General features: G+C 54.8%; 54 protein-coding genes, 3 tRNA genes and 1 pseudogene. 34 read left to right on the top strand and 24 right to left on the bottom strand.

What is annotated here, in order from left to right:
- Window positions 1-52 precede the first annotated feature (52 nt).
- The 7 genes from QZN75_RS02130 to QZN75_RS02100 all read left to right on the top strand — a co-directional run bounded on the left by QZN75_RS02130 (window position 53) and on the right by QZN75_RS02100 (window position 7,087).
- The gene (locus tag QZN75_RS02130; protein ID WP_292424133.1) at window positions 53-703 is read left to right on the top strand and encodes a flavodoxin family protein; all 651 of its coding nucleotides are present in this window, start codon (window positions 53-55) and stop codon (window positions 701-703) included.
- A 419-nt stretch (window positions 704-1,122) separates the two neighbouring features.
- Entirely contained in the window at window positions 1,123-3,324 is a 2,202-nt protein-coding gene (gene katG, locus QZN75_RS02125) for a catalase/peroxidase HPI (protein WP_292424130.1), read from the top strand.
- 60 nt (window positions 3,325-3,384) lie between these two features.
- Window positions 3,385-4,458 carry a radical SAM/SPASM domain-containing protein gene (locus tag QZN75_RS02120; RefSeq protein WP_292424127.1) on the top strand — a complete coding sequence of 358 codons (1,074 nt, stop codon included), beginning with the start codon at window positions 3,385-3,387 and terminating at the stop codon, window positions 4,456-4,458.
- Window positions 4,455-4,952, top strand: coding sequence for an Lrp/AsnC family transcriptional regulator (locus tag QZN75_RS02115; protein ID WP_292424124.1), 498 nt, complete (start codon window positions 4,455-4,457; stop codon window positions 4,950-4,952). Before QZN75_RS02120 ends, QZN75_RS02115 begins: the two co-directional genes overlap by 4 nt.
- A complete protein-coding gene (ahbB, locus tag QZN75_RS02110) occupies window positions 4,952-5,437 on the top strand; it encodes a siroheme decarboxylase subunit beta (RefSeq protein ID WP_292424122.1) in 486 nt (161 codons plus the stop codon). Before QZN75_RS02115 ends, ahbB begins: the two co-directional genes overlap by 1 nt.
- Entirely contained in the window at window positions 5,434-6,624 is a 1,191-nt protein-coding gene (locus QZN75_RS02105) for a radical SAM/SPASM domain-containing protein (RefSeq protein WP_292424120.1), read from the top strand. Before ahbB ends, QZN75_RS02105 begins: the two co-directional genes overlap by 4 nt.
- Window positions 6,625-6,709: 85 nt before the next feature.
- Complete coding sequence (locus QZN75_RS02100; RefSeq protein WP_292424118.1) at window positions 6,710-7,087, top strand: hypothetical protein; 378 nt, start codon at window positions 6,710-6,712, stop codon at window positions 7,085-7,087.
- Window positions 7,088-7,147: 60 nt separating this feature from the next.
- Here the strand turns inward: QZN75_RS02100 and QZN75_RS02095 are convergent, their stop codons facing one another.
- Together QZN75_RS02095 and QZN75_RS02090 are read right to left on the bottom strand one after the other, a co-directional pair.
- Entirely contained in the window at window positions 7,148-7,699 is a 552-nt protein-coding gene (locus tag QZN75_RS02095; protein WP_292424116.1) for an NADPH-dependent FMN reductase, read from the bottom strand.
- A 321-nt stretch (window positions 7,700-8,020) separates the two neighbouring features.
- Entirely contained in the window at window positions 8,021-8,632 is a 612-nt protein-coding gene (locus tag QZN75_RS02090) for a PEGA domain-containing protein (RefSeq protein WP_292424115.1), read from the bottom strand.
- A 102-nt stretch (window positions 8,633-8,734) separates the two neighbouring features.
- Between QZN75_RS02090 and QZN75_RS02085 the strand changes: the two genes are divergently transcribed.
- Window positions 8,735-9,043: a hypothetical protein gene (locus QZN75_RS02085; protein ID WP_292424113.1), complete on the top strand. Its 309-nt coding sequence runs from the start codon at window positions 8,735-8,737 to the stop codon at window positions 9,041-9,043.
- A gap of 207 nt (window positions 9,044-9,250) precedes the next feature.
- Here the strand turns inward: QZN75_RS02085 and QZN75_RS02080 are convergent, their stop codons facing one another.
- The 5 genes from QZN75_RS02080 to QZN75_RS02060 form a co-directional block, all read right to left on the bottom strand.
- Window positions 9,251-9,868 (bottom strand): isochorismatase family protein, encoded by a 618-nt coding sequence (locus tag QZN75_RS02080; protein WP_292424112.1) that lies wholly within the window; start codon window positions 9,866-9,868, stop codon window positions 9,251-9,253.
- Window positions 9,869-9,985: 117 nt separating this feature from the next.
- Window positions 9,986-10,378 carry a Rieske 2Fe-2S domain-containing protein gene (locus tag QZN75_RS02075; protein ID WP_292424111.1) on the bottom strand — a complete coding sequence of 131 codons (393 nt, stop codon included), beginning with the start codon at window positions 10,376-10,378 and terminating at the stop codon, window positions 9,986-9,988.
- Between the two features lie 32 nt (window positions 10,379-10,410).
- Window positions 10,411-11,112 carry a CDGSH iron-sulfur domain-containing protein gene (locus QZN75_RS02070; RefSeq protein ID WP_292424109.1) on the bottom strand — a complete coding sequence of 234 codons (702 nt, stop codon included), beginning with the start codon at window positions 11,110-11,112 and terminating at the stop codon, window positions 10,411-10,413.
- A gap of 72 nt (window positions 11,113-11,184) precedes the next feature.
- Window positions 11,185-11,625: an ester cyclase gene (locus QZN75_RS02065; protein ID WP_292424106.1), complete on the bottom strand. Its 441-nt coding sequence runs from the start codon at window positions 11,623-11,625 to the stop codon at window positions 11,185-11,187.
- 232 nt (window positions 11,626-11,857) lie between these two features.
- Window positions 11,858-12,355 carry a multiprotein bridging factor aMBF1 gene (locus tag QZN75_RS02060; RefSeq protein ID WP_366652787.1) on the bottom strand — a complete coding sequence of 166 codons (498 nt, stop codon included), beginning with the start codon at window positions 12,353-12,355 and terminating at the stop codon, window positions 11,858-11,860.
- A gap of 201 nt (window positions 12,356-12,556) precedes the next feature.
- On the opposite strand from QZN75_RS02060, the gene QZN75_RS02055 reads away from it, so the two are divergent.
- Window positions 12,557-13,732, top strand: a complete 1,176-nt coding sequence (locus QZN75_RS02055) for a proteasome-activating nucleotidase (protein WP_292424141.1) — start codon at window positions 12,557-12,559, stop codon at window positions 13,730-13,732.
- A 221-nt stretch (window positions 13,733-13,953) separates the two neighbouring features.
- Complete coding sequence (locus tag QZN75_RS02050) at window positions 13,954-14,637, top strand: peptidylprolyl isomerase (protein WP_292424101.1); 684 nt, start codon at window positions 13,954-13,956, stop codon at window positions 14,635-14,637.
- Window positions 14,638-14,763: 126 nt separating this feature from the next.
- Here the strand turns inward: QZN75_RS02050 and QZN75_RS02045 are convergent, their stop codons facing one another.
- Both QZN75_RS02045 and QZN75_RS02040 read right to left on the bottom strand, forming a co-directional pair.
- Window positions 14,764-15,273: a DUF5804 family protein gene (locus QZN75_RS02045; protein WP_292424096.1), complete on the bottom strand. Its 510-nt coding sequence runs from the start codon at window positions 15,271-15,273 to the stop codon at window positions 14,764-14,766.
- Window positions 15,274-15,311: 38 nt separating this feature from the next.
- Window positions 15,312-16,487, bottom strand: coding sequence for a proteasome-activating nucleotidase (locus QZN75_RS02040; protein WP_394339485.1), 1,176 nt, complete (start codon window positions 16,485-16,487; stop codon window positions 15,312-15,314).
- A 35-nt stretch (window positions 16,488-16,522) separates the two neighbouring features.
- Between QZN75_RS02040 and QZN75_RS02035 the strand changes: the two genes are divergently transcribed.
- The 4 genes from QZN75_RS02035 to QZN75_RS02020 all read left to right on the top strand — a co-directional run bounded on the left by QZN75_RS02035 (window position 16,523) and on the right by QZN75_RS02020 (window position 19,477).
- Window positions 16,523-16,930, top strand: coding sequence for a DUF126 domain-containing protein (locus QZN75_RS02035; protein ID WP_292424137.1), 408 nt, complete (start codon window positions 16,523-16,525; stop codon window positions 16,928-16,930).
- 262 nt (window positions 16,931-17,192) lie between these two features.
- Window positions 17,193-17,666, top strand: a complete 474-nt coding sequence (locus tag QZN75_RS02030; protein ID WP_292424091.1) for a hypothetical protein — start codon at window positions 17,193-17,195, stop codon at window positions 17,664-17,666.
- A 53-nt stretch (window positions 17,667-17,719) separates the two neighbouring features.
- Window positions 17,720-18,829 carry a TIGR04013 family B12-binding domain/radical SAM domain-containing protein gene (locus QZN75_RS02025; RefSeq protein ID WP_292424088.1) on the top strand — a complete coding sequence of 370 codons (1,110 nt, stop codon included), beginning with the start codon at window positions 17,720-17,722 and terminating at the stop codon, window positions 18,827-18,829.
- Between the two features lie 6 nt (window positions 18,830-18,835).
- Complete coding sequence (locus QZN75_RS02020) at window positions 18,836-19,477, top strand: metallophosphoesterase (protein WP_292424087.1); 642 nt, start codon at window positions 18,836-18,838, stop codon at window positions 19,475-19,477.
- Here QZN75_RS02020 and cyaB read toward each other — a convergent pair.
- Window positions 19,467-19,994, bottom strand: coding sequence for a class IV adenylate cyclase (gene cyaB / locus QZN75_RS02015; RefSeq protein ID WP_292424086.1), 528 nt, complete (start codon window positions 19,992-19,994; stop codon window positions 19,467-19,469). The two genes, QZN75_RS02020 and cyaB, sit on opposite strands and share 11 nt — an antisense overlap.
- Before the next feature lie 55 nt (window positions 19,995-20,049).
- Between cyaB and QZN75_RS02010 the strand changes: the two genes are divergently transcribed.
- Both QZN75_RS02010 and QZN75_RS02005 read left to right on the top strand, forming a co-directional pair.
- Window positions 20,050-20,727 carry a peptidylprolyl isomerase gene (locus QZN75_RS02010; protein WP_292424085.1) on the top strand — a complete coding sequence of 226 codons (678 nt, stop codon included), beginning with the start codon at window positions 20,050-20,052 and terminating at the stop codon, window positions 20,725-20,727.
- A gap of 151 nt (window positions 20,728-20,878) precedes the next feature.
- Complete coding sequence (locus QZN75_RS02005) at window positions 20,879-21,634, top strand: hypothetical protein (protein WP_292424083.1); 756 nt, start codon at window positions 20,879-20,881, stop codon at window positions 21,632-21,634.
- A gap of 244 nt (window positions 21,635-21,878) precedes the next feature.
- Here the strand turns inward: QZN75_RS02005 and QZN75_RS02000 are convergent, their stop codons facing one another.
- Together QZN75_RS02000 and rqcH are read right to left on the bottom strand one after the other, a co-directional pair.
- On the bottom strand, window positions 21,879-22,907 hold the full coding sequence (locus QZN75_RS02000) for an mRNA surveillance protein pelota (protein WP_292424082.1): 1,029 nt from the start codon (window positions 22,905-22,907) through the stop codon (window positions 21,879-21,881).
- A complete protein-coding gene (rqcH, locus tag QZN75_RS01995; RefSeq protein ID WP_292424080.1) occupies window positions 22,904-24,808 on the bottom strand; it encodes a ribosome rescue protein RqcH in 1,905 nt (634 codons plus the stop codon). The genes QZN75_RS02000 and rqcH overlap by 4 nt, the downstream gene beginning before the upstream one ends.
- A 61-nt stretch (window positions 24,809-24,869) precedes the next feature.
- Here rqcH and QZN75_RS01990 point away from each other — a divergent pair, with 61 nt between their 5' ends.
- Together QZN75_RS01990 and QZN75_RS01985 are read left to right on the top strand one after the other, a co-directional pair.
- Entirely contained in the window at window positions 24,870-25,472 is a 603-nt protein-coding gene (locus QZN75_RS01990) for a PKD domain-containing protein (protein WP_292424077.1), read from the top strand.
- Between the two features lie 21 nt (window positions 25,473-25,493).
- Window positions 25,494-27,266 carry a ribosome biogenesis/translation initiation ATPase RLI gene (locus QZN75_RS01985; protein WP_292424076.1) on the top strand — a complete coding sequence of 591 codons (1,773 nt, stop codon included), beginning with the start codon at window positions 25,494-25,496 and terminating at the stop codon, window positions 27,264-27,266.
- A gap of 53 nt (window positions 27,267-27,319) precedes the next feature.
- Here the strand turns inward: QZN75_RS01985 and QZN75_RS01980 are convergent, their stop codons facing one another.
- The 5 genes from QZN75_RS01980 to QZN75_RS01960 form a co-directional block, all read right to left on the bottom strand.
- Window positions 27,320-28,582 carry a hypothetical protein gene (locus tag QZN75_RS01980; protein ID WP_292424073.1) on the bottom strand — a complete coding sequence of 421 codons (1,263 nt, stop codon included), beginning with the start codon at window positions 28,580-28,582 and terminating at the stop codon, window positions 27,320-27,322.
- 1 nt (window position 28,583) lies between these two features.
- Window positions 28,584-30,221, bottom strand: a complete 1,638-nt coding sequence (gene flaJ / locus QZN75_RS01975; RefSeq protein WP_292424070.1) for an archaellar assembly protein FlaJ — start codon at window positions 30,219-30,221, stop codon at window positions 28,584-28,586.
- 1 nt (window position 30,222) lies between these two features.
- Entirely contained in the window at window positions 30,223-32,085 is a 1,863-nt protein-coding gene (locus QZN75_RS01970; RefSeq protein ID WP_292424068.1) for a type II/IV secretion system ATPase subunit, read from the bottom strand.
- Between the two features lies 1 nt (window position 32,086).
- Window positions 32,087-32,821, bottom strand: coding sequence for an ATPase domain-containing protein (locus tag QZN75_RS01965; protein ID WP_292424066.1), 735 nt, complete (start codon window positions 32,819-32,821; stop codon window positions 32,087-32,089).
- Between the two features lie 127 nt (window positions 32,822-32,948).
- Entirely contained in the window at window positions 32,949-33,827 is an 879-nt protein-coding gene (locus QZN75_RS01960) for a hypothetical protein (protein ID WP_292424064.1), read from the bottom strand.
- 256 nt (window positions 33,828-34,083) lie between these two features.
- Here QZN75_RS01960 and QZN75_RS01955 point away from each other — a divergent pair, with 256 nt between their 5' ends.
- On the top strand, window positions 34,084-34,950 hold the full coding sequence (locus QZN75_RS01955) for a hypothetical protein (RefSeq protein ID WP_292424061.1): 867 nt from the start codon (window positions 34,084-34,086) through the stop codon (window positions 34,948-34,950).
- Between the two features lie 191 nt (window positions 34,951-35,141).
- On the opposite strand, the gene QZN75_RS01950 is transcribed toward QZN75_RS01955, so the two are convergent.
- Entirely contained in the window at window positions 35,142-35,519 is a 378-nt protein-coding gene (locus QZN75_RS01950) for a translation initiation factor IF-5A (RefSeq protein WP_292424058.1), read from the bottom strand.
- Between the two features lie 106 nt (window positions 35,520-35,625).
- On the opposite strand from QZN75_RS01950, the gene QZN75_RS01945 reads away from it, so the two are divergent.
- The 12 genes from QZN75_RS01945 to QZN75_RS01890 all read left to right on the top strand — a co-directional run bounded on the left by QZN75_RS01945 (window position 35,626) and on the right by QZN75_RS01890 (window position 46,601).
- Entirely contained in the window at window positions 35,626-36,402 is a 777-nt protein-coding gene (locus QZN75_RS01945) for a bifunctional fructose-bisphosphatase/inositol-phosphate phosphatase (protein WP_292424055.1), read from the top strand.
- Window positions 36,403-36,408: 6 nt separating this feature from the next.
- Complete coding sequence (locus tag QZN75_RS01940) at window positions 36,409-37,221, top strand: NAD(+)/NADH kinase (RefSeq protein WP_292424054.1); 813 nt, start codon at window positions 36,409-36,411, stop codon at window positions 37,219-37,221.
- Window positions 37,222-37,311: 90 nt separating this feature from the next.
- Window positions 37,312-37,803, top strand: a complete 492-nt coding sequence (locus QZN75_RS01935; RefSeq protein ID WP_292424135.1) for an amino acid-binding protein — start codon at window positions 37,312-37,314, stop codon at window positions 37,801-37,803.
- A complete protein-coding gene (locus tag QZN75_RS01930; RefSeq protein WP_292424052.1) occupies window positions 37,800-38,786 on the top strand; it encodes a homoserine dehydrogenase in 987 nt (328 codons plus the stop codon). Before QZN75_RS01935 ends, QZN75_RS01930 begins: the two co-directional genes overlap by 4 nt.
- Entirely contained in the window at window positions 38,770-39,876 is a 1,107-nt protein-coding gene (locus tag QZN75_RS01925) for a helix-turn-helix domain-containing protein (RefSeq protein ID WP_292424050.1), read from the top strand. The genes QZN75_RS01930 and QZN75_RS01925 overlap by 17 nt, the downstream gene beginning before the upstream one ends.
- 262 nt (window positions 39,877-40,138) lie before the next feature.
- Complete coding sequence (locus QZN75_RS01920) at window positions 40,139-40,930, top strand: hypothetical protein (RefSeq protein WP_292424047.1); 792 nt, start codon at window positions 40,139-40,141, stop codon at window positions 40,928-40,930.
- A 137-nt stretch (window positions 40,931-41,067) separates the two neighbouring features.
- Window positions 41,068-41,139: transfer RNA gene (locus QZN75_RS01915), tRNA-Arg, on the top strand.
- Window positions 41,140-41,886: 747 nt separating this feature from the next.
- Complete coding sequence (locus tag QZN75_RS01910; protein WP_292424044.1) at window positions 41,887-43,125, top strand: aldo/keto reductase; 1,239 nt, start codon at window positions 41,887-41,889, stop codon at window positions 43,123-43,125.
- Entirely contained in the window at window positions 43,118-43,804 is a 687-nt protein-coding gene (locus QZN75_RS01905; protein ID WP_292424042.1) for an MBL fold metallo-hydrolase, read from the top strand. Before QZN75_RS01910 ends, QZN75_RS01905 begins: the two co-directional genes overlap by 8 nt.
- Entirely contained in the window at window positions 43,801-44,442 is a 642-nt protein-coding gene (locus QZN75_RS01900; RefSeq protein ID WP_292424039.1) for a TetR/AcrR family transcriptional regulator, read from the top strand. The genes QZN75_RS01905 and QZN75_RS01900 overlap by 4 nt, the downstream gene beginning before the upstream one ends.
- A gap of 31 nt (window positions 44,443-44,473) precedes the next feature.
- Entirely contained in the window at window positions 44,474-45,202 is a 729-nt protein-coding gene (locus QZN75_RS01895; protein ID WP_292424037.1) for an ABC transporter ATP-binding protein, read from the top strand.
- Window positions 45,195-46,601 carry a hypothetical protein gene (locus tag QZN75_RS01890; RefSeq protein WP_292424036.1) on the top strand — a complete coding sequence of 469 codons (1,407 nt, stop codon included), beginning with the start codon at window positions 45,195-45,197 and terminating at the stop codon, window positions 46,599-46,601. Before QZN75_RS01895 ends, QZN75_RS01890 begins: the two co-directional genes overlap by 8 nt.
- A gap of 322 nt (window positions 46,602-46,923) precedes the next feature.
- On the opposite strand, the gene QZN75_RS01885 is transcribed toward QZN75_RS01890, so the two are convergent.
- From QZN75_RS01885 to QZN75_RS01875, 3 genes are all read right to left on the bottom strand, one after another.
- Window positions 46,924-46,997, bottom strand: a tRNA-Thr gene (locus QZN75_RS01885).
- A 269-nt stretch (window positions 46,998-47,266) separates the two neighbouring features.
- Window positions 47,267-47,416, bottom strand: coding sequence for a hypothetical protein (locus tag QZN75_RS01880; RefSeq protein ID WP_292424035.1), 150 nt, complete (start codon window positions 47,414-47,416; stop codon window positions 47,267-47,269).
- A gap of 45 nt (window positions 47,417-47,461) precedes the next feature.
- Window positions 47,462-48,493, bottom strand: coding sequence for a mechanosensitive ion channel family protein (locus QZN75_RS01875; protein ID WP_292424032.1), 1,032 nt, complete (start codon window positions 48,491-48,493; stop codon window positions 47,462-47,464).
- A gap of 45 nt (window positions 48,494-48,538) precedes the next feature.
- On the opposite strand from QZN75_RS01875, the gene hypD reads away from it, so the two are divergent.
- Entirely contained in the window at window positions 48,539-49,567 is a 1,029-nt protein-coding gene (hypD, locus tag QZN75_RS01870) for a hydrogenase formation protein HypD (protein ID WP_292424030.1), read from the top strand.
- A gap of 60 nt (window positions 49,568-49,627) precedes the next feature.
- A tRNA-Arg gene (locus QZN75_RS01865) sits at window positions 49,628-49,699 on the top strand.
- A gap of 97 nt (window positions 49,700-49,796) precedes the next feature.
- On the opposite strand, the gene QZN75_RS01860 is transcribed toward QZN75_RS01865, so the two are convergent.
- From QZN75_RS01860 to QZN75_RS01850, 3 genes are read right to left on the bottom strand one after another with little or no spacing between them, the layout of a single operon-like run.
- Window positions 49,797-50,600, bottom strand: coding sequence for an energy-coupling factor transporter transmembrane protein EcfT (locus QZN75_RS01860; protein WP_292424028.1), 804 nt, complete (start codon window positions 50,598-50,600; stop codon window positions 49,797-49,799).
- On the bottom strand, window positions 50,600-52,036 hold the full coding sequence (locus QZN75_RS01855; protein ID WP_292424025.1) for an ABC transporter ATP-binding protein: 1,437 nt from the start codon (window positions 52,034-52,036) through the stop codon (window positions 50,600-50,602). Before QZN75_RS01855 ends, QZN75_RS01860 begins: the two co-directional genes overlap by 1 nt.
- Window positions 52,033-52,560 (bottom strand): tryptophan transporter, encoded by a 528-nt coding sequence (locus QZN75_RS01850; RefSeq protein ID WP_292424023.1) that lies wholly within the window; start codon window positions 52,558-52,560, stop codon window positions 52,033-52,035. Before QZN75_RS01850 ends, QZN75_RS01855 begins: the two co-directional genes overlap by 4 nt.
- A gap of 246 nt (window positions 52,561-52,806) precedes the next feature.
- Here QZN75_RS01850 and QZN75_RS01845 point away from each other — a divergent pair.
- A pseudogene (locus QZN75_RS01845) lies at window positions 52,807-53,070 on the top strand (NAD-dependent malic enzyme); the annotation flags it as partial.

Here is a 53,070-nt window from a genome sequence, read left to right as displayed (position 1 = left end):
AGAGGGGGTCACCCCCCACCCATTTTTATCCCAAAACCACTGACACACACATATGAAACTCATCGCGTTCAACGGGAGCCCGAGAAAAAAGTGGAACACCGCGACACTTCTTGAACATGCGCTCAAAGGCGCCAAAGGCAATGGGGCAAAGACCGAACTCATCCATCTCTACGACCTGGACTACAAGGGCTGCACCAGCTGCTTTGCCTGCAAGAGAATCGGGAGCAAGAGTTACGGGCACTGTGCCATGAAAGACGATCTTCGGCCGGTCTTAAAAAAAGTCGAGGCAGCGGATGCAATCCTCATCGGCTCGCCCATCTACTACGCGATCACAACCGGCGAGACCCGGTGCTTCCTCGAACGGCTGATGTACCCGTATTCGGTGTACGACAAAGAGCGGTCTACGCTCTTTAAAAAGAAGATCCGGACCGGGTTCATCTACACGGCCGGGGCAAATGAGGAGATGGTCCGTGAGATGGGCTTTGACCGGAATGCCCAACTGACCGAGATGGCGATGGCACGGATCTTCGGGTCGTGCGAGTCGATGTTTGTCACCGACACGCTCCAGTTCGATGATTACTCTAAATATGTCTCCACGCGCTTTGACCCGGAAGAGAAGAAAAAACACCGGGACGAGCAGTTCCCGAAGGACTGCAAAAAAGCGTACGCGCTCGGGATCCGGCTGGTTCGGAAAGGCGTGTGAGATTTTCCGGTAATTGATCCGCCGCTGGGGCTTCCTGACGGGTGCGGCGGAAGCCTCTACCACCTGATCAGACCTACCCCAATCCGGGCACGTATCCTCACCCGATTCCCCCGCATTTTTCCCCGGGACGCACTGATTCGGTCAAAATGGGCACTTATCCACAGTTCCGGGGGCATTTTCACACGGGATAGATAAGATACCTGACAGAACTCTTTTGGCGGCCGGTATCTTTGGGATCCGGGTAATCGGACGTGGATCCGGCTGAATGCGGGTATGGCCGTTTGCCAATAACCCGACGGGACATCCGGCCCTGCAACTGGCACAACACTAAAGTTGATATTTGTGCATTCCAATGTACCGGATACCAGAAAACCCGCCAGTTGGCGATATTCTTAGTACATACAGGAGGAGAAGACACTATGACTGATGACAACAAGAGCCCGACAATGGGCGAAGGAAACAGACAGGTGACCGGACATGGCCAGTCCAACCGGGACTGGTGGCCAAACCAGGTAAACCTCAGGGTTCTTTCTAGGCACTCTCCCCGGTCAAACCCGATGGGAGAAGAGTTCAACTATGCAGAGGAGTTCAAAAAGCTCGATCTCGCGGCCGTAAAGGCGGACCTGCGGGCGCTTATGACCGATTCGAAGGAATGGTGGCCGGCGGACTTTGGCCACTACGGCCCCCTCTTTATCCGCATGGCATGGCACAGTGCCGGCACGTACCGCACCCTTGACGGCCGCGGCGGCGCCGGTTCCGGCCAGCAGCGCTTCCCCCCGTTAAACAGCTGGCCCGACAATGTGAACCTCGACAAGGCGCGCCGGCTGCTCTGGCCGATAAAAAAGAAGTATGGCAGGAAGATTTCCTGGGCCGACCTCATGATCCTTGCCGGTAATGTCGCGCTTGAATCGATGGGCTTTAAGACATTCGGTTTTGCCGGCGGTCGTGTGGATGCCTGGGAGCCAGAAGAGGACGTGTACTGGGGTTCCGAGAACACGTGGCTGGGCGACAAACGCTATTCCGGTGACAGGAATCTTGAAAACCCGCTCGCTGCCGTGCAGATGGGGCTTATCTACGTCAACCCCGAGGGGCCCAATGGCAAGCCGGACCCGGTTGCGGCGGCAAAAGACATCCGCGAGACATTTGCCCGCATGGCCATGAATGACGAGGAGACCGTTGCGCTCATTGCCGGCGGCCATTCGTTTGGGAAGACGCACGGCGCAGGGCCGGCATCCCATGTGGGGCCCGAGCCCGAAGCCGCCCCTATCGAGCAGCAGGGCCTTGGCTGGAAGAGCAGCTTTGGCATAGGGAAAGGCGATGATACAATCTCAAGCGGCCTTGAGGTCACCTGGACTTCCACACCGGTAAAGTGGAGCAACAACTTCTTCCGGATCCTGTTCAGCTACGAATGGGAACTCACCAAAAGCCCGGCCGGTGCGTACCAGTGGAAGCCCAAGGGCGATGCAGGCGCCGGCACGATCCCGGATGCCCACGACACGAAAAAGCGCCGTGGGCCGACCATGCTCACCACTGACCTTTCCCTGCGGTTCGATCCTGTGTACGAAAAGATTTCGCGGCACTTCTATGAGCACCCGGACGAATTCCAGAATGCATTTGCCCGGGCATGGTTCAAGCTGACCCACAGGGACATGGGCCCGCGCACCCGTTACCTCGGCCCCGAGGTTCCAAAAGAAGAGCTCATCTGGCAGGACCCCATCCCGGCGGTCAGCCACAAACTGATCGGGGTAAAAGAGATCACTTCCCTCAGGAAGAAGATCCTCGCGTCAGGGCTCTCCATACCGGAACTGGTCTCAACCGCATGGGCGTCGGCCTCCACCTTCCGCGGCTCTGACAAACGCGGCGGTGCAAACGGCGCCCGCATCCGCCTTCGCCCCCAGAAGGACTGGGAGGTCAATGAGCCGGCCCGGCTTGCAAAAGTGCTCAAGGTTCTCGAAGGTATCAGAGATGAGTTTAACAAGACTGCTGCCGGCGGCAGGAAGGTCTCGCTTGCAGATCTCATCGTCCTTGCCGGGTGTGCGGGTGTCGAGCAGGCAGCAAAGGATGCCGATCACAAGGTGACGGTTCCCTTCACGCCGGGGCGCATGGACGCCTCACAGGAGCAGACCGATGTGAACTCCTTTGCCGTGCTCGAACCAAAGGCCGACGGCTTCCGCAACTACCAGAAGGCCCGTTATGCCGTATCGGCCGAGGAGCTGCTCGTGGACAAGGCGCAGCTGCTCACGCTCTCCGCACCGGAGATGACGGTACTTCTCGGGGGCCTGCGTGTCCTTGGTGCCAACTTCGGGCAGACAAAGCACGGGGTATTTACCAGCCGCCCCGGGGCGCTCACAAATGACTTCTTCACGAACCTCCTCGACATGGGCACGGAATGGAAGCCGGTCTCAAACGAGGCTGACGTGTTCGAGGGCAGCGACAGGAAGACGGGAAAGACAAAATGGACCGGCACGCGGGTCGATCTCATCTTTGGCTCAAACGCCCAGCTCCGGGCCCTCACCGAGGTGTACGCAAGCGCTGACGCAGAGGAAAAGTTTGTCTTGGACTTTGTGGCGGTATGGGCTAAAGTGATGAACCTTGACCGCTTCGATCTCGCTCGCCGGTAAGTGCACGCTAAAAAAAGGTAACAGGCAACGGGGGCAGGGTGTGGCAAAAGGGTTGAAGCAGTGAATACAACAAGAGAAGCACCGCGTATTATCTCGTGGAACCTCACGCTCATGTGTCCTCTCGCGTGTGCCCACTGTTACGTGGATGCTGGTACTGAGGAGGCCGCAGGAGTGCTCTCCACAGATGAGGCGCTCGCAGTCATCGACCGGATCCGGGCAACTGGGACACCGGTGGTCGTGCTATCGGGAGGTGAGCCCCTGATGCGTGATGATCTCTGCACGATTGCCCGGTACGGAACCGACAGGGGCCTGCGGATGGTGATGGGGACAAGCGGGTACTTCCTCGACCGTCCCATGGCAGCCCGGCTCAAAGAGGCAGGGATCCGGGCAGCGGCTATCAGCCTTGACTCAGCCAACCCGGCCGTGCATGACTTGTTTCGGGGCGTGAGCGGCGCATGGGAGCGGGCGGTTGCGGCAATCAAAAACTGCATGGAGGAAGGGATCGGCGTCCAGGTCAACATGACCGCGATGCGCCCATCGGCAGGAGAGATTGAATCCGTGGTGGCACTTGGGAAGAGTCTCGGCGTGCATGACTACCAGGTCTTTTTTCCCATCCCAACCGGGAGGGCCGAAGGGACCGGCCCGGAAAATCCCCGCGAGTACGAGGACGTGATCCGGCAGGTGCTCCTGAAGTACCACGAGAGCGATATAAACCTCCGCCCCACCTGCGCCCCGCAGTTCCGGAGGATAGCCGCAGATCTTGGGATAGAAAAACAAGGCTGGGGCCGGGGCTGCATTGCCGGGACAAGGTACTGCCGCATCTATGCAAACGGCGACGTGACCCCCTGCCCGTACCTGCCGGTCAGCGCAGGCAATGTCAGGGAAATTCCCTTTGACCGGATCTGGAACGAATCGTTGATCTTCAAGGCACTGCGCGACCCGGGCCGGCTCACCGGGAAATGCGGGCGGTGCGAGTACAAATCCATCTGCGGCGGGTGCCGGGCCCGGGCCTACCGGGGGGTGGAGGCATTCTCGTCCCGCTGGTGCGACGGCCTCGAAAAACCCACAACAATCGCGGGCGAGCTCTGCGCAGAAGACCCGTGGTGCCCGTACGAACCGGGAGGCAGCGCATGAACGACAACACCGCAACAGACACGCTCGATCTCCGGATCCTTGACGCTCTCCAGCAGGACATCCCCCTCGTGGCCCGGCCATGGGAAGCAATAGCCGCCCGCCTCGGAATCCCGGAACCGCTCCTGCTTGAACGGCTCAGGCACCTGTATGAGAAGAGTGTGATCCGCGGGATCTCACCCATTATCGAGTCCCGGGCGCTCGGTATTACCGCAGCAACGCTCGTTGCCCTCCCGGTCCCAGCGGAAAGGATCCGCGGGGTGGCGGACCTGATCAGCCGGTACCCGGAGGTATCGCATAATTTCCGGCGGGACCACCATTACTCGCTCTGGTTTACGCTCTCGGCAGAGAGCGAGGAAACCCTTGAAAAGATCCTTTCGGAGATCCTTGCTCGGACCGGTTTTTCCCGGGACGAATCCCTCGACCTGCCCACGGTAAAAAAGATCAAGATCGATGTTCGGTTCCCGCTCCTGCCGGGTACAAAGGAGACCCCATAATGGACCAGACTGACGTTAGGATCCTTGCCGCCCTTGAAGAGGGGCTCCCGCTTCTCCCCGAACCGTTTACGGAGATCGGGAAAAGTCTCGGCCTTACCGGTGACGAGGTGCTGGTGCGGGCACAAAAACTTCAGGAGGCCGGCGTGATCCGGCGGTTCCGTGCCCGGATCAACCAGCGGCAGGTGGGCATCTCCGCAAATGCCCTTGTGGCCTGGCGCTGCAACGGGAAGCCGGCCGAAAAGACCGGGGCTGTCCTTGCCTCGTTTACGTCTGTTACCCATTGCTACGAGCGCCGTCCCGTGCCAGGCCGGTGGGAGTATTCCCTCTATACTGTCCACCACGGGCGCTCCCGTGAAGCGGTTGGGGGGGAAGTCAATAAAATAGCAGAGGCGGCCGGCCTTTCGGACTATCTTGTCCTTTTCAGCACCGAGGAATTTAAAAGGGTCCCCCATGTCCGGATCAAAGAGAACGGGAGGGGATCATGAACCGTATCACCCAGTGCCTGCACGGGAAGGGAACCGTCAGCGCCGTGATGAAGCACCGGCACGGCGATATGCCGGCCCGGTACCTCGCGTTTTCCGGGATGAGAAGGCCGGTTGTCTTCTGGAACCTCACCGACCGCTGCAACCTTTCCTGCACCCACTGCTACAGCCGCTCGGCCCCGGACAGCCCGACACAAGGAGAACTTTCCACCACTGAAGCGCTCGCGTTTATCGACGCTCTTGCCGCAGCCGGCATCCCGCTTGTCATCTTCACCGGCGGGGAGCCGCTTGTCCGCCCCGATATCTGGCAGCTTGCGGACCACTGCCGGGAGGCGGGGATCAAGACCGCGCTCAGCACGAACGGTACGCTCATCACCGATGAGGTTGCAGGAAAGATCAAGGCCTGCGGGATCGAGTACGCAGGGATCTCGCTTGACGGGGCAACCGCACAAACCCATGACCGGTTCCGGAACACGACGGGAGCATTTGCCCGGGCAACTACCGCCTTTTCCCGGTGCAGAAAGGCCGGGGTCCGGTGCGGCGTGCGGGTAACGCTGACAAAAGAGAACCTGGAGGAACTCGGGTCACTTGTGCAGCTCTCCCGGGAACTCGGAGCGTCGCGGTTCTGCCTGTACTGGCTGGTGCCCTGCGGGCGGGGGAGCGATGCTTATTCCCGGCTCCAGCTGGGCGCCGGGGATGTTACGCAGGCCCTTTCGCTCCTGTACCGGGCTGCGCAGAAGATCCCGCCGGACCAAATGGAATTTTTAACCGTCGATGCACCGCAGGACTGCATCCACCTGATCCGCTCCATGGAGCGCGACCGCTCACCGGACCTTGCCGAGGCCCGGGAGCTCCTTTCTTCGTTTAACGGGGGGTGCAGCGCCGGCGACCGTGTGGCAAACGTGGATCCACGTGGGAACGTGTACCCCTGCCAGTTTGCCCGGGCGCCGGAGTTTCTCGTGGGAAACATCCGGGACCGGCCGTTCTCTCTTCTCTGGAACGATGCGGACAACCCGGTGCTCTCGCGGTTCCGTACCCGGCCTGCCACAGTTGGCGGGAAGTGCGGCTCCTGCACGTACCTTTCCCTCTGCGGTGGGGGGTGCCGGGTGCGGGCCTGGGCCACGAGCGGGGACGTCACTGCTGAGGACCCGTTCTGCTACGTGAACGGGCCTGAAGATAAAGAAAGCTGAACCCGGGAAGATGCCTTCCCACCGTGTGAAACCTTTTCTAGTATCATCGTGAAAACGTGATCAGCCAGATATACGGTGATTGATTATGACCGAAAAGAAAGGACACTACGAGAAGGGGCTCTGGGTGGACGAACCCGTTGCAGCCCCCGCAAAAGAAGAGATTTCAATCGATATCCGCCTTGCCGCCGCAACCAAATCGGTTCTCTCTGCGATGGACGATCTTGCAAAGGTCACCCACGATCTCGTGGCAACGGACGAGGGCAAGAAGCATATCGAGAAGACCGTGAAAGAGACGACGGTTCAGGTCCAGAAGTCCTTTGACGACATACTCGCCCGGGCGAAAGTCGAAGTGGAGAAAGCGAAGGCAGATATGGAAAAGGCAAAGGCCGACATGAGCAAGGCAAAACCTGAAGAAAAAAAGGCAAAAGCCGAAACGAACAATCCCGTCGGGCCAAAAAAGTAAGCGATATTTTAGGAGATTCCTGATATGGGATCTCAGTCTCTTTTTCCTGCAGCCGTTCCCTCACCCCACGTTCTTTTTTATCCATGCACCGTAGTGGTCCATCCAGTTCTGCAGGTGGGCCCTGCTCCCGGCCCCGATGTTTCCTGCGTCGTCAAACATGCCCTCCCTCATCTGGAGGTATGCCTCGGGCTGGCGGAGCACGGCGACATCCAGGTAGGAGAGAACGTTTCGTAAGTGCTGCTGGGCCATGGCCGTGCCAATGGCACCGGTGGAGACCCCGATGATCCCTGCCGATTTTCCCGCCCACACGCTCTGGCCGGTCGGGCGGGAGCCGTGGTCGAGGGCGTTCTTGAGTAAACCCGGGATCGAACGGTTGTATTCCGGGGATACGAACAGGAGGCCATTGGCTGCCCTGATCTCGTTTTTCATCCTTACGACCGCCGAAGCCGGGTGCTCATCATCGTCCTGGTTATACAGCGGCAGGTCGCCGATCTCCACACGGCGGAAGGAAAATTCCGGCGGCGCAAGCTTCACGATGGCATCGGCAAGTTTCCGATTGAGCGAATCCTTCCGGAGGCTTCCGACGATAACGGCAATCTGGTACTGGCTCATACATCTTACCTTCGGTGGGGTAAGGTATCTGTATTTCCCTGCCTCTTTAAACAGGCATCCGCCCATCCGGCATCGCTAGATTTTTGAGAGAAATTTCCCGTAGCGGTGCCCTCCCTCTTTTTTTTAAGAGGGGGTCACCCTCCCCCCATGTGCCGGTCCAGCAGAAGGTACCTCTCACCCGGAAAAAGAGCGGCCTGGCAGCTGAACATTCTCAAAAAAAGACCGGGTCGCGAGCTGAGGATTCCGGAAAATATCCGGACCGGGAACCGATGCCCTGCCTCAAGGTCGCATGGTCATTATGGCCCCGACACGCGAAACCCGTTACTCTTTCTTGGGAGGCGTGAGGTGGATAAAAAGCGAAACCCCTGATACGATCAGGACGGTAATAGAACCAATTATGGCAACGAGAACACTCGTGTTTCCGAGAAGGCCCGTATCCTGCGTGGGTTGGGGGGTGGCCGTGACAACAAGGGCGATCACCGGAATGGTCACGGTCGGTATCGGCATCGCAGACGTGACCTGATTCATGGGCTGGAGCGTGCCGTATCCCTCTGCCGTCTGTCCTGCCACGACATAGATCGAGCCCTCGTAATCATAGTACCCGCTCAACTCCAGCCGTAGAATATGGTTTCCCGCTGCCACTGCGTTTACGGTTTTTGGGGTTGTCCCGCTATAGAGGCCATCGATAAGGATACTGGCGCCGGTCGGGGAAGAGTACACATTCACGCTGCCGGTTGTTATGGTCTCCGTGGCGGATACGGTCGGTTGTATCGTAGTAACAACGGCTGTCGGTGATGTGGTAACGTGGGTCTGTGTAGTGGTAACGGTTGTCTGATATCTTGTGATATGGTCGGCACTGACCGGTAGTACAATGAGAAGTATTGCGAGGAATACTGCGATTGGTATAACAGATGATCCGCTTCCACGTGACATTGATAAAATCCTGACGGCTGGATTTACCGGTGATTTCTTGTAGACTTTACATTGTTGTTATGGGTGATAAAGCCGTTTTACTCCAAAGCACGTCCGGCAACATTGGTAAAGATCGCGGAAAAAGTACGGGCCCTCACGCACATGTGGGAAGACATCAAATTTCCCAAGTTCCGACATGCAGGAACCTTCATTATCTCCCATTCCGGATCGGATTATATGCACGATGTTGTCAGCAGCAGGAAGATGGAGAACGGGATTGTCGTTTTCTGGGAAGAGAAAGGCGAAAAGACATATGAATCGTTCAATTACTCCGAACTCATCGACATGAAGATCAATGCGCTCGACCTGCTCGAACGCCCGAAATCCTACAAAATCGATAAGGATGCGCATACGCTTGTCGTGAAGAAATAAAACCCTTTATAATTTTCCGGTTCCCGGGGAGCGGAGGTGGTCCTCGTAGATCAGCCTTAACGGGGAGTAGGGATCAACGGGAGACCTCGTATGACCATTAAAAAATGCCCGTCCACCTCTATACTCATGCGTTTGTGACAGAAAGTTTTTTTTACACACTCTCAAAGGTGCGATTCTACCCGCAACTGCCTGATCCGTAGCTCTGCTTTACGGCATCCCAAGCCCGATCTGTGCGCCGTATTTCGAGTACACTTCCTTTACGAGTTCCCCGGATTTCGGGTTGCCCCAGTCGTGCATCCATTCCGACACGAGCGACTCAACCGTGATGGGGATAACTCCAGCCTGGAGCATCCGTTTTATGCCGAACTTGTGGGCGGCAGTTGTCGAGTCTCCTCCAGCGTCCATCAGCCCGTACACCTCGTAACCGTCCCGGATCGCATGGAGTGCGGTGTAGGCAAAGCACATGCTCGTCCAGAGCCCCGAGACGACCACTTTTTTCCGGCCGGTCTTTTTGAATGCCGCATAGGTCGGCCCGTCTTCAAATGCATCGAAGCTTGGCGTCGCCCGGGCAAACACCTCCTGGCCGGGGAATATGCTCGCAATATCCGCTATAAACTCTCCGTTCCTCTGAGGGCCGATGGCCGAGAGCACGACCGGGACACCGAGGATCCGTGCCGCTTTTGCCGCACAGGTCACCGCTGTCCGGATAAGCGCTTTGTCCCCCGATGCGACACCGGCAAACATCGCGGGCTGGTAGTCCACGAGCACGAGTGCGCTGTTTTTGTCGGTGAGCAGTTCCAGTTTACCGTCTTTTATAATTGTCATTTCTCATTCCTCCATATTCCTGAATTATCCGGATGGTCCCGTTGCGTTTTTTGTGGATTCATCCCTCTCTCCTCGCGTCCCTGCCCGGTGCTGCAACAGTTCCCCCACGGTGATCCATTACACCTTTACATAAATGCGTTTTCCCCCGACCTTCACCGGGAACGACTGCAGGTCATGGATTCTGATCCCTTTCGCCAGCATCCCGATGGCTTTGTACTCTTCTTGTGTCTCCTTCGGGGCTTTGTCCAGATCCGGCAGAGAGTGCTCGACCATGCCGGTGATCATCTTTCCCGTCCGGACATCGAACGTTGCGTGGTGGAGTGGGCAGGTGATGATGTGGTCATAGAGCGTTCCTTTCGAAAGCGGGGCGTTCATGTGGCCGCACCGCTCGCTCACCGCGTAGATCTTACCGGCCACGTTAGCGAGAACGATCTCGATGCCCTCAGCCTCGACATGCCGGGTCTTCCCGGGCGGTATGTCGTCAACTCCTGCTACATCAACGAATTTCATAGTCTTACTAAACTCCTCCGGTCATTGCCGCATTAACGCTGTACATGGCTCCCGTCGCAGAACGGCTTGTTGCCCGACTTCCCGCACCGGCAGAGGGTGAGCCGGTTCCTGACCGTATACGGTTTGCCGTCAGCGGACACGACCGGTATTCCTCCGCGTACCCAGAGCGGCCCGTGCTCGCCTTTTGCGGGATACTCGATGATGACAATGGATTTCTCCAGTGCCGGTTCGATAGCTTTGCCGGTCTCCTGATCCTTGATGACGAGCCGGCCGGACGGGCAGTTGCAGGCCTCCTCTATTGCCGTGTCACGGGCTTCCGGGATATCCGACTGTTTTGTAAGGTTCCAGATCCCGCCGGCCCGCATGCAGAACCGGGCATGGACGCAGAGATTTTCGTAATCAAGCAGTTCCAGTTCCGGGCCCCGGATGATCCTTGGGTGCCGGAGGTATGGTTCGTTTCCGGCAGTCTCGGTACCGTTGAAAACAATCTTCGCATGCGTCCCGTCACAGAACGGCTTGTTCTGCGAGTGGCCGCACCGGCAGAGGGCATAGGTCTCCTGGACGGGAAACCCCTTTACTTTCCGCCAGGTCCGGCAGTAACCCTCGTCATCGTTGCAGATCTCCTCCTGTATGAGCGGGACACCCCCGGTCACAATATAGGGGCCGTTTTTAGTGACGGTGATCTTCATGGGATCGTTCTTTGGTTTCTGGGATTTTTGTGTTTGTTCTGTCATGGTCAGATAACGTCCTTGATTTACGGCATGAAACCAGCGTGAAACCGGTCCGCTCTTGAACTACCGTTGTTCTCACATCAGGCCAATCTGCTGCATCAGGGAGATCTTATCGTAGAAAAGTTTCTCCTCGACGATCTCCCCCTTCTTCCAGTGGGCGACGGTACAGAACTCGACGTTGAACTTCTTCCCATTGGGCGGGATGACTTTTCCGTCAGGAGTTGTCATCGGGCCCTTGAAAGTGCCGGTGAATTCGGCAACCGAACACGTATAGTCACCTTGGCCGAAGAAGATCTTGTACGGCCGGTTCCCGACCCTGTTGTCCGGGAATATCTTGAAGAAGGCAATCGCCTCTTCCCGGTGAGAATGGCGGCTGTGCGTTGGCTGCGGCTGCCCGGGCCAGAATACATCGACCTCTGCTGCATGGCGTTTATCAAACGTTACCCAGTCCTGTGCATTCCAGGCATCGTCCAGCGTCTGCATGAGACGCATGTTCTCTTCAACCGTTGACATCATAGGTTTCCTGGTATTTTGTTGATACCAAGGAAGGTGTATGTGGTAGAGAATATAAAAACAGTGTCTGGGGCGAAGATACCTTCGGGCCGTATTTCAGGAAATAAGTGGAAAAGCGGTTCCGGGGGAATGTGCGTCCACCGTTCAGAAGAGTGCCTGCCATCCGGGAAATATCCCCCACACTGCAGTGATAGTAGTGTCTCTTGAAAAAAAGGGTGCGGTAAAAAACCTGCCGTTATTTCTTTGCTTTGCGGATTACGGTCAGGTCTCCCAGCGTCTGGGTGATCTTGGCCTGAGTCTTCTTTTCCTCATCGCTTGTCAGGATGTCGACGAGCTTGATACCGAGCAGCTTTTCGAGCTTTTTCCTGACATCCTCTTCCGGAATCAGCTCTCCTTTTTCGATCTTTTTTATGAGCAGCTCCCGCTCCATCATCTGCAGGGCGAGGTCTTTCTGGGAGAGTCCCTTTTCCATGCGGGCGTTCCTGATCCGCTCCGCATAATCCTCTACGATATCGCCCTCCATATAATCGAACATATCCCGTTTCCGCTGTGCGGGAACCGTCATAGGCGGGGCCCGGGCCCCCTGAGCGGGCCGGGCAGCCGGCCGCTGCACGTCAGTACGCCGGGGCTGCTGCACCTCAGTGCCGAACTTCCCGCACCGGCTGCAGACCTGAAGCTCCGCACCCTCCACACGGATCAGCTTCGGGGTACCGCGAATCGTTTCTCCACACATTTCGCACTGCATAATCTCACAAACACTTTATATGCAGATTTCCCTATATACCTATTTGAGGAACGTATGGGCGATATTCTCCGCGATACAGCCGAACCGCAGAGCCCGGAAGAGTTATGCAGACTGTATCGCACGCTCAGTGAGCAGCTGCGTGACCAGCTCCAGCAGATTGAGAACGACAAGCACGAGATCGAGACCCAGATGCTCGATCGGGTGAGCAATCTCGAGTCACGCAATCTCGAACTCCGCGAGCAGCTCCGGCAGATCGAAGCGGATAAGCGTTATATCGAGACCCAGAAGATCCGGTACGAACGGGAGGTCAGGAAGCTCAAGAGCGAGAGTGAACAGCTCCGGAGTCCGCCGTTGATCATCGGGACCGTCGTTGACGTGATCGATTCATCCCGGGTCATTGTCAGGAGCAGCGCCGGGCCGAGGTTTCTGGTGAGAACTTCACCGAGTATTAATCCCGAGGACTTAAAGGCCGGGGCACGCTGCACGCTCAACCAGCAGTCGCTTGCGATTGTCGAACTGCTGCCAAGTTCTTTTGACGCCCAGGTTTATGGCATGGAACTCGTGGACTCACCCCAGGAGAGTTATTCAGACATCGGGGGCTTAAAAGAGCAGATAAACGAGATCCGCGAGGCCGTCGAACTCCCGCTCAAACGCCCGGAACTTTTCACCCGTATCGGGATCGAACCCCCCAAGGGTGTGCTGCTCCACGGGCCGCCCGGGACAGGCAAGACCCTGCTTGCAAAAGCGGTCGCCCACGAAACAAATGCCCATTTTATGCGGGTGGTCGGAAGCGAGCTTGTCCAGAAATATATCGGCGAGGGTGCACGCCTTGTCCGCGAGCTTTTTGACCTCGCAAAGAAGAAGTCGCCGACCATCATCTTTATCGATGAGATCGATGCGGTGGGCGCCTCACGGACCGAGGCAAATACCTCCGGCGATCGCGAGGTGCAGCGTACCCTCATGCAGCTCCTGGCCGGCATGGATGGCTTTGAGAACCGGGGCGATGTGAAGATCATCGGGGCTACAAACCGGATCGATATTCTTGATAAGGCGCTGCTCCGGCCCGGCAGGTTCGACCGGATCATCGAGATCCCGTTGCCGGATGAAGAGGGCCGGCTGTCCATCTTAAAGGTCCACACCCGGGCCCTCACGATGGACGAATCGGTAATTCTTTCAGAAATTGCGGGCTTGACCGACGGGAAGAACGGCGCCGATCTCCGGGCGATCTGCATGGAGGCCGGGATGTTTGCCATCAGGAACGAGAGATCCGCGATCACCCGCGAGGACTTTCTTGCTGCGATCGATAAAATCCGTCTCGATTTCAACCGTGGTGTTCCCGATGTGGAAGGCAGGATGTTTGCGTAAGATCCACATACAGTCCATGCGACCGGCGGGATCGTTACGATCAACGATAATATCCTCTGTATTTTTTTAACAATTTTTAGGCAGATCAGGTGCATGTTTTTTTAGACCGATATCGTTGGCGTGTTGTCTGTCAAAGTGGGATACACATCCCAGTGACCGCGAACTTTTTCCCATACAACGCGAAAATATACGGAATCAGGATGTAATCGAAGTGGAACATTATGAGTGATCCAAAGACACCAGAAGACTCTCCAAAAACCACGGAAGAAAACACCGGGTCTGTGGTGGAGAAAAAGGACACGCCGGAAAACACCCCGGGGGATGAGAAAGGAAAAACCTTAAAATTGAAGGATGCCATCCCAGATAACGGGAAGCGGGAGAAACAGCGGAACCTCCTAATCACCATCGGTGTGGCGGTTGTCATAATCGTTGCTGCGGCGTGTGCATTTGTCTATCTCACCGCGTCGGTTGCGACAAAAGGGGATACGGTATCTGTGTATTACACCGGGGCGTTTGATAACGGCACCGTGTTTGACTCAAACATGAACAGCACGCAGCCCATTACGTTTACCTTGGGTAATTCAAGTGTCATACCCGGTTTTGATGAAGCGGTGACCGGAATGTCGGTAAACCAGATAAAAACGGTGACTATCCCCTACACCAAGGCCTATGGTGCATATGACCCGGGACTCGTCCAGACTATCAATCGTACCGGCCCAATTGAAAACACCACCTTCGTTGTAGGACAGCTTTACACCGTCCACTACAAAACAGCAAATACCTATAGCACCATAAAAATCCTCAATGTCACGCCGAAGACCGTTACCTTTGACGCTAACAACCGCATGGCCGGTGAGAACCTTACATTCACGATAAAACTGGATAACCTCACCAAAAAGCAGTAACCGGTATCCCGGCATCACTTTTTTTAATTACGATTGTGTTTTCTTGTTCACACGAAAAAGGGACAGTAAACCTGTTCCGGATGTTTACTCAACTGGAATCTGTCGGGTAAATGCCTGAATCGTGGGTTATTGATCCCCATCGGTCCCGGCATCGGGTATCTCCCCCGCGTCCTCTAACGGAATCGGCTCCCCGATATCCTCTACCTCGTCTTCCGTGCACCAGACTTCGATTGTAGTGTCGGTGCCGGGGAGATCCTGTGAATAGTCCTGTGCGGTTGACCCCGGGGACATCACGATCCGGCGTGTTAGTCTTCCACGGGAAAAACCATAGAGCCGGCGGAACGCCCACGGTTTTTCGAGTATCGCCGTGCGCTCATAGTAGACATCCTGCGCGAGGGTCTGCGTGCAGAAGATCCCGTTTTCAACTTCAAAAAGGGTCTCTCTCACATAGCGCCGGATGTACCAGCGCAGTTCAGACACAAGCGAGAGGGCGCTTCCGAGCATGGCGACCGAAATATACACGCCGGAGGGGATCTTTTTCGGGTGGTAAAAACGGAGTGCGAGACGGCTGGTCTCGGATGCAAAAAGGGTGTGGTGGAGATCGATGCCTTCCCGCTGGATCAACAGAATATTCATCTGGGCGCTCCGGTATTCCTGCTGATCGCCCCCTTGGATCAGGTATACATCCGGGTATCGGTCATCATGTCGGTCTTGACCTTGCGCACGGCACTGATGAAATCCAGCATCTCTACAGATGGTGCGTCCCGGCGCACGGCCATCATCCCCGCCTCGCGGCAGATTGCCTGGAGTTCTGCCCCGGTAGTGGCTTCGGTCATGGTCGCGATAACATCGAGGCTCACATTAGCGAGATGCATTTTTTTGGTGTGAATCTTTAGGATCTCCAGCCTTGCTGCCTGATCGGGCAGCGGGATCTTGATCAACCGGTCGAACCGGCCGGGCCTCAGAAGAGCCGGGTCGAGCATGTCCACCCGGTTCGTCGCTGCCATGATCCGGATATCCCCCCGGTTGTCAAAGCCGTCCATCTCAGCGAGGAGCTGCATGAGCGTGCGCTGGACCTCGGCACTGCCGCTCGTCCCGTCGTTTGTCCTCATACTGCCGACCGCATCGATCTCGTCGATAAAGACGATCGCCGGCGCCCGTTCCCGGGCGAGTGTGAAGAGCTCCCGGACAAGCCCCGCCCCTTCGCCGATGAACTTGTGCACAAGCTCGCTGCCTGACATGCGGATAAAGGTAGCCTTGGCCTCGTGGGCGACCGCCTTTGCGATCAGGGTTTTTCCGGTACCGGGCGAGCCATAGAGAAGGATGCCCTTCGGAGGCTCGACGCCGATGCGCTTGAAGATCTCGGGTTTTGTGAGCGGGTACTCCACGGCTTCCCGCACTTCCTTGATCTCATCGGTGAGGCCACCGATCTGCGAATAGGAGATGTCGGGGGACTCCTCCAGTTCCATCACCCGGACACGGGAATCGTACACGTTTCCGATCACCTTGACGATCGAGAGCGCGTTATTGACGGCAACTTTCGTGCCGGGTTTTATCAGCGGACGGATCTCATCGGATGCATGGGTGAGGTACTCCTGGTTGTTTCCCTGCTGGCGGAGATAGATCTCGTTGTTCTCCAGAATATCTACAACAACTGCCACAAAGAGCGGCATGCGCTTGAGCTGGTTGTTCTCCCTTTTCAGCTGTGCATTTTCTTTCTGGAGATCTTCGGCTCTGACCTTCTGTTCAAGGAGCGCCGCCTCAAGTTCGTTAAGCTGGATCTGGTATTTGAGTTCGCTCTGACTCTGAGGTGCCGCGTTATCGACCGAGGTCTCTTCCATATTACTCATATATCTGCATCTTCAACCATTTATGTGGTGTGATTTTGATAATTACCGGTCGCAGCATTTCAAGGGGCAGAGGATCGGGCAGGCTGCTCGTGAGTCCTGCCCCGATATCGTTTCTTTCCGGGGTTGATCCCGAGACGGGGGTTATTGTGGAGAAGGGCCACCCGCTTGAGGGTACTTCGGTTGCCGGTACCGTGCTCGCGTTCCCGTACGGCAAGGGATCGACTGTCGGCTCGTACGTGCTGTATGCCCTCGCCCGGAACGGTCATGCTCCTGTGGCCATCGTGAATACCGAGGCGGAACCCATTATCGCAACCGGGGCGATTATCGGGAATATCCCGATGATCGACCGACCGGATATCCCGCTCAACCGGCTCAGGAACGGGACATGTGTTGCCGTGGACGGAGATCGCGGGATGATGAAGTACGAGGGAACTCTACAGTAAGGTGAGAAGAGCATTACCCGTTTCATGTACGATGAATGCCGCCACCCCCGAAGGGACGCCCCTTGTGGCGGATTGGCAGCTAAACAATATCAGAATCCTTCCCTGACCTGTCGTGACTCTCAAGAGACCATGAGGCGGGGATCCCTCACACATTTTTTACCGGTTTTTTTGGATTGAATGTGAATATCTGTGTTCATGCCCATCTCAACAGAGTGCCAGGAGATCGTAATGAACAAATAAAACAATCCCCTTATCATCTGATATGAAAGCCAGTGCGTTTATTGCGATTATTTTCCTCATCTGTGTTGCGGTTGCTCTTGCCGGCTGCACCAGTTCGCAGTCCACGGTTACCACGTCCGGAAGTACAGCAGGTTCATCCGGTACGCCCTCTTCTTCCAGCCTCACCACAAGTCCCACCGATGTGATGCCCGATAACATCGCGGTGACGGTCACGGTCGGGGAAAAAGATTACCTCGGCAAAATACCTGTGACATTTGAAGGGGGCCAGGGGCAGGTCAATGTCAAGAAGATCGATATCACCCTGACGCGGGCCGACGGATCGACCCAGACCGCAACGCTCGGCTCCAATAAAGGGGACATATTCAATCTTGACGGGACACGGGGCAGTGGATCCCTGACCGGTCAGGCCGACCGCGTGCAGGTTTCGGTTACGATGAACAACGGCCAGACCTACAAGATTGTCGATGTCCTCCGCGAGTACCGCACGCGGGGCTAAAAGCGAGTCTATCGTTCTCTATTTTTAGCAGTATGTAAAGGCGGATACAAGATATGCAGGTGAACTGGCGGGAGATCCCCGCGGCACGGAATTCCTTTGCCGTTCTTGGTGCCGCATGCGAAAAGACCGGCTGGCACCTGTACCCGGTCGCCCGGCCGGCACCGGATATTACATGCTACTCCCTCAATTCGATCAATGAACGTTTGTACCGCGATGAGATCGCGGATGCGGACTGCATAACTATCGTGGGAGGGCCGCATGCAACGGCCTGCTGGCCGGAGGTGGCTGTATATGCGGATTACGTTGTCGTGGGGGAGGGGGAATATACGCTTCCCCGGCTGCTTTCAGAGATCGAGGCCGGAAGGGACGGGCATATTCCCGGCGTTGTAACCCGTGACTGGTATGAGCCGGCAAAAAGCAGCGTCCGGCTCGATGCATATCCCGCGTTCTCTCTCGTAAAAGGGTACGTGGAGATCTCCCGTGGGTGCCCGTTTGCCTGCGGCTACTGCCAGACCCCGCAGATATTCGGGCACTGCATGCGGCACCGGTCGATCGACGAGATCGCCCGGTATGCAAACCGGTACGGGCAGGCTCGCTTTGTCACCCCAAATGCCTTTGCCTATGGCTCGGACGGGCTCCATCCCCGGTTCGACAAGATCGGACACCTCTTAAGAAAACTCGACCACGAGATCTTTTTTGGGACGTTCCCAAGCGAGGTCAGGCCGGAGTTTATCTGCGAAGAGTCGCTTGCCCTTATCACGGATTACTGCACCAACACAAAACTGCACTTTGGCGCCCAGTCAGGAAGCGATGCGATCCTCTCACGGTTGCACCGGGGGCACACGATCGCGGAGGCGATCCGGGCAGCGGAACTCTGTTTGGATACCGGGATCACCCCGATTGTTGATTTCATTGTCGGGTTCCCGTATGAAACTGATGAGGAACAGCGGGAGACCGTTGCCGCCATACAGGAGGTTGCCCGGATGGGAAAGATCCATGTCCACCGGTTTATCCCGCTTCCCGGTACGCCGCTTGCCGGAACCCGTGCGCGGTCGCTACTTTCGGAAACAGAAAAGGTCTGCGGCGATCTCGCTCTCGGAGGGAAACTGACCGGTTCGTGGAATGAGCCTGAGATAAGGTTTTTTAGACGCTATTTGAAATGATATACCATGAAAGATGTGCTTTTGATAGCAGATCTCCATGGTCAATTCGGTAAAATTGATTCATTTCTGGAATTGAATCCGGAAGCTGTATTTATTGCAGGCGATATTACCAATATGGGTCCTGTGGACATTGTTGACGACGTGCTATCACGTATCGATGTACCCTGTTTTGCGGTACCGGGCAACTGTGACCCAAAAGAGATCCTCGATACGCTCGAACACTCGGATGCAATCTGCCTTCACGGCGCCCAGATGAACCTGGGGAAAATGACGCTTGTGGGCGTCGGCGGTTCGAACCCAACGCCGTTCAACACGCCATTTGAGCTGACCGACAAGCAGATCGATGATCTGCTCAATGCTGCGACAGCAAAAATGGAAAAGACGGTTCACAACGTCCTCATCTCCCATGCACCGCCCTACGATACGCTCGACCTTATCAAGAGCGAGCACGTAGGCAGCCAGAGCATCCGCCGCCACATGAAGGACTTCGATCTTGTCTGCTGCGCCCATATCCACGAGCAGCGTGGCGTCAAGGATGTTGACGGCGTAAAAATTGTGAACCCCGGCCCCGCGATGGATGGCTACTGTGCCATGCTCCACTTCGGGAACGAGGCAAAAGACATCAAAGTTGAATTGCTCACCGTGTAGAAAGGAGCAGTTCGAGATAGGAGGCGAGGATCGGCTCGCCGGAAATTCCCATCTCTTTTGCAAACTTCTGGATTTGTCCGGTCGCATCTGCGCCGTTGGTTTCGGCCATGATCTCGATCTCGACAAAGGTCCCGAGACCGTCAACCTGATCCAGCGCAAACGAGGCATTGCCGAGCCGGTAGTTCTCCCGCCACTTGTTCACTTCAGCGGTTCTGGTAAACCCTAGTCTGTCGAGGATCTGTTCGAAAACTTCGCCGGATTCAACGGCCGTGTTGAGCTCTTCGCGTGCCTTGAGCCCGTACTCGCGGAGTTTCTTTCCCTTGTAGGTAACAAGTGCAGGACCATCCGTGTACCGTACCCTCAGGGCCTCGTCGGTAGAACCGAAGTCACGGTGCGGGGCGTTGTAGTAGATATCGTGTTCGTGCTGTTTTCCCTTGAACTCCGCGTGCCGGTCCTTAAGGTTCTGCCGTATGGGATCGAGGGAATCTACCCGTACTTTGAGTTCTATTTCGAGCATTGTCGTGCCACACTTTTATCTGTCCCTGTTGCGATTTAATATAGTCAGGTGATGTATGGCAATAAAAGAAGGAGATTTTGTTAAACTCAGTTATACCGGCAGCGCAAATGGCATGGTCTTTGATACCACCGATGAAGATGCGGCAAAGGCCGCGGATATCCACAGCACGACCGCCATCTACGGGTCGGTCACCATCTGTGTCGGCCAGAAGCATGTAATCATCGGCCTTGACGAGGAACTTGCCGGAAAGGATGTCGGCACCGAAGCCGATGTGACCGTCCTGCCGGAGAAGGCATTTGGCGAGCGCGACTTAAAAAAAGTCCAGTCATACCCCAAGAACAAGTTCAAGGACAAACCGACCCGCGGGATGCGGATTAACGTCGAGGAACATGGAGAAGGTGTGGTTGTTGATGTGATCGGCTCCAAGGTGATCGTCGATTTTAATGCACCGCTCGCCGGCCAGACGCTGACCTACCATTACAAGATCGAGGAGATTGTAACCGATCCGCTTGAACAGCTCAAGGGACTTATCCGGCTCTATGCCGGGAAGGATATGGAAGTTGCCCTTGATGACAGTAAGGCAACGGTCACCCTCCCGCCCGGAATCAACTATGACCGGCGCTGGCTCCTGTGGCGGGGAAGGATCATCCATGAAGGTTTCGAGCTCGTAAGCGGCATCTCCGAGATCACGCTTGTCGAGACCTACAAGAAACCGGAGAAGAAGGAAGCGTAATCCGACAAATCAGAAAAATTATCCTTTTTTTACATTTTTTAGGGAAGCCGGATCACCGGATCCTGTTGCTGTTAAGGATGAACCGGGCTGACCCGGATATTTATATCGCCGGTTAAACAATTTTTAATATCCTGCAGCATAACTGTAGTATATGAAAAATTCCGCCAGAATTTTCATTACCCTGAGTATTTTTCTTGTCCTGTGCGTGACTATTATGGGCTGTTCCAGCAGTTCAGGTTCGACTGCAACAACCACAGGTACGGTCACTACCGTGACAACGATTGCGCCGCTGTACACGGCCGGGGATATTGTATGGAGCTCATCCGCGAGCACTACCGTCGCCTGGCTGATTATTAGTTACGATCCTTCGACAGAATCGTACACCCGGGCATATATCCACAAAAACACTGACGGAACGTGGGGATACCGTACAGACTCGGCCACGGAATCGTCACCGCGCTCGACTATGGAAAAAGTGTACCCGGTAAAAGTCACTCATGTGACCGTTTCATCGATACCCACAGCGGCACCAACCCCGGTGCCAACCACGGTTGTTACCACGCAGACCACCATCACTGTCGCGACAACGACAACGACTGCCGCCTTCCCACCCATCTTCAAGGATATGAGCCCCGATTCAGCGTACAGTGGGGATACATTTACCACGATCATTACCGGGGCGGGTTTTGTCTCCACTCCAACTGTCAAGTTGACGCAAACAGGTTCGGCAAGTATTGTGGCAACATCAGTCACGTGGGACACGGCAACCCAGATCGAAGCCACATTTTCAATCCCCAACACGACATCGGCCGGGTTACCATGGACTATCGTAATCACGAACCCGAATAACCAGTCAGTAAGTTACGCAAATGAATTTACGGTACATGAAAAGACGACGGACAGCTGAATAACCACAGGAGAGCATGAACGATCAATATTCCCTTTGGGAAGAAGCAAAAGGTCATATTGCAATGGGATACTGATGGTACAGTATCTCCTGCATCCACCATCAGTTAAGGAAAAAGCTGCAGAACAGTATATTTAATTTTTTTAGGCAATTGCTCTTTGATTTATGCATACATCCATCCGGGGATCATTTTCGCACTCTATTTCGGCACGGGCAGATTGTGCGCTTCCATCTTCCGTGCACGTCATGAGGCTAGTTTATACCTGAGCAGCGCCGCGATGCCGCCGAGCGCATTTAGACGCTCCCCGGGTTCAAATTCCGTTGAGAGCACCACGATTGTGGCCTGCATCCGCTCGGCATTCTCGATTAAGGGAACTATCGTCCGGTCCCTGAGCAGGGTATCGGCAAGCAGTACTTCATCAACTGCGCCGTACTCGATCGCGATCTCTACCTCTTTTTTCCCATAGGCAACCGCCCCGTTCCGGGAGATACGGAGAAGGACCTCGTCCATCAGTTTTACCTCGCGCGAGAGCTGGATGTCGCCGATCAGTTTATCGAGTGTTCCCGCACCGATCACGTCCTGCACCGCGCCGCGCCCGATCCTACGGGTTTCCACTACAATCGCCCGTTCGGCAGGAGGGCTGTTTTTGTTCTTGGCGTATTTAACAAAATCATCCTTGATAAAACCGGGTCCCGCAATGATGAGCGGCCCGGATATCTCCGCGATGGTTTTGAGCACGGCGTCAAAAAAACCGGTCCGCGTATCAGTCTCCCCTCCCTTACCGCTTCCTGCCGTGATGGTGATAGCGCTCTCGGGGCCGTACTGCCGGAGCCGGAAGAGTTCAGCCTCTCCCTCCTCGATCGTCAAAATGTGGATTACGCCAAAGACCGAGGCTTTTACTGCCCGGGAAATCCGTTCGAAATCCATCGGCCGCCACTGGCGGATAACGGAAATCTCGTAGCCGGTCTCGACATTGATCGTGTGGTATGCACCGGTGTCAACGCCGTACTCGATGATCCCCGTGATCCGAAGACGTACCCCATGCTCGGAGAATTCCACTTTTTCCGCACGGACCCCCAGCCGGACCGGCCGTTTCTCGACTTTCTCCGGCCGGATCTTGTCGGTCGCGGATTCGACGCTCCGAAACGTCGTTGCAAATACCAGATCCCCGGGAGCTACCAGGTGCTGGAGGTGCCAGAGATCGTCAATACTCTCCGGGAGGAGTCGTATTTCGCCTGCATTATCCCTGAGTTCACAGTACTCCGCTTTCATGGCGTCCCCGAAATATCAGAACCACCGGGCGGAACAAAAGCCGCCACGGTTTCGGTGTTTAAGATTCCCTTGAGCAGTTTTTCCTCATCGGGGCTAATACTCTGCTTCAGGAGGCGCAACACCTTTTTTGCCACATCGTTCGGCTCGTACTGGCCGGGTTTTAACTCGGCGAATGCCTTTGTCCGCGACCGGATCACTGCTGGGGGGCCGCCGATCACGGCTGCCTGCGGTTCCAGCACAAGGCCGATACCCACCGCGAGAGATACGTTGCGGTAATAGGTGCGCTCACCCCGGACGATAAACGAGCCCCGGGTGATAAACTCACCGGCCTGCGGGGTCTTGCTGACCTGGTTTGGCTGTGCGCTGTACACATCGGCGGAAAAATGCCCGCTCCTCCATGCGCCGGAGTACGATGCGGCAAACTGTGCCACCTCATCCATCTTCTCCGTTTTGCCCTTTACGATCACGACACTTGCCCCGTGCACATCCGCATGCACGAAGAGATCGCCCCCGGTCATGTACTTTTTGACCAGTTCCTCGTTCTGCGATGCGTCCCGGCCGCCCAGGACGACAATACCGTCACTGGTTACAAACCACCGGAACCGGTGGTACCAGAGTTTTTTCATGGGTATAATATCATGCCGGATAATTTTTTTCTTCGGCTTGACGGTTTTCATTGCCGCAAGAGCGCCTTCTTTTTTCTTCCTGAATTTTTTTATGACATCGTAGTACCGGCCCGCATTCTGCTCGACACTGTCATGGACGAAGATCTTCATCTTCTTTCCAATATCGATCTCGACTGCCGCCTCATCAGGATAGAAAGCCACGATCCGTTTTGCGTCTGCCGTGGAAGTATCGCAGAGGTGGTGCTCGATCTCCTGCCACGAGAGGCGCTTGCTTGCGGCATCAAGCGAGGAAATGACCTGCGCAACGAACTGGTAGTTCTCGTAAATCGCGGCCACAATCTCCTGGGTCTTTTTGATCTTTTCGTCGAATTTTTTTATTGCTGTTTCCTGGTACTTATGAATCCGTTCCTCCTGTGAAAGTTTTGGTTTTGAAGCGACCCGGACTTTCTCGGCCTTTGTCATCGGGTAGAATGCTTCAAGCGCCTCGGAAAAACCGGCAAACTGGTTTTTGTCGTCCGGTATGCTTTCGGCTCCTGTGGCAAGTACGACCGGCTCGCAGCTTGTGGCAGAAACCACCGGTCGGCCAGTGTGCTGCACCAGATCGAAGAGTGCCCGGATTGCGGCATACACAGCCTTGGGATCGGCGTTTGAGGCAGGTGTGGATTTATCGATACCGGCAGTCCTGCATACGTACTCCGCGTACGTACCCCCGAGCATCCCGGCAATTGCAAGGGCACGCACGAGATCCCGGCCATCACCGGCTAGAGTGGCCGCAAGGTTTTCTAAAGAACCGGTCGGATCAGTGCCGCTCATCGTGTAGATGGCATCGGGTACGACGTCCCGGTCCTTGAACCGGTGGTGGCGGAGCGGTTTTATGATCCGGTAGGATTCGTCAGTGAGGATCACGTTTCCCTCATCGAAAAGTTCGATGATGAGCCGGTAGGTTAGAGGCCCTTTCCCGATATCGAAAATAAGTATCCGCTCTAACCCGTGCTGCCGGATCGCAAGTACCTTGCCACCGGAGAGATATTTACGCAGGAGCATGGCAAACTGCGGCGGGTTTTTGGGAGGGGCAGGAAAATTTTTCACCAGGTGCACCCGCCGGCCGGCCTCGATAAGTAGCTGGTACTTCGCATGGTTCTCGCCGTTTAAACGGATTCCGAGAGTGCGGGTTTCGAACTGGTAGATCTTGTCGATCCAGAGCGGCAGCCTGGCGCAGAGCTCATGTGTCACTGCCCTCACATCGATCCCGCTCATACCCTGTGCAGTCGCCATGGATTATACCAACTTACATATGGCTTGCGCACTAAAAAATAAGACTACTGGGTGGTGACGGATGACCGAAGACGTACATGTGGAAGAGCAGCCAGCCCTTTCCCGGAAACAGAAGACCAAACTGGAAAAGCAGGCTGAACACATCGAGAGGATCAAGCGGACGGTTACTGCCTGCTTGATGGGTATCTTTGTCGGGATCCTGTCGTATTACCTGCAGATTACGGTAAAAAGCGATATCGGGCTTCTTGCCTTCATGCTGATGCTTGCCGGGGTAGTTGTCCAGCGGCATATTTTCATACTCATGCATCAATCCTCGAAACTGGGTGCAAAGGACTGGTTCTACCAGGGTTTCATGACGTTTGCATTCTGGTTCATGACATGGACTATCCTGCTTTCAACCACGGTACCGGTCGCCGGTTTCTCCTCAAACGTTAGTTCCGGCACTACCCCGCTCACAGTTGCTTTCAGCGACACCAGCACAAACACCCCGACTTCGTGGAACTGGAGTTTTGGCGACGGCACGTTTTCAACGGTAAAGGACCCGGAAAAGACATACGCATCTGCGGGAAACTTCACGGTGAACCTCACGACCGCAAATGCCGAGGGAACCAATACGATAACGAAGAACGATTATATCACCGTCTTTTCGGCTATCCCGTTCTGATCCCATCTCTTTCTGATCGCCATGAGAATCGCCATTGTCCATAAGGATCGCTGCCACGCGAAGAAGTGCGGAACCGAGTGTATCCTCTACTGCCCCCGGGTACGGACCGGTGACGAGACCGTTGTCATTGGTGAGGATGGCAAGGCTGTCATATCAGAGGAACTCTGTGTCGGGTGCGGCATCTGTATCAAGAAATGCCCGTTCGACGCCATCGATATCGTAAGCCTGCCTGAAGAACTCGAGCACCCCACCCACCGGTACGGGAAGAACGGTTTTGCACTCTATGGGCTTCCCATCCCGGTACAGGGAAAAGTTACCGGTATCCTCGGCGCAAACGGTATCGGGAAAAGCACTGCGGTAAAGATCCTCTCCGGGCAACTCCGCCCGAATCTCGGGAATTTCGATAACGAAGTTGCGTGGGAAGAGATCCTGAAACGCTACGCCGGGACCGAGCTTTTCGACTACCTCCAGACCGTTTCAAAAAAGAGTAAGAAGATCGCAGTCAAGCCGCAGTATATCGACTTCATCCCAAAAGTTTATACCGGGACGATCCGCGAGCTGCTTAAGACCACGGACGAGCGGGGCAAACTTGCAGAACTCATCCCCGTGCTCAAACTTGACGCAATCCTCGACCACCATGTCAGCACGCTGAGCGGGGGAGAACTGCAGCGTGTGGCAATTGCCGCCTGTCTCGCCCGTAACGCCGACCTCTATTTCTTGGATGAGATCACGCCGTTTCTGGACATCTACCAGCGCATTTCGGCGGCCAAACTGATCCGCGAACTGGCGAAGGAACACCCGGTCGTGATTGTCGAACACGATCTTGCCATCCTCGACATGCTTGCCGATACGGTGCACGTAGGGTATGGCAAGCCTGCGGTCTTTGGTGTCGTCACCCGGCCAAAAGGCGTCCGGGTTGGTATCAACCAGTATCTTGAAGGATATCTCGCTGAAGAGAACGTACGGTTCCGGGACTCACAAGTAGTCTTTGAGAAGCGGGCGCACGAGAAGGGCTCGAAAAGGGAGGATCTGGTGGAGATTCCTGCTCTCACCAAGAAGTACGATACCTTCCGGCTCACGATCTCGGGAGGAACAATAAAAGCCGGGGAAGTACTTGGCGTTATCGGGGCAAACGGCATGGGGAAGAGTACCTTTGCGAAGCTGCTTGCAGGTGTTGAGAAACCCGATACCGGCAGCCTGGATGTCAAGCTCCGGATCTCCTACAAGCCGCAGTACATCAAGTCGGATACGTCGGATTCTGTCGAGCTGTACCTCCGTAAGTGCACCAGCAAATTTGACACCTCGTACTACCAGCATGAAATCCTCGACCCCCTCTCACTCCAGACCCTTCTCCAGTCACCGGTCGATACCTTAAGCGGGGGAGAGTTACAGCGTGTGGCGATCGCCGCCTGCCTCTCACGCGATGCGGATCTCTATATCCTCGACGAGCCAAGCGCCCATCTTGACGTCGAGCAGCGCGTGAAGGTGACCCGGCTCATCAAGCACCATGCAGAAGGAAAAGCGGTAGCGATCCTCGTCATCGATCATGATATCTATCTCATCGATATGATCAGCGAACGGATCCTCGTCTTTGAAGGCGAGCCTGGTGTTGAGGGAACTGCGGCCGGTCCCTTTGCCATGCGGGACGGCATGAACCGGTTTTTAAAGACGCTTGACGTTACATTCCGTCGCGACCAGACGGGCCGGCCCCGGATCAACAAACCTGACTCATTCCTTGACCGGGAACAGAAGAGCCGTGGCGAATATTACTACTACGCCGCAGATGACGAATAATTCCCGGGTTCTCATATAACAACGTTTTCGGATTGCCATGCTGCTGCACAGGTTTATTTTATTCCCTGTGGGGACGGGATTTTCTTCTTTGCCCCTTTGCCTGCAGCGGAGAGCTGCTCCGACACTTCTGAAAGCTCCTTTTCGATATCTGTCGCAGGTGCCTTGAAATCTTTTAATTCACGGAGCAGGCTGACATCCTTCTCTTTTTTCACATGTTTGATCTCGGTGGCAAGCGAGCTGAGCATATCATCATCAACGCCCGGGGCGGCGCCGCCTGCAACAAATAAAGATAGATCTCCCTGATTGTCACCTCTATTGCTTCCTGATCCCCCGGCAGGAGTGAAGGGGGTCGCCGGAATAAAACCATCTGATACCTGCATCGGATCGCCAGCCTGCGACACAGGGGCCTGCGGTGTCGGTTCCAGCATACCTCTGTCATCCAGCAGATTGATATCGTCCAGGTCTATGCTGTCCAGATATCCCAGTGTTTCATCGACCGCGTCCACACCGTCAAGATCTGTAAGTTCTTCGAACCCGGTATCTGCATTCGCTATGAGAATCGCTTCGGCATCAACGGCAGTCTCGTCCGGCAGAACTGGCATTTCCAGGGCCGTCATGGAAAGGGCGGGGTCTGTCCCGGCATGTGCTTGACCCACCGGGTGTGGTTCTGCTGCCGGTTCCTGTTCATCCAGCAGCTCATCCAGCAGGCCGGTTTCCAGTTCCTCTCCCGAGAGTTTCAGGAACGGGTCGGATTCCATCCTGTTCTCCGCTGGTCTTGCTCCGCTGGCACCACTCTGCTTTGATCCGGACGCTGAGGGTGCTGCTGCGGCCCTGTCAAGTGCGGATACCCTGCTGACTTTTTCTGTTATCGTATGTTCCAGCAGTTTGTTGATCTCGTCGGGTTTTTTGGCGGGTTTTTTGCGCTCTGTGAGGATCTTCCCAAAAGAGGTGACCGATGATCCCAGTAACGAGAGATGATACCGGATCCCGTTGGTTTTCTCTGCCGGTTTTGCCGGGGCTTTTTTCTCTCCCTTTTTCTCCCCGATATCTTTTTTTTGGGTGGTCTTCTTTTCGAAAAATTTTATGGAATCGAGTTTTTTGAGGAATGGCTGCTGACGCAGGTTCTTCAAGGCCAGTTTCGAAACTGCATTTTTAATCTCTATAATCGTGATCGAGCCGAGGAGTACCAGCAGGAGAAAACCTATCGCAATGATCAGGGGTAGCAGCACGATAAGCGGGACATTCACAAAGATCATTACAGAACCGGTTCCCACGATCACTGCAAAAAGAACCAGCCTGCGGATATTTTCCTTCATGTCATACACCAGTCCCGGATACCCCGCCTCCCATATTCGTCAGCGCTTCCGCACTGAAGAAGAGACCAACCCCCATTGGAGTCACCAGAAAAACAAGTCCGGTCAATGTGCAGAATATTGCCGCGTAGAAATAATACATGTATCGATCCCCCCCACCTACGATACGTGCGGCGATAATGTTTGATGCGGTGAGGATGACAAGCGTGATGACAACATAGGTCTGCATCGCTTCAGCCGGGAATTTGGTAAAGAGATTCATCCCGCCGCTAAATACGTTCCCCATGGAGACCCCGGCGCTCTGACCGCCCGATGTTGCCGGCGTATTCTGAAACTGGGTCATCATGCTCGATATCGATCCGGTGAGCACCAGAAGGATCTGGTACAGCGCAACAAAGATACCGGTCATGGCGATATGCATCGGTACAAGGAGCACGACAAAGCTTTTTGCCAGCATATCCTTCTTCTCCCGGAGCAGGGTCTGTTCGAACATCGATGAGCCCACGACAGTGCCGATAGGTTCCGGGGGCCCTCCGAGCGCTACGGTGTCCCGGTAAATGTTAAGGTACTTGTAGATGAGGTTGCTTCCGGACTCCCCGATAAACTTGTCCCAGCACTGTTTTTCATCGAGCCCCAGGTTGAGTTTTGAATACACGGAATTTACCAGGGGTTCGAGAGCGGTGAGTGATTTCCTGTCTATGCTGCCCAGCGCGTACACGGCGGTTGTTCCCTGTCCACCCATAACCGCACCGAAATTCCTTATAAATACGGAAAAATCATTGTCACGCAGGGTAATATTGTGGTCATCAATAAAACCGACAACACCGAGTGGGGCCATCAGGATACCCACGAGAATAAAAATCAGGCCTGCTGAGACACCAAGAATCGCAAGGATAACAACGAGAGCAAGCGTGAGCGGGACGATGATCCTTTCCATGGCGTGAATAGTCTTCTGCTCCTTTGATGTTTGCCCAGGGAGCCCGTGGGTTTTGGGATCGTCAGGGACTGACGTATACATAAGGACGATACCAAATACTGAGATGGCAAGGATGATCGCATACGACATGTCAAATGTCGACTGGATATCCCCGGGGGTATAGATCACCACCGATACCATGATGATGATGGCGATGACGGTCCCCGAGAGGAGCATGGCGACATATGCATCTCCCCATTTCTGCAGCATGGACATTCCCTGCTCCAGCTGGTTCCGGTAGACACTGCGGACAGTCGAGAGTTCATTGATCATGAAATCTTCATCCGGGACTCCCGAATCGATGGAACTGGCATACCGGTTCAGCATGCTCCTGAGAATATCGTTCTGCGTCCGCTCTGCAATGATGGAGAGGGCTTCCGCGTAACTATAGTTCCATTTTTTTACAAACGTATCGACTTTGGCGATGTATTTTGCCGAGATGTACTCGTGGCGGTTTGACGCATAAGAGAAAATTTCTGGACGGGTTGCATTGGCAATCGCAAGCGATGCCATATATGTGGTCATGAAAAGAAGATCTGCACCCATCTTCTTGTTTTCCCGGATACCGGCAAGTTTCTCTTTGAGTCCCGCGATCTGCGAGGCAAACGGCAGCGATCTGGCCGGTGGCGCTTTCTGTGTTTCAGCGGGAGCAATCTCTTCAGGCATGTTATGAACCGATGGTAAGGAGACCCTGTTTCTTGATCTTGGTGATCATGTGGAAGAGATCCCAGAATTTCACGTACCCCGCCTTGTGCAGACGTTCAAGGATCTTTGCGCGTTTCTCCACTTCAAGGTAAATCTCAGATTTCCTGCTGTCCGGGATTCCGAGCATGGTTGCGATCTTGTTCTCGAGAAGAAATGAACTGCCTTTCCCGGACCAGACAAAGGTATCGGAAACCGGTTCCCAGGAAAACATCTGGACAAACGTGAATCCCCCGGTCTCTGCATCGTATCCCACCATTTCGTTGCAGCTGATCATCCGGCGCACGACCTGTCCGTCAGGCCGTTTTACCGCGCTCTGGATGATGACCAGGTTGAGGTTGTCCACGTACGTCTTGGGGATATTGATGGGTTCCCCGCAGAGACGCTGGATCAGTTTCTCCACGGATGCCGCATGGAAGGTACTCATCACGGGGTGGCCGGTCTGCATCGCACTAAATGCAACGTTTCCTTCAACGCCACGGATCTCACCGACAATGATCTGGTTGGGACGCTGATGCAGAGCGGTCTTAAGGAGATCGAACATGGTGACCTCCCCACCAGAACCGGTCGCTTCCCCTTTGCCTTTTGCCAGTGCCACCTCGCGTACCCAGTTCCGGTGCGGGAGGTTAAGCTCGGGAGTGTCCTCAATGGTGACAATCTTGTTTTCAGGGGGGATGAAGGTGGTGATGGCATTGAGGAGCGTGGTCTTGCCGCTTGCCGTTTCGCCGCTCACAAACAGAGACATGCCGTATTCGATACAGATCCAGAGGTAGGCAGCTGATAAATAATCGAGGCCGTTATTTTCGATGATATTGAGGATGGAGAGCGGCACCTCGTTCACCTTACGGATGGAGAAGTTGCTCCCGTGCTTGCTGATCGCGGTGCCGTAGACGATGTTGATACGGGAACCATCCGGGAGGGTTGAATCGACTATCGGGCTCCGGTACGTGATGGGCCTTTTTATCCGTTCCGCCACCTTGACCACGAAATCATCCAGTTCGCTTGATACCTTGAACTCGATAACGGATTTAAGGCCCTTGAAGATCTTGTGCTCGACGAAGATCGGCCCTACTCCGTCACAGGAAATATCTTCGATATAGGGGTCGGAAAGGAATGGCTTGAGGACCCCCATATCGATTTTATCCCGGACAAGGAGATACTCGATTGCCTGGTACTCTATATTGGTGAGGATGATCCTGCCATCCTGAGTGATGGGAAAATTCTTGCTCTTCTTTCCGGACTTCATCTTTTTCTGTGCAGTAAAATCCGTGTTGAGGAAGGTGACCAGTTTGGATTTTGCACCATGGTTTTCTTTCCGGGTCAGGCTTGCTATATCAACACCGGGCGGCTTGATCACCGCAACTGAGGCCAGCATCTTTTTTAAGACTTCTGTTCGTTCCTTCTCCGTGGTCGGATCTGTCTCAAGGCTATCGATAAGATCAATGAGTTTGGTCTCGATGACCGGCAGGAGCTCGCTGACGCTGTGCAGGAATGAGGGCTCGATAGGGATGTAAAAGTTCCTGACGTCATCCGGATCCGGCAGGATGTGGACAAAAGTGGTATCATTGACCGGGTAGATAATGTTGGGGGCCTTCATGCCGAGGAGATCCTTTTTTAATTCCGATAAAAAGAGCGGGATGCCATAGGTATTCACCGGGAAAGTGTGGAGATATTCGAAGAGATGCGGGCTGTTCTGAACATACTCTTTGGCATTTGCCGGGAGCATCTTGAACAACGCGTCCGATTCGAGATCCGCATACAGGTCGAGATCGGCATCGACCGGTTCGGGTTTGAACGGAAGGTTTACCGCGACAGACAGGTCACTCATATCAGATCCTCGCAAAACTCAACGGGATGACTTTTATACCATAGCCCGGATGAACTTCAAAGCTGACAAGGTTTCCGGTTGTCTTATGTGCACCGCGGACTTTTACAACTTCCATGACCATGAGGTACTTTTCCCCGATGAGGGCTTTTTTCATATTGAGGTGAGCATCACAGATGGAACGGATCCGCACAAGGGTATCTTCCTCAAATGCGTAGGTATGAAGCGTGATAAGGATGGTCTTGCCATGATCCACGAGTGACTTGCAATTGGTAAAGAAGGTGAGGATGGTATCGGTTTCGGCGTATTCAGTGAAGAGCGTCAGTGAATCAATAATAACAACCTGCGATTTGCTGTTCCGGATATGGGTAATCAGCCGTGACATGACGCCATCCATCTCCTCTGTTTTCCATTCGCAACCTGCGATATGAAGCGGGAAGATCTTGAGATATCCCCATGCAAAATATTCGGAGATGTCAAGGCTCATCGATTCCATCTGTTTGATAAAGCTCTTGCTGGTGTTTTCCGTAGTAAACAGGTCAACAGACATACCCTGTTTCATGGCGCCCCAGATAATCTGCTGGGTAAGAACACTTTTGCCGGTGTCATTCTCGCCTTCGATAAGGGTGAGAGATCTCACCGGAAGGCCATCGGCGATCTTCTTATCCAGTTCGCTGTTACCGGTCAAGATGATCTTCCGTTCCTCGCCCCCCCTTGAATCGGAAAGATCCGCGGCCAATGTTCACCCTCCATCCTACGAGAGATTGGAGATATTATATGTTGATATATATAACCCCATTACCGGTGGTTGCTAGTACTGCAGTAATCAGGAGCAGGGCATTCGTAATCGCTTCGGCGGACATCGATTATATCCTGTCCGGCAGGTTCATCCACTCTTCGTCTTTCCTCGCATTCCGTGAAGGACCCCGTTCTTTAACCGATAATTCCGGTGCCTCCGATCTTTCTTTTGCCGGCAGTACCAGCTGGCGCTGTTCCATCATGACCTCAATCATATCCCGGTCGAGGGAGGAATCGTTGGGCGAGAGTATCCGGTTGAGTGCATACAGTTCGGATACAAACTCATCCGGTTCGATCTCATGCTCGTCTCCCAGGTTTGCCGGCATCAGGCGGGAGATCTCCTTGATCTCATCACAGGATTCCCGTGAGATATATCCCATGATCCGGTACGATCCGAGGATAATATCAAGCCGGTCGTGCCCGAATTTGCTAATGGCCCCATTCGTCCACTTAAACAGTTTGTACACTTTCTGGAGCCGGAGTTTTTCGCTGGCAAGCGTGTTCTGGCCGGTTTTATGGCCGTTTATGGGTAACTGGCCCCTTAAGAGAGAGAGCATCTGCTCGTCCGGAATCCGTTTCTCATCAGAGATTGCCGGGGGAAGTGCCTCTTCTTTTATTTTCGGCACTGCTCTTTTACTTTTCCTCTCAAGTTCGGCCGTTGCAGCGGCATCAAGTGTTGATTCCCGTGCATTAAGAGCCGCTTCCCTGACCTCCAGTGTAGTTTTTTTGGTATCATGGGCGGCATCAGCGGGTACTCCTGAGACAGAGGCTTCCAGGGTAAACGGGTTCTCCAGTTCGTTCATCCGTTCCCTGATATCCATTAACAGGCGCTTGATGGAGGTTTTTATAAGGTCAACTTCCCGTTCGAGGTTCTGGAGCTTGACCTCGGGATCATCATCAGAAGCCACTGCGACGATGTGGTCGACCTGATCCGGATTTACCGCCATAACATTTTATATTATTCCGTTTTTCGTTAATATACTTTCCCCCGGGAACACGGGGACTGGCAGGGATTTTTTCTGTTTTGGAGGGCAGGACCCGGTTTTTCTGCCGGGCAGCAGGTGGGTTTTAAATTTTTATGACCGGATGGTGCTTTTCCTCGCAATCTCGTACGGGCACCGGGTTTTTGTACTATCCGGGTCATAATCTCCAGACGTCATCCTTTTTTATTTATGAACGCCACAATAGAAAACTGCGGCAGTCATGGACAAAAAAGATATCACGTACACTATTGCGGCGTTCTGCATCATTCTTGTTATTGCGTTTGTCATCAAACCGATAACAACCGGCCAGCCGGTTAATACCGGTCTATCATTTGTAACACCCACTCCATCCATAACCGCTCCTCCCCTTGTTGTATACGCAAATATCACTTCCATCATTACCACATCCCCGCCTCCACCTACAACCCCTCCCACAACCCCACCTACACCGGTGCCGACATGGAACGGAAAAACCCAGACCGTCTCCTTTGTCAATCCCGATACCTATGGCATCTCATCCAACCAGTCTCTGCCTCAGGGTACACGGATCAATGTGACCAAGCCGGACACCAGCCTGACAGTATATGCAACGATATCGGGAAAATACAGCGGAACCACTCAGGTAATAAATATCCCCTTCCCCTATTGGGAATTATCCTATACCATCGACCCCATGATCGGCCCTAAATCCGGACCTACAATAGTATCCATCGCAATAACCCCCACCTTGGGGCAGGGAACCTCGTATAGCGGAGTACAGGGATCATATGGCAGCGTGAGTTCGGAATTTTCCATTCAGGTCATGGATGCATCCGATCCCAACCGTATCGTCCGAAGCATTTCACCCCCCGGGGGGATCGATCCCGACCTCTGGGCAGGCATTACCCGGGCAACACCTGCGGTGACGACAGCCCCCAAATACGCAGAAGTGGTACCTACGGCCACGCTCAGCAATACCGACCCCCGCCCGTGGACGGAAAAATTCTTTGAAGGCCAGCGGGGATATTATTTTATCATCAATTCCCAGTACCTTAATTCCTATACGATTAGGATCCTTATCCCTACACGGTATATCGGGAAGTACTGATCTCGTTTTTCGGGAGCTGGTGAGATAAACCGGGGCGGGAACATCGGCACGGTTGATGAATCATGTGTACGGTTTTAGCATGACTGCCAAAAGCGTACGGATACCTTGCCGCACTAATATGACAAATCTAAAAGAATCCTGTGTTATAGGGAAAAACCGGCAAAAAGTAATTCTATAATTATCCGATACAATTAGTCGAGTTTTCTCTTTCCCATGGACTCGATGTACATGATCTCTTTTCCGATCTCGAGCTGGCCCTTTTTATCTGCAGGGATGGTGATCTCGAAGTTGGAATAATCCTTCATGTCCATGAGCTGTGCCATATCGCCGGCAATGGAGATAACCTGCCCGCTCTTGCGCTCGACCACAGGAATGTATGCCTTCGCGGATACGGGCTGGACGATCGAGCGCTTGACACCGTCAAAAATACCGACCGCATCAATCCGTGCCTTTGCTGCACCGTGTTTCCCGGGCTTTGAAGTGGCAAGGCCGACAACTTTGCATGGCTCATCTTCCACAACAATATAGCGTCCTTCTTTTATCTTTCCGATTTCTGTTTGTTCCTTCATTGTGATTCACAACCTAAAACGTAACCATATCTTAAGCGCAGAAGTAATTTATCTTTATTGCCGTACATAAATACAACGCTGACCGCATTTAGAGGTTTTTATCGCTATGGACTTCCTTCGTTCCTGCAATGAGATGGCCGCTCTCGTTCGTGAGAGTATCCGCCCACTGGTTGGATCACCGGAAGGTGGGCAGGTTATCCGCATGGGCGCCGATCGAACCCCCACCGAGAAGATCGATCAGGTCGCGGAAGACTGCGTGATCAAGTATGTCCAGGAGCATGATCTGTGCGCCCTTCTGATCAGCGAGGAAGCCGGTAAGGTTCCCGTGGATGGCGGGAAAGGGACGATATTTCTCGACCCGATTGACGGCACGTACAACGCTGTTGCGGGTATACCCTTCTATGCCCTCTCCCTTGCGTGGGCAACAGACGGGGTCGTGCAGCAGGCATTCGTGCAGGACCTGGCGACAAAGGAGACGTTCACGGCGGTCCAGGGTAAATTTGCGCACTGCAACGGGAAGCCGATCCATGTTTCATCCACATCAAGGCTGGACACCTCTGCCATGAGCGTGTACGGCCGGAAATTCGATCCCACCCGGATGATGCAGCTCGGCCACAAGATCCGGCGGTGGCGGCTCCTCGGTGCATCCGCACTTGAGCTCAGTTATATCGGGGCCGGGAGGATCGATGGGTTTGTCGACCTGCGGGGTACCCTGCGGGTCACAGATGCTGCGGCAGGGATGCTCATCTGTACTGAAGCAGGAGGGACGGTCTCCGACTTAAACGGCGATCCTCTTGACTTTCCCGAGGAAGTGACGGTCGGCCGGTGCATTATTGCCACGAATGGTGTGCTGCACCACAAGGTGATCGAGTATCTACGGTGATTTTACATGAAGTGCCTGCTTGTTTCCCGTATTGACCTGCCCGGTGCCCTTACCTGTGCGCGGCAGATGAAGAACGCGCTGGAAAAGAAAGGGGTAACCGTTCTCCTTGAGAAGGATACCGCCACCTGCCTTGGCGAACCCGGCTCTCCGTGCGGGAAAACGGATGCGGATATGGCGGTGGTGATCGGAGGGGACGGCACGATCCTACGCACCGTCCAGCAGATGCAGCGCCAGATCCCGATCATCGGGATCAACCATGGGGAGGTGGGGTTCCTTGCGGATCTCGAACCCGATGAAGCCTGGGATTTTATTAAAACATTGTCCCCGGGATTTGCTGTCGAGGAGCGGATGCGGCTTTCTCTCCTGCGGGATAACAAGCCTCTTGGCGATGCATTGAACGAGGCGCTCATCGTCACCACCCGCCCGGCAAAGATGCTGCGGTTCTCGATTGTCATCGACGGGAGGGTCACGGAGCAGTTCCGCTCCGATGGCCTGCTGGTCAGCACGCCGACCGGGTCGACCGCGTATGCGATGAGCGCCGGGGGCCCGATTGTAGACCCCCGGATACAGGGTTTCCTTGTTGTCCCGCTTGCGCCGTATATGCTCTCGTCCCGCCCCCACCTCATCAGCAGCAACCGCCGGCTTGAGATCCGGCTGGAGTGCTCAAAGCCTGCGAAACTGGTGATCGACGGGCAGAAGACCGTGGAGCTGGGGAGCTCGGCTTCCCTCGTAGTGCAGAAGGCAGAGCAGCCGGCGCTCTTTATCGACGCGCAGCGGAATTTCTTTGAAAAAGTGGATGACAAGCTTCGGAAACTCTAGCCCGCCTCCCATTGCACAGCAGAAAAGAACAAGCTTTTCTTGATGGGAGGCTCTATTCTTGTTGATAAGGTGGTACACGTGCAGGTCTCCATGAAACTTGAGATGAAGGATTCTCCCGGACAACTGGTTGCGGCCCTCAAACCGATCTCTGAAGTCGGGGGAAATATCATTGCGGTCCTCCACCACCGTGATCCGGATACCACCCACCACACGTTGAACGTGCAGATCGTGCTCGCGCTTCCCGAAGGGCGTCTCGACAGACTTGTGGCGCTCTTAAAGGAGCAGGGTGTCCACATCCAGCGGATCGGGAAGGAGCGCCTGCTCTATAAAAGGACGGTTATCCTGATCGGCCACCTCATGCACACCGACCTGTCCGACACGGTCGACCAGATTGATTCCACAGGGTTTGCCGAGGTCTGCGAGATCTCGATGAGCATGCCGGCGATAAACGAGCGCTCGACCTCCCGGGTCACGATCAAGGCGACCAACCGGGTGGACATGGATGCGGCGGTTGCCGTCCTGCGCCGGGTCGCGCAGCAGAAATCGCTGCTTTTGATCGAGCCGCTGGAGGAGATTGCATGAAGGCTGTACTTATCGGCCTCGGGTCGGTGGGACGCGGCGTCGCTGAGATGATCGCAACAAAGAATCCCGGTATTACTATCACGGGTATTGCGGATTCAAAGAGCGGGTGCATCTGTAATGAGGGCATCGACATTGCGGCAGTGCTCGAACACAAGCGCAGGACCGGGGCGTGCGGCGACCCGGCGATCTCCGCGATGGACGTGATCAAAAAAGCGGATTACGATGTCCTTATCGAGGTAACACCGACAAACGCGCTCACCGGCGAACCGGCACTCGGGTATATCAGGGCGGCACTTGCAAAAAAGAAGCACATTGTCACGTCCAACAAGGGGCCGATCGCCCTTGCGTACAAGGAGTTGTCAGCCCTTGCGAAAAAGAAGGGCGTGGCGCTCCGGTATGAGGCCACGGTCGGCGGTGCCATCCCGATTATGCACACGCTCGAAGACGGTCTTAACGGGAATGAGATCATCGCAATCTACGGTGTCCTCAATGGGACCTGCAACTATATCCTCACCCGGATGGCTGCTGAAGGGCTGACCTATGAGCAGGCACTCATGGAGGCGCGGGAGATGGGCTATGCCGAGGCGGATCCGACCTACGATGTCAAGGGGATTGATGCGGCGATCAAACTGGTGATCCTCGCGAACACGATTTGGGGCAACGGGACAAAACTTGCCGATGTTGATTTAACCGGCATCGATCTGCTCACGCCCGATGCCCTGCGTCTTGCCGAGGAGGGGGACTGTACCATCCGGCTGATCGCAGAGGCAATCCCAAAGAAAAAAATCCTGCGGGTTTCACCCCGGCTCATCGAGAAGAGCCACCCGCTTGTAGTCGAAGGCACGCTCAACGCCCTGACCATCGAGACCGATATGGCAAAGGAAATTACGCTTACAGGGCGGGGTGCAGGCTCGATCGAGACGGCGAGCGCCATCATCGGCGATATCCTGTATATCCGCGACCACTATGGCAAGCGTGCTTGAACACCGGCGGGAATACCTGCACCTGATACGCCAGTTCACGCAGGATGCCGGTTTTTTTACCGTGACCGATATCCAGAAGGCGGCCGGCATTCCGAGGAGCACAGCGCAGGACTGGGTAACCCGTCTTGTGCGGGAAGGCTGCGTTCTTGTAAAAAAAGAGAAATCCGGGAGAACGGCCGCCCGGTACGCGGCTATTTCCGCGATCCCCGAGAGCACCTGCCGGAGGATCTTTACCACAACGGACGGCGAGCATGTCGAGATCTTCCATGACTGCATGAGCGGCGCCTGTGCGGCGTTCTGCGGCTACCACCATGCCCGGGCAGGGGGCGTGCTCACCGATGTAAAACGTGACGGGACGCTCCTGCGCGAGTGTGCCCGTATCGGTGATGCCACGGTTTCCATCGGGCTTCCTCCGTTGTCTGCGGTCGGGATCTGCGGTGTCGGGCACTCTGGCGATCATATCGTCCAGCGGATCCGCTGCATCGGGGGCCCGGCATACTCGCTTACGGATATGATGTCGCGGGCGGAGGGTGTCACCCGCGTCGAACTGGTCCAGAAAGACGGTATTGTTGAGGGGAACGTCTGGACACAGGCGTATTCTCATTTCACAATTGGCGTTGACGATACCGATTCAAAAGATGGGGGGGCGACCTTTGCCCTTGCCCTTGCGCTGCTCACAAGGCTTACGGCGGGCCGGGTTGTGCTCCCTGTCAGCCACCATGTCGTGATGCTCAACGAAACCCTGCAGAACAAGACTGCCGGGAACTCGGCAAGTTACATCGAGGTGGCCGTCCTCCCGAACCGGATTGACCGGGTGATGGCCATAAGCCGCGAGTTTGTTGAAAGTGAAGCTCTTTCCCCGGAATGGGGCCTTGCATTCCGGAAAGGGATGACGATCCCTGCGGACCTGCGGGAGTACGGCAGGCTGGTGCGGGAAGAGGTAGTCGACCGTGCCGCAGCTGAAGTGGCAGCCCGGCAGTCTGGCACCTCCCTGTATGGGGGAAACGGGGTTATCGGGGCGCTTGGCGCTGTTGCACTGGCCCGGCTCCCGCACGAGGTCCAGATGGACCCGTCCCGGAAGATCGCGTGACACGAACTGTCCGCAGATCCCGAACCGGTATTATTTTCATGACACATATCGGCTAAGATCGGCCGGAATTTTCCCAGTCTATCGGGCCTTTGATCTCGCCCCATTTGTTCCCTTATTCTGCCATCGTTGTATACTGATGCTGGGAAAAAAACAATCCTGAAATGTGGTCATATCCTTTAATTCATTTAGCTAAAATAAAAATTTAAGTGGAGTTTTTCGCTATGCTCATACATAAATAAAAAAAAAACTGTACACCTCAATAATGACAAAGCAGATATGTTTGATAATTCTCGTGGTCATCACAATACTGATGCTCCTCGTGACGGGGTGTGTGACGCCCCCCAAGGGAACGACGACCTCTTCAACCTCAAGTGGTTACTATGCCACCGGGACGCACGCATCAGAAACAACTGCGCCCCCAGCCTATGTGACTGAAGTCACTCCTTACACGAAAAGCAGTCAAGATAATCAAACCCATACTTCAGACATTAATATGTATGCAACACCCACACCGTTTCCTCAGGATTTGTCCTGCCTTATCTACACCAACACGCAGTATTATTCTTATAATACCACCGCGGTCACCTTTGATCTCAAGAATCCTCCGATGTATATCAATTACACGGTCAAGCCATTCAACATCACCGTAAACAAAGTTGTTTCTTCGAAAGCTGCAAATCATCAATTGGGAGATGTGCAGACCATCACGTTTTCCGACTACGCACCATACTCGTGGTTTGACATCACGGTAAGGGACAAGAGTACTGGTGAGATCTATCTTCAGGATGGATTCGGGCAAGCCAAGGGATACGGGATCTATACGAATGCAACCCTGAAACCCATTCTTAAAACCGATGATCTCCAGATTGAAATGCGCGGAAACAATATCACCGCAACGACTGGTATCTGGGTAAAACCGGTGGGCAATTTCGAAGATCCACAGAATAAATCATTTGCCGAATGTAAATACTGGGGACAAATACAGAATTCCCTGCCGGTTGTGACGGCAACTACAACAACTACGTGGACTCCGGAAAACCAGGTGACGGAATAAACATTAAGGGGGGAATCTTTTTTTTACTGGTTGCAGATATACTGCAATTCTGCCACAAAATGCCGATCTTTTTTTTTACGGTGAGATATTTAAGCGATGAAAACGATGTAAATAGGGCAGGCGCAAACCAAACGCAAGTCCCGGTGGGGTAGTGGACATCCTAGAAGCCTGCGGAGCTTTTGACCCGGGTTCGAGTCCCGGCCGGGGCGTCTCGTGTTGGGATTACAGTCCCTAAAACATCTGTTAGTTTTATGTGTTTGGGCGCACAGACAACAGTCTCGCAGCCTATGAGTGACAGAAAAGCGCCTATGCGTCTTGACCGACCATTCCATCTCAACAAGGTGGAATATTCCGAACATTCGATAGAGCGGGGGCTTTCGGAAGGCGTCATAACCCAGGACGCATCGGGAAAAGAGTGGTTGCCGTCCTACTTGAACCGATTGAGATGGAGGATAAATAAAATTACTCCGGTGTTCTCTACCAACACTATTCCGGTAAATATACACATCATGGCAGAACTGTAATCCACATAGGATTTTTCTTCGTGGGTGATATTAAAACAACACATATCCGGCTTGTGTGTATGATAGTGGTAAAAAAATGAATATCGATCAGGATTAGGGGAGGACCGGCCCCAGGTGTTCTGGCATGCAGAGTTCTTCTGGTTCTAACGGAGAGTTAGTCCTCCCGATTAATGTCTTAAGTGTGGTATTTACGATTTGCCATGTGTTCTCGACCGGGCGCACCGATCCGCCATACTATTGATTCATTGCCGGGCAGATGGGGGAATCATCAATTTCCGCAGGGGGTGAAACATTCCTGCGTCCTGCTTGTCGTCACTCTTGTTACATTTAATTTCATCTTTGTGGTATAGAGCGCATAAACACGTTTGTGTTATATAGGATGGCATGCAGACATATTGACTGACCAGTCAATTTATACAAACAGGTGTGCTCATGCTCTACCGTACCATCCCAAAAACCGGAGACCGGCTCTCCATCCTCGGCTTCGGCTGCATGCGGCTCCCGGAAAAATCCGGTAAGATTGACGAGGAACGCGCCATCCGGCAGATCCGGCACGCGATCGATTCCGGTGTCAATTATTTCGACACGGCCCCGGCCTACCATTTCGGCAAAAGCGAACAGATCCTCGGACGTGCCCTTCTCGACGGTTACCGGGAAAAAGTGCGGATCGCAACCAAGCTCCCGCACTGGGAAGTCCGCACCGCGAGTGACATGGACCGGATCCTCTCCCGGCAGCTCGTGACCTTACAGACCGATCATATCGACTACTACCTGCTCCACAGCATGAGCAAGGAGAGCTGGGAGAAGATGGCAAAACTCGGCGTGCTCGCGTTTCTCGACCGCGCAAAAAGCGAGGGGAAGATCACAAACGCCGGGTTCTCGTTCCATGGCACCATCACGGCGTTCAAGGTGATTGTCGATGCGTACGACTGGCAGTTCTGCCAGATCCAGTACAATTTCCTTGACGAAAACAACCAGGCCGGGACCGAGGGGCTCCGGTATGCGGCAGGAAAAAATCTCGCCGTGATTATTATGGAACCGCTACGCGGCGGGAACCTTGCCGGGCCGGTGCCGGATGAGGTACAGAAAATCTGGGATGAGGCACCGGAGAAACGGTCAGCGGCCGAATGGGGGCTTTGCTGGGTCTGGGACCACCCGGAGGTGACCGTCGTCCTCTCGGGCATGAATGACGAGGCCCACATCGATGAGAACATCCGGGTCGCCGGCTCTGCACTCCCGCAGTCGCTTACTCCCGACGACCTTGCCCGAATCGGCCGGGTCAAAGAGACCTACCGGCGGCTCATGAAAGTCGGCTGCACCGGCTGCGGGTACTGCATGCCCTGCCCGGCCGGCGTCGATATCCCCGGCTGCTTCTCGCTCTACAACGCCCACCACCTCTTCCCGAAGGACCGGAGCGCAAAGTTCCACTATTTCGGGCGGCACGGGGGCCTCATTGGCGATGTTTCGTATGCCGGGCTCTGCCGGCAGTGTGGGAAGTGCGCGAAGGCCTGTCCCCAGCACCTGCCGATCCCGCAGCTCATGAAGGATGTGAAAGCCGATATGGAGGGCGGGATGCGTGTCGCCGTGCCGGCGCTCAAAGGAGGCCTGTGGTGCATGAACAAGGCATCAAAAATCCGCGCCTCCTTTTCAAGGGGGAAGTCCCATGACTGACGCGGCTTCTCCCCAAAATGCGCTCGTCCGCCCGATCCCGCTCGGCCACGCGAATGCGTTTCTTATCCGGGGCAGCCGGCCGATCCTTGTCGACACGGGCCTGCCAGGGAACGCCCCGAAGATCCTTGCCGCCCTGCAGGCAGAGGGGTACAAGCCCTGGGACCTTGCGCTCATCATCATCACGCACGTTCACACCGATCATTTCGGGAGCGCTGCCGCCCTGGCCGGGGCGACCGGCGCACCGGTGCTCGTCCATAGCAGCGAAGCTGATGCCCTTACCACGGGTGCGACTCTTCCGGCAGTGCCCGCGTCGCTTCTTGGCCGCATGCTCGCCCTCATGATCGGGAAGCACGCCCCGGCCCCGGGGCTCGCGATAAAACCGGTGATCCGGGTCGATGCCCCGTACCGGCTTGATGCGTTCGGGATCGATGGCATCGTGATTCCGACCCCGGGCCATACCCGGGGATCGCTCTCGGTACAGCTGGCAACCGGCGAGGTTATCATCGGCGACCTTGTGATGGGGATGTTCCCGGCACACAAACCCCGGCTTCCCCTCTTTGCTGAGGATATGGACGCGGCAAAAAAGAGCCTTCGCACGATCCTTGACGCCCGCCCGACAGTCATCTACACCGGTCACGGCGGGCCGTTTACCTGCGATCAACTGGAGGCCCTGCTGTGAGCAGCGTGGAGGCAACCGACAAGCGGGACGCGATCCTCAAAACCGCACTTGCACTCTTTACCGAGCGGGGGTTCTATGGTACTCCGACGGCGATGATCTCCCGGGAGGCGGGGGTCGCGACCGGTACGCTCTTTTTTTATTTCAAAACAAAAGAGGATCTGATTGACACCCTCTACCGGCAGATCAAGAGCCAGGCTGCCGCCGCGCTCCGCGAAGGGGTCGACCGGGAACCAACTGTGCAGGTAAAGATCCGTAAAGTCGGGGAAAATGCGCTCGCTTGGGCGACCACCCGCCCGGACGAGTTCCGGTTTATGGAACAGTTTGCCCATTCTCCCTTTGTCTCCACGACCGCCCATGAGGAGGGGATGTCGCACTTCCTCTTTTTAGAAGAACTGGTAAGAGACGGGGTGCGGGAAGGAACCCTCAGGGAGTGCGATACCGGGCTTCTCTGTTCGGTGCTCGCCTCGTCGCTCTCCGGGCTTACGGCCCGGATCATGGAATCCCCGGATCCCGGGCAGCGGGCACTCCTTGCCCGGCAGGGACTGTCATTTATCTGGAACGGCATCGCAGCGCACCCGGACGGGGAATCCTGCGGAGGAACACACAAAATAACGACGACAAAAAAAAGGAGCAGATGAATATGGAACAGGAAGTATCCGGGGGAAACAGATGACAAAAAACGTCATTGAGGCTGAAGCCCTCACAAAAGTGTATGGGGATCTGACGGCTGTCAACCACGTGAGCCTGTCGGTGGAAAAAGGGGCACTCTACGGCCTTTTAGGCCCGAACGGCTCCGGCAAGTCAACGATGATAAAGATGCTGACCGGCCAGATCCGGCCGACTGCCGGCTCGGCAACGGTGCTGGGGATCGATACCCAGAGCGATCCGGTCGGTGTCCGGGAGCGTGTCGGGATCATCCCCGAGCAGGAGACGCCCCCGAGTTTTCTAACGGCGACCGAGTACCTGCAGTTCGTGGGTGCAATACGGAAGGTCCCCGATATCGATGAAAAGGCCGTATGGTGGTTTGACTTCCTTGACTTTTCGGACAAGAAAGACGTGCTCTGCAAGGACCTCTCCCGGGGGACCCGCCAGAAACTGATGTTTGTGCAGGCATTCATCCACAAGCCCGGACTTGCCCTGATCGACGAACCGCTCATCAATTTCGACCCGATCATGCAGCATGTCGTCAAGGACTACCTCCGGGACTATGTGAAAGCCGGCAACACGATCTTCATCTCGACCCATATCCTCGAAATCGCCGAGGAGATCTGTTCGGGATTTGCGATCCTGCACAAGGGAAACCTCCTCCACACCGGGACCGTGGCCGACCTGACGGCAGACCACCGGCACCTTGACGAATTTTTCCTCTCGCTCGTGCAGAGGGTCCCCCATGCCTGAACTCTTTGTTGCGATGGTAAAGGAGGAGTGGCGGGTCCATTCGACGATGTTCGGGAGCCTCTCCTTTGCGCTTTTTCCGATCCTCATCTTCTGGATCGCGTTCATGGGCTCGTTTCTTCTGCCCCTCATGCGCCAGGCGCTGCCGGCCGGCGAACTCTCGCTCATCCTCCACGCAAACTACCTGATGCTCGGCTTTATGGTCGGGGCGTTCGGCCTCTTGGGGAGCGAGGTGATGAACCGGCGGTTCGGGCAGGCAAGCCTGCTCTCCTATTCCGCACGGAGCCTGCCGCTCTCCGAACGGTTCATCTTTGCAAACTTTGTCGTCAAGGACACGCTCTACTACTTTGTCCTCTGGGTCCTCCCCTTAGCGCTCGGGTTCCTGCTTGCCTCACCCTTTATCGGCGTCCCGGTTACCCTGCCGCTGCTCCTCGCCCTCACCCTCACGCTCTCGTTTATGTCCGGGCTCTGCGCCGTCTTTTTCCTCTCCTCGGTCTACTCGCGCTCAAAGCCGGCGCTCGCGGCAATTCTCGCCATACTTGCCGTAGCCGCGGGAGCGCTCTACCTTGTCACCGGGCAGAATCCGGCGGTCTACTATCCCCCGCTGAACCTCTTTCTGGCGTTCTCGTGGACCGGCCTTCTCATCTCCCTTGCCGCGATCGTTTGCCTCTTTGTTGTCTCGATCTGGCTCTTCTCTCCCGAGACGGTCGGCGTGGCAAAACATCACAAAAGCATGCTCGTGCCGCTCACCGGAAAACTTTCCGTCTTTCCTTACCCGCCCCTTGCGGCAAAGGATCTCATCGATATGTACCGGAGCGGGGGCATGGTCGGCCAGACCCTCTTCTCGTTTCTGATCCCGCTTGTCGTGATCTGGTTCTTCCTCTCCCTCCTCTCGGGCTACCTGCCCGCCTACGGGGTACTCATCGAATTTGCGCTCGTGACCGGCGTCATTGCCTCGACCATGTACACGTGGATTACGATGTTTGACACGTTCGGGGCCTACGCGTGCCTCCCGGTCAGTGTCAGGACGCTCATCAAAAGCAAGATCACCACGTTTTCTGTCCTCCAGATTATTCCTGCGCTCTTCATCGCGGCGGTTTCCATCCTCTCCGGCCAGGCGCTCTACCTGGTCCCGGCGGTCGTGCTCTGCCTCTCGCTCTCGTTCTACAGCCTCGGGATCACGGTCTGGCTGACCGGCCTTTCGCCGAGCGTGCTTGTCTATGATGTCAAAGTGATGGTCACGTACCTTGCCCTGACCGGGGCCGCCCTCCTCGTCCTCTCCGCGGTCGCGTTTGCCGTACCGTTTGCTGCCCTCGGGGCCGTCCTCCTCCTTATTCCTGCTGTGTTTTTTGCCCGGCTCGGCTTTGCAAAGTGGGAGGCCCGCGAGCAGCCGGGATTCTGATACCTCTTTTGCCGGCAGCAGAAATGTTTTCGCAGGTGAAGGGGAATCTTAGTATCATCTGTCGATAGACACCAGTATAATGACGTTTCCCACGACCCTGCCTCGGACCGAGCGTATCCTGTTTTGCCTTGCTCTTGTGGTAATTATTATCATTTGCATGGGGGTCGGGAAATTGTTTGGCAAGAGCGGGACCGGGCCGGATCCGGGGCCGGTTAAGGAGATCTAAATCCAATCGGGAACTGGAAAAAGGCCGGGCACATGGGGAGTACCCCCTTCCTTTACTAAAAGAACTGAAAAAAAAAATCTGAACGTATTAAAAGAGAGCCTAAGGCGAGATTCGAACTCGCGACTTCCTCCTTACCAAGGAGGTACTCTACCGGGCTGAGTCACTTAGGCACTTGTTGTTCTTGCATACAGATCTACACATGTGAAGAAGCGGTCGGTTTGCGTTTATCCTTATCAAGGAAGTACACTACCGGCTGAGCCACACAGGCAGATTGCCTAGATACATTGTAGGTTTACCTTATAAAATATTGCGGAAATCTTCGGTTTTTCCCTCCAAAGCGCCGCCCGTTCCGGTTCACTGGCAAGAGCATGGCGCCGGTTACAACAGTTTCTCAGGTGTATGCACGCCTCAACCGCCTCGTCGAACTCTGCCACCTCAATCATGGGAAGCCGCCGCTTTTCCTGACCGTTTCCATCACCGGCCCAAAATCGATCGTGCCCTTTCCTACCGCCAAATGGGAGTCCTCGCTCGTGTTGTTGTCGTGCAGGTGGTAGTGCTGCGTTGGGTTGCCGGAAACAGACCTCCTCATTGGTAAGGATATATTCGGTCCGTAGAAAAAGAAAGAGATTTAATCTTATTGTTTTATCCGGACTTCGAGCTGCGGGAACGGGATATCGATACCTTCCGCCGCGAACCGTGCAGCGATCCGGACATTAATGGCATCCTTTACCTCGTCCGGGACATTATAGGCTCTCGCCCAGATATAGATGACAAACTTCAGGCTCGAATCCCCAAATTCCTGAAAGAAAACCTTGGGTGCCAGATCATCAGCAAAATACTCTGTGTTCTTAATCGCATCCTCTGCAACTTCGAATAGTATCTCTTTTACCCGGACAATATCGCTCCCGTACGCGGCGGTGATCGGAATTGTATACCGTATTTTCGGGTCGGGAGCGGAAAAATTGACGACACTGTTGGAGGTGATCTTATTGTTGGGGATGGTGACAATCCTCCCGTCGACAGTCTTGATCCGTGTACTCCGCGTGCCGATAACCAGCACATCACCATAAAAAGTGTCAAACTGGATACGATCTCCGATCTTAAAGGGTTTGTCGACCGTTATGATCGCGCCGCCAAAAAAGTTTGAGATCAAATCCTGGGCAGCGAGCGCAAAGGCCAAACCCGCGATACCCGCGCCGGCAAGAAATGGTGTGATATTGATCTCAAGGTTGACAAGGATCAACATGATCCCGGCAAACCAGACTACATAGCGTACCGCCAGTTCGAGAAGATCGACGATACGGTCGTCCGTGTCGCCTTCCGTCTTCGCGGCAAGGGCATGACCGTAAATATGGATAATATCGTGGAGGAGCGACGATATAATCCACGTCCCAATTAGGATATAGATCGAGTTGAGCACCTTATCCGAGAGAAGCCACGCATACTGTTCCGGGATTATGTCAAAGTATTTAAGGGCGATATAGACCGAGATCGCGATAATACCAACCTGAACCGGCGTACCGATCGCGGCGACAATGATATCATCCCATTGTGTCTCGGTGGTTTCAGCATATTTCTGCAGCCACCGTACAATGAAACGTGCAATTCCCGCCACGACGAGACCGGCAACGATGGTCAGAATGGCAAAGAGCAGGTTATCATCCATATACGTACCCTTATGTCACAGGGCAGTAAATAAATGTAAGATACCATGGCAACGGGAAACGAGATTGCAGAGACACTTCGTGGGCTGGTGGACCGGGATATGACTTTTATGCACATCTGCGGGACTCATGAAGCGGCAATTGCCCGCACGGGCCTGCGGAGCATCCTGCCCCCACAGCTCAAAATCGTCATGGGCCCCGGCTGCCCGGTCTGCATCACACCGCAGGGCGAGATCGATGCGGCACTCGAACTTGTTGAAAAGGACTGCATCATCGCAACATACGGCGACCTCCTGCGGGTGCCTGGCTCGAAAGGCTCATTAGAGTCTTGCGGCGGTGACGTGCGGATCGTTCAGGGCGTCCACAAGGCAGTCGAGATCGCAGAGAAGACCGACAAGGAAGTCGTCTTTATATCAGTCGGTTTTGAGACCACCGCTCCGACCGTTGCAGCAGCAATCCTCTCACATCCGCCTAGGAACTTCTCCATCCTCTCCTGCCACCGCGTCGTCCCCCCCGCAATGAAGTGGCTGCTTGAGCAGGGCGAGGCGAACCTTGACGGGTTTGTTCTTCCCGGACATGTCTGTGCAATTATGGGATATGAAGAGTACGAGCAGTTTGCCGTGCCGCAGGTTGTCGCCGGCTTTGAGGCCGAGGATATTCTGCTTGCCCTTGTGATGCTTGTTGAACAGATCCGAGAAGGAAAGCACCGCGTGGATAATGCCTATCCACGAGTAGTAACCCGGGAAGGAAACGTCAAGGCAAAGAAGATCATGTACGAGGTCTTCGAGCCCTGCGATGTGGAATGGCGGGGCTTCCCGGTCATCCCGCAGTCAGGCCTCCGGCTGAAAAAGGAATTCGAGCAGTACGACGCCCAGAAGAAGTTCGGCCTTGTCTATAAGAAGGTGAGCAAGCACTCGGCATGCATCTGCGACAAGGTGCTGCGCGGGATTGCCCAGCCGACAGACTGCAAGCTTTTCGGAAAAGTCTGCACGCCCCGGACTCCTGTCGGGCCCTGCATGGTCAGCCACGAAGGGGCCTGCAAGATCTGGCATCTGTATCACGTAAAAAACCTGTAAGCCCTTCGGCTATCCTTCTCTTTTATATGGATACACACAAGATTAAGTAAGGTAAAATCTGCCTCGGTAGGGTAGTGGACATCCTAGAAGCCTCCGGAGCTTTTGACCCGGGTTCAAATCCCGGCCGAGGCGCTCCGTTTTTCTGATTTTGTTTTCCTGACAGCAACGCGGATGATCATCCGGGATGTCAGGGTTCCATAGGTATCGCACACGCCAAAAAAGGGATGTTTTAAAAGATCAGTCCCGATGCGAAGATCGCAACGACAAAAAATACCGAGACCGTGACGACAAGGCTGCCCATCATCGCGTAATCCCCGGTGCAGAACTTTCGCTCGCGCACATGAGTCCTTATTCCCGTGCGGTATCCCCGCATATCGATGGTGAGGCCGAGAACGTTTGAGCGCAGGAGCGCGTTTGAGACAAGCGGAACGACGATGGGTGCAACACCCCGGATTTTCCCGAGCATCCCGGTCCCCGGGTTGTAGCCCCGGGCAAGCTGCGCTTCATGGATCCGCTGGCCCTCGATCTGGAGGGTCGGGATGAACCGGAGTGCGATGATAAACATCAGGATATAATCGATGGGCATGTGCAGTTTTTCCATCGCGTGAACAAGATCACGGGGCTGGGTTGAGATAAGGAAGAGCTGGAACGCGAAGATCAGCACCATGAACCGGAGCGCAAGGACGAGACCGATCCCGATTGCCCCGTCGGTTATGGCAATGGAACCGCCGATCACCGGCACCCCCTGCGGGATCAGGTAACCGAGCGTGGCGCCGTTTGGCATCGTGAGCACCGTGATGATGATAAAAACGACGCTCATTATAAGGACCAGTTTGAGCTGCTGGATCACCTCACGGTGGAGGTGGCTGATGTACGCAAGGGAGAGAAGGGCGACAACCATGAGGATGAGGAACGGGATGCTCGTTATAAAAACGCACATAACGCTTATGACAATAATAAAGAGGATCTTCGAAAATGGGTGGAGCCGATGGAAGAAGCCGTCCTTGTGAACATATTGCAGGATCTCGGACATTATTCCACCGGCACCCGTGTATCCGAGCTGACCCGGCCCTGGTCCATAGTGATCATGCGGTCTGCGCAGTACTGTGCGATATCCCGGTTATGGGTGATGACGATAACCGTGTGCCCGTTCTGCTGGAGTTTCTTTAGGATCTCCATGACAAGGCGCGCCTCGTCACCGTCAAGACCGGTCGTAGGCTCATCAAGGACAATGATTGCCGGCTGCATGGCGACCACACAGGCGATAGCAAGCCTCTGGCGTTCGCCCCGGGATAACCAGCGGGGGTAGAGTGTCTTTGTGTGCAGGAGCCCGACTTCACCCAGCGCCGCATCGATCACGACATCTTTATTCTTGATCCCGAGATTCTCAAGCCCGAATGCGATCTCGTCTTTTACCGTGTCGGCAAAGAACATGTGATCCGGGTTCTGGAAGACGAGACCTACGTGACGGGCCAGTTCTGCAATTGTGCAGTCCCGGGTGTTTTTGCCCCGTATTTCGACATCTCCTGCAGTAGGGGTGAGGAGCCGGTTAAACTGCTTGACAAGCGTTGTCTTGCCGGAACCGTTTTCTCCGACAATTGCGACAAATTCGCCGGCATTGATCCCAATGCTGACATTATGCAGGGCCGGGACTTCATCGTAGGAATAAGAAAGGTTCCTGACTGCAATGGCCGGGGTAGATGTGGGAAGAGCCGGGGCAGCCCCGGTCCTGATGCCGGTGAAATCCGGGATGACAATCCTTTTGATCCGCTCGTCATCGAGAATTTCTCCCGGTGCGCCGATAGCCGAGATCGCGCCGTGTTCCATCACGACAAGAGTATCGACCATGTCCCGGAAATGCGCGTACTTGTGCTCGACAAGGAGGATTGTCTTACCCTGCCGCTTGAGATTGGACAAAATCTCCACGATCCGCCGGGTTGCGTGTTCGTCCAATTCGGAGGTTGGCTCGTCAAGAATCAGGATATCGTTGCCGAGTGCGAGCGTTGCGGCGAGGGCGACACGCTGTTTCTGGCCCCCGGATAGATTATGGGGGGAACGGTCTTTTATCGCTGAAAGATACGTGACTTCCATGATCGAGGCGAGGCGCCGCTCAATCTCTTCAGGAGCAAGGCCACGGTACTCAAGTGCGGAAAGGATCTCTTCCTCAACAGTGGTAAAGATCATCTGTGCCTCGGCATCGTCAAAGACAATCCCGATATTTTTGGCAATCTCGGAAAGCCCGGTATATGCGGAAACGTCCCGGCCGTTGATGGTCACGAATCCCGCTTTTTTTCCGCCATACTCGTGGAAAAGAATACCGCACGCGGCAAGGCAGAGTGTGGTCTTCCCGGCACCGGAAGGGCCGGTCACCATGATACAGCGGCCCGGTTCCAGCACGAGAGAGAGACGGTGCAACGCTTCCTGCACCGTATGAGGATATGTATAACTTACGTCTTTGAGCTTGATCATTCCTGTCCTCTCACGAGCACCCTGCTTGAGGGGAGGTAGAGGATCTGAACAATGATTGCATTAAATACGGCAGTTATGACCACGATTGGGACAAAGACAATCACAAAGTTCCCGAGGTTGCCGTTGTATTTGGCAAGGATGGTCGCACCAACACAGAGAATCGCGATCGCGGCAAACGAGAATCCGCTCACCAGTGTTGCAATAAACGTTGTGACAGTAGGAGCAAGTTTTGTCCGGGATGCGAGAAGCGCATAGAGCCCAAAGCAGACCAGAGCACCCAGCGGTTCGCTGATAAGGTTTGCCGGAGGAAACATCGAACTCGATATCAGCATCGACAGGAGACCGGCAACGATACCGATCCCAAGTGCCTCGTAGACTTTGGGATGGATCAGGATGATCGCAAGGCAGTAGAACGCAATGATCATGTTGGGCGTGAGCGGCGTATGGAGCATCGCAAGGAAATACCGCAGGATCGCACCGACAGCAAGAAGAATTCCAACTATGGCAATATCTTTTGACTTCATGACAATATCACACCAGTAATCTGTATCAGGTATCCGGAAGAGCACATAATCGTGCTGTCAACCTCGCCTTTGAGGCGATTGGTTATACCTTAATGTATAATTCTGTTCATTAATGTATTAAAATGTAACTTTACCGGCATATGTGCAGTCGTTATTATTGCCATCCCGTTCCTTGGAGAAAAACAAGTCTTACCGGGGCAAGGTTCATTACCTTTTACTGCGCTCTTCTCGTACAAGGTGAGGGATTTGAAGGTTACTGCCGGCAGCGATGAGATCTACCGGGATTCCCTCGCACTCCATGCACTACATCACGGGAAACTGGAGATCCGTTCCAAAGTCCCGCTCAGGAACCGGTACGACCTGTCCCGGGCCTACACCCCAGGCGTAGCCGAAGTCTGTCGAAGGATTGTCAAGGACCGAAACCTAGCGTACCGCTACACCCTCAAGGCGAATACCATTGCGATCGTGACCGACGGCTCGGCAGTCCTTGGCCTCGGGAATATCGGCGGG

Origin of the sequence: Methanoregula sp., from assembly GCF_003170075.1 — an archaeon.
GTDB lineage: Archaea > Halobacteriota > Methanomicrobia > Methanomicrobiales > Methanospirillaceae > Methanoregula.
The sequence above is the reverse complement of the archived record's forward strand: the minus strand, read 5'-3'. Positions and strand labels throughout refer to the sequence as shown.

Excerpts from the sequence above, each read along its gene's own strand:
- QZN75_RS02130 (WP_292424133.1), top strand. The coding sequence starts at position 53 with ATGAAACTCATCGCGTTCAACGGGAGCCCGAGAAAAAAGTGGAACACC.
- katG (WP_292424130.1), top strand. The coding sequence starts at position 1,123 with ATGACTGATGACAACAAGAGCCCGACAATGGGCGAAGGAAACAGACAG.
- QZN75_RS02115 (WP_292424124.1), top strand. The coding sequence starts at position 4,455 with ATGAACGACAACACCGCAACAGACACGCTCGATCTCCGGATCCTTGAC.
- ahbB (WP_292424122.1), top strand. The coding sequence starts at position 4,952 with ATGGACCAGACTGACGTTAGGATCCTTGCCGCCCTTGAAGAGGGGCTC.
- QZN75_RS02105 (WP_292424120.1), top strand. The coding sequence starts at position 5,434 with ATGAACCGTATCACCCAGTGCCTGCACGGGAAGGGAACCGTCAGCGCC.
- QZN75_RS02100 (WP_292424118.1), top strand. The coding sequence starts at position 6,710 with ATGACCGAAAAGAAAGGACACTACGAGAAGGGGCTCTGGGTGGACGAA.
- QZN75_RS02095 (WP_292424116.1), bottom strand. The coding sequence starts at position 7,699 with ATGAGCCAGTACCAGATTGCCGTTATCGTCGGAAGCCTCCGGAAGGAT.
- QZN75_RS02090 (WP_292424115.1), bottom strand. The coding sequence starts at position 8,632 with ATGTCACGTGGAAGCGGATCATCTGTTATACCAATCGCAGTATTCCTC.
- QZN75_RS02080 (WP_292424112.1), bottom strand. The coding sequence starts at position 9,868 with ATGACAATTATAAAAGACGGTAAACTGGAACTGCTCACCGACAAAAAC.
- QZN75_RS02075 (WP_292424111.1), bottom strand. The coding sequence starts at position 10,378 with ATGAAATTCGTTGATGTAGCAGGAGTTGACGACATACCGCCCGGGAAG.
- QZN75_RS02070 (WP_292424109.1), bottom strand. The coding sequence starts at position 11,112 with ATGACAGAACAAACACAAAAATCCCAGAAACCAAAGAACGATCCCATG.
- QZN75_RS02065 (WP_292424106.1), bottom strand. The coding sequence starts at position 11,625 with ATGATGTCAACGGTTGAAGAGAACATGCGTCTCATGCAGACGCTGGAC.
- QZN75_RS02060 (WP_366652787.1), bottom strand. The coding sequence starts at position 12,355 with ATGTGTGGAGAAACGATTCGCGGTACCCCGAAGCTGATCCGTGTGGAG.
- QZN75_RS02055 (WP_292424141.1), top strand. The coding sequence starts at position 12,557 with ATGCTCGATCGGGTGAGCAATCTCGAGTCACGCAATCTCGAACTCCGC.
- QZN75_RS02050 (WP_292424101.1), top strand. The coding sequence starts at position 13,954 with ATGAGTGATCCAAAGACACCAGAAGACTCTCCAAAAACCACGGAAGAA.
- QZN75_RS02045 (WP_292424096.1), bottom strand. The coding sequence starts at position 15,273 with ATGAATATTCTGTTGATCCAGCGGGAAGGCATCGATCTCCACCACACC.
- QZN75_RS02040 (WP_394339485.1), bottom strand. The coding sequence starts at position 16,487 with ATGAGTAATATGGAAGAGACCTCGGTCGATAACGCGGCACCTCAGAGT.
- QZN75_RS02030 (WP_292424091.1), top strand. The coding sequence starts at position 17,193 with ATGAAAGCCAGTGCGTTTATTGCGATTATTTTCCTCATCTGTGTTGCG.
- QZN75_RS02025 (WP_292424088.1), top strand. The coding sequence starts at position 17,720 with ATGCAGGTGAACTGGCGGGAGATCCCCGCGGCACGGAATTCCTTTGCC.
- QZN75_RS02020 (WP_292424087.1), top strand. The coding sequence starts at position 18,836 with ATGAAAGATGTGCTTTTGATAGCAGATCTCCATGGTCAATTCGGTAAA.
- cyaB (WP_292424086.1), bottom strand. The coding sequence starts at position 19,994 with ATGCTCGAAATAGAACTCAAAGTACGGGTAGATTCCCTCGATCCCATA.
- QZN75_RS02010 (WP_292424085.1), top strand. The coding sequence starts at position 20,050 with ATGGCAATAAAAGAAGGAGATTTTGTTAAACTCAGTTATACCGGCAGC.
- QZN75_RS02005 (WP_292424083.1), top strand. The coding sequence starts at position 20,879 with ATGAAAAATTCCGCCAGAATTTTCATTACCCTGAGTATTTTTCTTGTC.
- QZN75_RS02000 (WP_292424082.1), bottom strand. The coding sequence starts at position 22,907 with ATGAAAGCGGAGTACTGTGAACTCAGGGATAATGCAGGCGAAATACGA.
- rqcH (WP_292424080.1), bottom strand. The coding sequence starts at position 24,808 with ATGGCGACTGCACAGGGTATGAGCGGGATCGATGTGAGGGCAGTGACA.
- QZN75_RS01990 (WP_292424077.1), top strand. The coding sequence starts at position 24,870 with ATGACCGAAGACGTACATGTGGAAGAGCAGCCAGCCCTTTCCCGGAAA.
- QZN75_RS01985 (WP_292424076.1), top strand. The coding sequence starts at position 25,494 with ATGAGAATCGCCATTGTCCATAAGGATCGCTGCCACGCGAAGAAGTGC.
- QZN75_RS01980 (WP_292424073.1), bottom strand. The coding sequence starts at position 28,582 with ATGAAGGAAAATATCCGCAGGCTGGTTCTTTTTGCAGTGATCGTGGGA.
- flaJ (WP_292424070.1), bottom strand. The coding sequence starts at position 30,221 with ATGCCTGAAGAGATTGCTCCCGCTGAAACACAGAAAGCGCCACCGGCC.
- QZN75_RS01970 (WP_292424068.1), bottom strand. The coding sequence starts at position 32,085 with ATGAGTGACCTGTCTGTCGCGGTAAACCTTCCGTTCAAACCCGAACCG.
- QZN75_RS01960 (WP_292424064.1), bottom strand. The coding sequence starts at position 33,827 with ATGGCGGTAAATCCGGATCAGGTCGACCACATCGTCGCAGTGGCTTCT.
- QZN75_RS01955 (WP_292424061.1), top strand. The coding sequence starts at position 34,084 with ATGGACAAAAAAGATATCACGTACACTATTGCGGCGTTCTGCATCATT.
- QZN75_RS01950 (WP_292424058.1), bottom strand. The coding sequence starts at position 35,519 with ATGAAGGAACAAACAGAAATCGGAAAGATAAAAGAAGGACGCTATATT.
- QZN75_RS01945 (WP_292424055.1), top strand. The coding sequence starts at position 35,626 with ATGGACTTCCTTCGTTCCTGCAATGAGATGGCCGCTCTCGTTCGTGAG.
- QZN75_RS01940 (WP_292424054.1), top strand. The coding sequence starts at position 36,409 with ATGAAGTGCCTGCTTGTTTCCCGTATTGACCTGCCCGGTGCCCTTACC.
- QZN75_RS01935 (WP_292424135.1), top strand. The coding sequence starts at position 37,312 with ATGAAACTTGAGATGAAGGATTCTCCCGGACAACTGGTTGCGGCCCTC.
- QZN75_RS01930 (WP_292424052.1), top strand. The coding sequence starts at position 37,800 with ATGAAGGCTGTACTTATCGGCCTCGGGTCGGTGGGACGCGGCGTCGCT.
- QZN75_RS01925 (WP_292424050.1), top strand. The coding sequence starts at position 38,770 with ATGGCAAGCGTGCTTGAACACCGGCGGGAATACCTGCACCTGATACGC.
- QZN75_RS01920 (WP_292424047.1), top strand. The coding sequence starts at position 40,139 with ATGACAAAGCAGATATGTTTGATAATTCTCGTGGTCATCACAATACTG.
- QZN75_RS01910 (WP_292424044.1), top strand. The coding sequence starts at position 41,887 with ATGCTCTACCGTACCATCCCAAAAACCGGAGACCGGCTCTCCATCCTC.
- QZN75_RS01905 (WP_292424042.1), top strand. The coding sequence starts at position 43,118 with ATGACTGACGCGGCTTCTCCCCAAAATGCGCTCGTCCGCCCGATCCCG.
- QZN75_RS01895 (WP_292424037.1), top strand. The coding sequence starts at position 44,474 with ATGACAAAAAACGTCATTGAGGCTGAAGCCCTCACAAAAGTGTATGGG.
- QZN75_RS01890 (WP_292424036.1), top strand. The coding sequence starts at position 45,195 with ATGCCTGAACTCTTTGTTGCGATGGTAAAGGAGGAGTGGCGGGTCCAT.
- QZN75_RS01880 (WP_292424035.1), bottom strand. The coding sequence starts at position 47,416 with ATGAGGAGGTCTGTTTCCGGCAACCCAACGCAGCACTACCACCTGCAC.
- QZN75_RS01875 (WP_292424032.1), bottom strand. The coding sequence starts at position 48,493 with ATGGATGATAACCTGCTCTTTGCCATTCTGACCATCGTTGCCGGTCTC.
- hypD (WP_292424030.1), top strand. The coding sequence starts at position 48,539 with ATGGCAACGGGAAACGAGATTGCAGAGACACTTCGTGGGCTGGTGGAC.
- QZN75_RS01860 (WP_292424028.1), bottom strand. The coding sequence starts at position 50,600 with ATGTCCGAGATCCTGCAATATGTTCACAAGGACGGCTTCTTCCATCGG.
- QZN75_RS01855 (WP_292424025.1), bottom strand. The coding sequence starts at position 52,036 with ATGATCAAGCTCAAAGACGTAAGTTATACATATCCTCATACGGTGCAG.
- QZN75_RS01850 (WP_292424023.1), bottom strand. The coding sequence starts at position 52,560 with ATGAAGTCAAAAGATATTGCCATAGTTGGAATTCTTCTTGCTGTCGGT.